Annotated in this window: 59 protein-coding genes and 4 tRNA genes (1 of these 63 cut by a window edge); 44 read left to right on the forward strand and 19 right to left on the reverse strand. The window is 71.3% G+C overall.

The window, feature by feature from the left end:
- Positions 1-120: 120 nt before the first annotated feature.
- A complete protein-coding gene (upp, locus tag ACIPEP_RS04335) occupies positions 121-756 on the reverse strand; it encodes a uracil phosphoribosyltransferase (RefSeq protein WP_070418346.1) in 636 nt (211 codons plus the stop codon).
- 76 nt (positions 757-832) lie between these two features.
- Here upp and ACIPEP_RS04340 point away from each other — a divergent pair, with 76 nt between their 5' ends.
- Positions 833-1264 (forward strand): nucleoside deaminase, encoded by a 432-nt coding sequence (locus ACIPEP_RS04340; protein WP_402716690.1) that lies wholly within the window; start codon positions 833-835, stop codon positions 1262-1264.
- 10 nt (positions 1265-1274) lie between these two features.
- Here ACIPEP_RS04340 and ACIPEP_RS04345 read toward each other — a convergent pair whose 3' ends face one another.
- Both ACIPEP_RS04345 and ACIPEP_RS04350 read right to left on the reverse strand, forming a co-directional pair.
- Entirely contained in the window at positions 1275-1652 is a 378-nt protein-coding gene (locus ACIPEP_RS04345; protein WP_402716597.1) for a hypothetical protein, read from the reverse strand.
- A 48-nt stretch (positions 1653-1700) separates the two neighbouring features.
- Positions 1701-2657 carry a cation diffusion facilitator family transporter gene (locus ACIPEP_RS04350; protein ID WP_402716598.1) on the reverse strand — a complete coding sequence of 319 codons (957 nt, stop codon included), beginning with the start codon at positions 2655-2657 and terminating at the stop codon, positions 1701-1703.
- A gap of 64 nt (positions 2658-2721) precedes the next feature.
- Between ACIPEP_RS04350 and proC the strand changes: the two genes are divergently transcribed.
- Positions 2722-3552 carry a pyrroline-5-carboxylate reductase gene (gene proC / locus ACIPEP_RS04355; protein WP_402716599.1) on the forward strand — a complete coding sequence of 277 codons (831 nt, stop codon included), beginning with the start codon at positions 2722-2724 and terminating at the stop codon, positions 3550-3552.
- On the opposite strand, the gene ACIPEP_RS04360 is transcribed toward proC, so the two are convergent.
- Complete coding sequence (locus ACIPEP_RS04360; protein WP_402716600.1) at positions 3549-5051, reverse strand: MFS transporter; 1503 nt, start codon at positions 5049-5051, stop codon at positions 3549-3551. The two genes, proC and ACIPEP_RS04360, sit on opposite strands and share 4 nt — an antisense overlap.
- 51 nt (positions 5052-5102) lie before the next feature.
- Between ACIPEP_RS04360 and ACIPEP_RS04365 the strand changes: the two genes are divergently transcribed.
- Positions 5103-5690 carry a TetR/AcrR family transcriptional regulator gene (locus ACIPEP_RS04365; RefSeq protein WP_402716601.1) on the forward strand — a complete coding sequence of 196 codons (588 nt, stop codon included), beginning with the start codon at positions 5103-5105 and terminating at the stop codon, positions 5688-5690.
- Between the two features lie 60 nt (positions 5691-5750).
- Here the strand turns inward: ACIPEP_RS04365 and ACIPEP_RS04370 are convergent, their stop codons facing one another.
- Positions 5751-6443: a TrkA family potassium uptake protein gene (locus ACIPEP_RS04370; RefSeq protein ID WP_175473676.1), complete on the reverse strand. Its 693-nt coding sequence runs from the start codon at positions 6441-6443 to the stop codon at positions 5751-5753.
- The gene (locus ACIPEP_RS04375) at positions 6436-7869 is read right to left on the reverse strand and encodes a TrkH family potassium uptake protein (protein ID WP_402716602.1); all 1434 of its coding nucleotides are present in this window, start codon (positions 7867-7869) and stop codon (positions 6436-6438) included. The genes ACIPEP_RS04370 and ACIPEP_RS04375 overlap by 8 nt, the downstream gene beginning before the upstream one ends.
- Positions 7870-7941: 72 nt before the next feature.
- On the opposite strand from ACIPEP_RS04375, the gene ACIPEP_RS04380 reads away from it, so the two are divergent.
- The 5 genes from ACIPEP_RS04380 (at position 7942) to ACIPEP_RS04400 (ending at position 9568) form a co-directional block, all read left to right on the forward strand.
- The gene (locus ACIPEP_RS04380; RefSeq protein ID WP_070418353.1) at positions 7942-8457 is read left to right on the forward strand and encodes a helix-turn-helix transcriptional regulator; all 516 of its coding nucleotides are present in this window, start codon (positions 7942-7944) and stop codon (positions 8455-8457) included.
- Between the two features lie 82 nt (positions 8458-8539).
- Positions 8540-8734 (forward strand): helix-turn-helix domain-containing protein, encoded by a 195-nt coding sequence (locus ACIPEP_RS04385; protein ID WP_022902482.1) that lies wholly within the window; start codon positions 8540-8542, stop codon positions 8732-8734.
- Positions 8735-8852: 118 nt separating this feature from the next.
- On the forward strand, positions 8853-8951 hold the full coding sequence (locus ACIPEP_RS04390; RefSeq protein WP_003792170.1) for a 30S ribosomal protein bS22: 99 nt from the start codon (positions 8853-8855) through the stop codon (positions 8949-8951).
- Positions 8952-9023: 72 nt separating this feature from the next.
- Positions 9024-9278, forward strand: coding sequence for a glutaredoxin family protein (locus tag ACIPEP_RS04395; RefSeq protein ID WP_402716603.1), 255 nt, complete (start codon positions 9024-9026; stop codon positions 9276-9278).
- Entirely contained in the window at positions 9275-9568 is a 294-nt protein-coding gene (locus ACIPEP_RS04400; RefSeq protein WP_071296699.1) for a Dabb family protein, read from the forward strand. Before ACIPEP_RS04395 ends, ACIPEP_RS04400 begins: the two co-directional genes overlap by 4 nt.
- A 115-nt stretch (positions 9569-9683) precedes the next feature.
- Here the strand turns inward: ACIPEP_RS04400 and aspS are convergent, their stop codons facing one another.
- Together aspS and ACIPEP_RS04410 are read right to left on the reverse strand one after the other, a co-directional pair.
- Positions 9684-11024 carry an aspartate--tRNA(Asn) ligase gene (gene aspS, locus ACIPEP_RS04405; protein WP_402716604.1) on the reverse strand — a complete coding sequence of 447 codons (1341 nt, stop codon included), beginning with the start codon at positions 11022-11024 and terminating at the stop codon, positions 9684-9686.
- Positions 11025-11252: 228 nt separating this feature from the next.
- Complete coding sequence (locus ACIPEP_RS04410; protein ID WP_092386645.1) at positions 11253-11627, reverse strand: MerR family transcriptional regulator; 375 nt, start codon at positions 11625-11627, stop codon at positions 11253-11255.
- A 53-nt stretch (positions 11628-11680) separates the two neighbouring features.
- On the opposite strand from ACIPEP_RS04410, the gene ACIPEP_RS04415 reads away from it, so the two are divergent.
- From ACIPEP_RS04415 to ccsB, 6 genes are all read left to right on the forward strand, one after another.
- Positions 11681-13171: a SulP family inorganic anion transporter gene (locus tag ACIPEP_RS04415; protein WP_402716605.1), complete on the forward strand. Its 1491-nt coding sequence runs from the start codon at positions 11681-11683 to the stop codon at positions 13169-13171.
- Positions 13172-13239: 68 nt separating this feature from the next.
- Complete coding sequence (locus tag ACIPEP_RS04420) at positions 13240-13896, forward strand: histidine phosphatase family protein (RefSeq protein WP_071296702.1); 657 nt, start codon at positions 13240-13242, stop codon at positions 13894-13896.
- Complete coding sequence (locus tag ACIPEP_RS04425; protein WP_402716606.1) at positions 13893-14510, forward strand: TlpA family protein disulfide reductase; 618 nt, start codon at positions 13893-13895, stop codon at positions 14508-14510. Before ACIPEP_RS04420 ends, ACIPEP_RS04425 begins: the two co-directional genes overlap by 4 nt.
- A 45-nt stretch (positions 14511-14555) precedes the next feature.
- Positions 14556-15254, forward strand: a complete 699-nt coding sequence (locus ACIPEP_RS04430; RefSeq protein ID WP_071296728.1) for a cytochrome c biogenesis CcdA family protein — start codon at positions 14556-14558, stop codon at positions 15252-15254.
- A complete protein-coding gene (locus ACIPEP_RS04435) occupies positions 15238-16929 on the forward strand; it encodes a cytochrome c biogenesis protein ResB (RefSeq protein WP_261647093.1) in 1692 nt (563 codons plus the stop codon). The genes ACIPEP_RS04430 and ACIPEP_RS04435 overlap by 17 nt, the downstream gene beginning before the upstream one ends.
- A gap of 5 nt (positions 16930-16934) precedes the next feature.
- Positions 16935-17921, forward strand: coding sequence for a c-type cytochrome biogenesis protein CcsB (gene ccsB / locus ACIPEP_RS04440; protein ID WP_071302648.1), 987 nt, complete (start codon positions 16935-16937; stop codon positions 17919-17921).
- 263 nt (positions 17922-18184) lie between these two features.
- Here the strand turns inward: ccsB and ACIPEP_RS04445 are convergent, their stop codons facing one another.
- Positions 18185-19162, reverse strand: coding sequence for an o-succinylbenzoate synthase (locus ACIPEP_RS04445; protein ID WP_402716607.1), 978 nt, complete (start codon positions 19160-19162; stop codon positions 18185-18187).
- Positions 19163-19294: 132 nt separating this feature from the next.
- On the opposite strand from ACIPEP_RS04445, the gene ACIPEP_RS04450 reads away from it, so the two are divergent.
- From ACIPEP_RS04450 to ACIPEP_RS04465, 4 genes are all read left to right on the forward strand, one after another.
- Positions 19295-19816 (forward strand): hypothetical protein, encoded by a 522-nt coding sequence (locus ACIPEP_RS04450; RefSeq protein WP_402716608.1) that lies wholly within the window; start codon positions 19295-19297, stop codon positions 19814-19816.
- 22 nt (positions 19817-19838) lie between these two features.
- Positions 19839-20768: a 1,4-dihydroxy-2-naphthoyl-CoA synthase gene (locus ACIPEP_RS04455; RefSeq protein WP_070418360.1), complete on the forward strand. Its 930-nt coding sequence runs from the start codon at positions 19839-19841 to the stop codon at positions 20766-20768.
- A complete protein-coding gene (locus ACIPEP_RS04460) occupies positions 20768-21904 on the forward strand; it encodes an AMP-binding protein (RefSeq protein ID WP_402716609.1) in 1137 nt (378 codons plus the stop codon). Before ACIPEP_RS04455 ends, ACIPEP_RS04460 begins: the two co-directional genes overlap by 1 nt.
- Before the next feature lie 86 nt (positions 21905-21990).
- Positions 21991-22986 carry a 1,4-dihydroxy-2-naphthoate polyprenyltransferase gene (locus tag ACIPEP_RS04465; protein WP_402716610.1) on the forward strand — a complete coding sequence of 332 codons (996 nt, stop codon included), beginning with the start codon at positions 21991-21993 and terminating at the stop codon, positions 22984-22986.
- Positions 22987-22995: 9 nt separating this feature from the next.
- Here ACIPEP_RS04465 and ACIPEP_RS04470 read toward each other — a convergent pair whose 3' ends face one another.
- Positions 22996-23322 (reverse strand): DUF4229 domain-containing protein, encoded by a 327-nt coding sequence (locus tag ACIPEP_RS04470; protein ID WP_402716611.1) that lies wholly within the window; start codon positions 23320-23322, stop codon positions 22996-22998.
- A 65-nt stretch (positions 23323-23387) separates the two neighbouring features.
- On the opposite strand from ACIPEP_RS04470, the gene ACIPEP_RS04475 reads away from it, so the two are divergent.
- Complete coding sequence (locus tag ACIPEP_RS04475) at positions 23388-23786, forward strand: PLDc N-terminal domain-containing protein (RefSeq protein WP_402716612.1); 399 nt, start codon at positions 23388-23390, stop codon at positions 23784-23786.
- Complete coding sequence (gene menD, locus ACIPEP_RS04480; protein WP_402716691.1) at positions 23779-25527, forward strand: 2-succinyl-5-enolpyruvyl-6-hydroxy-3-cyclohexene-1-carboxylic-acid synthase; 1749 nt, start codon at positions 23779-23781, stop codon at positions 25525-25527. Before ACIPEP_RS04475 ends, menD begins: the two co-directional genes overlap by 8 nt.
- Positions 25528-25583: 56 nt before the next feature.
- Here menD and ACIPEP_RS04485 read toward each other — a convergent pair whose 3' ends face one another.
- Entirely contained in the window at positions 25584-26843 is a 1260-nt protein-coding gene (locus ACIPEP_RS04485; RefSeq protein ID WP_402716613.1) for an isochorismate synthase MenF, read from the reverse strand.
- 59 nt (positions 26844-26902) lie between these two features.
- On the opposite strand from ACIPEP_RS04485, the gene ACIPEP_RS04490 reads away from it, so the two are divergent.
- The 4 genes from ACIPEP_RS04490 (at position 26903) to ACIPEP_RS04505 (ending at position 31410) form a co-directional block, all read left to right on the forward strand.
- A complete protein-coding gene (locus ACIPEP_RS04490) occupies positions 26903-27694 on the forward strand; it encodes a demethylmenaquinone methyltransferase (RefSeq protein ID WP_070419487.1) in 792 nt (263 codons plus the stop codon).
- A 33-nt stretch (positions 27695-27727) separates the two neighbouring features.
- Complete coding sequence (locus tag ACIPEP_RS04495) at positions 27728-28807, forward strand: polyprenyl synthetase family protein (protein ID WP_070418365.1); 1080 nt, start codon at positions 27728-27730, stop codon at positions 28805-28807.
- Positions 28808-28889: 82 nt separating this feature from the next.
- Entirely contained in the window at positions 28890-30272 is a 1383-nt protein-coding gene (locus ACIPEP_RS04500) for an FAD-dependent oxidoreductase (RefSeq protein WP_070418366.1), read from the forward strand.
- Between the two features lie 19 nt (positions 30273-30291).
- Positions 30292-31410, forward strand: a complete 1119-nt coding sequence (locus ACIPEP_RS04505; RefSeq protein ID WP_402716614.1) for a heparan-alpha-glucosaminide N-acetyltransferase domain-containing protein — start codon at positions 30292-30294, stop codon at positions 31408-31410.
- Positions 31411-31500: 90 nt separating this feature from the next.
- On the opposite strand, the gene cls is transcribed toward ACIPEP_RS04505, so the two are convergent.
- Entirely contained in the window at positions 31501-32961 is a 1461-nt protein-coding gene (gene cls, locus ACIPEP_RS04510) for a cardiolipin synthase (RefSeq protein WP_070418368.1), read from the reverse strand.
- 16 nt (positions 32962-32977) lie between these two features.
- Positions 32978-33466: a YajQ family cyclic di-GMP-binding protein gene (locus tag ACIPEP_RS04515; RefSeq protein ID WP_069712130.1), complete on the reverse strand. Its 489-nt coding sequence runs from the start codon at positions 33464-33466 to the stop codon at positions 32978-32980.
- A 139-nt stretch (positions 33467-33605) separates the two neighbouring features.
- Between ACIPEP_RS04515 and ACIPEP_RS04520 the strand changes: the two genes are divergently transcribed.
- The 5 genes from ACIPEP_RS04520 to ACIPEP_RS04540 all read left to right on the forward strand — a co-directional run bounded on the left by ACIPEP_RS04520 (position 33606) and on the right by ACIPEP_RS04540 (position 36205).
- Positions 33606-33690, forward strand: a tRNA-Tyr gene (locus tag ACIPEP_RS04520).
- Between the two features lie 57 nt (positions 33691-33747).
- The gene (locus ACIPEP_RS04525) at positions 33748-34569 is read left to right on the forward strand and encodes an inositol monophosphatase family protein (RefSeq protein WP_402716615.1); all 822 of its coding nucleotides are present in this window, start codon (positions 33748-33750) and stop codon (positions 34567-34569) included.
- A 113-nt stretch (positions 34570-34682) separates the two neighbouring features.
- Complete coding sequence (locus ACIPEP_RS04530) at positions 34683-35936, forward strand: M23 family metallopeptidase (RefSeq protein ID WP_402716616.1); 1254 nt, start codon at positions 34683-34685, stop codon at positions 35934-35936.
- Positions 35937-36027: 91 nt separating this feature from the next.
- Positions 36028-36099, forward strand: a tRNA-Thr gene (locus tag ACIPEP_RS04535).
- A 32-nt stretch (positions 36100-36131) separates the two neighbouring features.
- Positions 36132-36205, forward strand: a tRNA-Met gene (locus ACIPEP_RS04540).
- A gap of 621 nt (positions 36206-36826) precedes the next feature.
- Here the strand turns inward: ACIPEP_RS04540 and ACIPEP_RS04545 are convergent.
- A complete protein-coding gene (locus ACIPEP_RS04545; protein WP_071296713.1) occupies positions 36827-37198 on the reverse strand; it encodes a hypothetical protein in 372 nt (123 codons plus the stop codon).
- A 117-nt stretch (positions 37199-37315) separates the two neighbouring features.
- On the opposite strand from ACIPEP_RS04545, the gene ACIPEP_RS04550 reads away from it, so the two are divergent.
- Genes ACIPEP_RS04550 through ACIPEP_RS04560 form a run of 3 tightly spaced genes read left to right on the forward strand, consistent with a single transcriptional unit; the run spans position 37316 to position 39218 of the window.
- Complete coding sequence (locus tag ACIPEP_RS04550) at positions 37316-37765, forward strand: MaoC family dehydratase N-terminal domain-containing protein (protein WP_083295268.1); 450 nt, start codon at positions 37316-37318, stop codon at positions 37763-37765.
- On the forward strand, positions 37762-38187 hold the full coding sequence (locus ACIPEP_RS04555; RefSeq protein WP_071296734.1) for a MaoC/PaaZ C-terminal domain-containing protein: 426 nt from the start codon (positions 37762-37764) through the stop codon (positions 38185-38187). The genes ACIPEP_RS04550 and ACIPEP_RS04555 overlap by 4 nt, the downstream gene beginning before the upstream one ends.
- A gap of 2 nt (positions 38188-38189) precedes the next feature.
- Positions 38190-39218 carry a UDP-N-acetylmuramate dehydrogenase gene (locus tag ACIPEP_RS04560; RefSeq protein WP_402716617.1) on the forward strand — a complete coding sequence of 343 codons (1029 nt, stop codon included), beginning with the start codon at positions 38190-38192 and terminating at the stop codon, positions 39216-39218.
- A 76-nt stretch (positions 39219-39294) separates the two neighbouring features.
- Here the strand turns inward: ACIPEP_RS04560 and ACIPEP_RS04565 are convergent, their stop codons facing one another.
- The gene (locus ACIPEP_RS04565; protein ID WP_071296736.1) at positions 39295-40476 is read right to left on the reverse strand and encodes a pyridoxal phosphate-dependent aminotransferase; all 1182 of its coding nucleotides are present in this window, start codon (positions 40474-40476) and stop codon (positions 39295-39297) included.
- 181 nt (positions 40477-40657) lie between these two features.
- Here ACIPEP_RS04565 and ACIPEP_RS04570 point away from each other — a divergent pair.
- From ACIPEP_RS04570 to ACIPEP_RS04595, 6 genes are all read left to right on the forward strand, one after another.
- Positions 40658-40730, forward strand: a tRNA-Trp gene (locus ACIPEP_RS04570).
- A 35-nt stretch (positions 40731-40765) separates the two neighbouring features.
- The gene (secE, locus tag ACIPEP_RS04575; protein ID WP_370871658.1) at positions 40766-41029 is read left to right on the forward strand and encodes a preprotein translocase subunit SecE; all 264 of its coding nucleotides are present in this window, start codon (positions 40766-40768) and stop codon (positions 41027-41029) included.
- A gap of 119 nt (positions 41030-41148) precedes the next feature.
- Positions 41149-42198, forward strand: a complete 1050-nt coding sequence (gene nusG / locus ACIPEP_RS04580) for a transcription termination/antitermination protein NusG (protein ID WP_071296714.1) — start codon at positions 41149-41151, stop codon at positions 42196-42198.
- 142 nt (positions 42199-42340) lie between these two features.
- The gene (rplK, locus tag ACIPEP_RS04585) at positions 42341-42772 is read left to right on the forward strand and encodes a 50S ribosomal protein L11 (protein WP_022906459.1); all 432 of its coding nucleotides are present in this window, start codon (positions 42341-42343) and stop codon (positions 42770-42772) included.
- Positions 42773-42860: 88 nt separating this feature from the next.
- Positions 42861-43550: a 50S ribosomal protein L1 gene (gene rplA, locus ACIPEP_RS04590; protein WP_070418374.1), complete on the forward strand. Its 690-nt coding sequence runs from the start codon at positions 42861-42863 to the stop codon at positions 43548-43550.
- A gap of 87 nt (positions 43551-43637) precedes the next feature.
- Complete coding sequence (locus ACIPEP_RS04595; protein ID WP_156794870.1) at positions 43638-44246, forward strand: Pr6Pr family membrane protein; 609 nt, start codon at positions 43638-43640, stop codon at positions 44244-44246.
- Here ACIPEP_RS04595 and ACIPEP_RS04600 read toward each other — a convergent pair.
- A complete protein-coding gene (locus ACIPEP_RS04600) occupies positions 44243-44962 on the reverse strand; it encodes a YqaJ viral recombinase family protein (RefSeq protein WP_336698527.1) in 720 nt (239 codons plus the stop codon). The two genes, ACIPEP_RS04595 and ACIPEP_RS04600, sit on opposite strands and share 4 nt — an antisense overlap.
- A 123-nt stretch (positions 44963-45085) precedes the next feature.
- Positions 45086-46297, reverse strand: coding sequence for an ROK family transcriptional regulator (locus ACIPEP_RS04605; RefSeq protein ID WP_071302604.1), 1212 nt, complete (start codon positions 46295-46297; stop codon positions 45086-45088).
- 145 nt (positions 46298-46442) lie between these two features.
- On the opposite strand from ACIPEP_RS04605, the gene ACIPEP_RS04610 reads away from it, so the two are divergent.
- The 6 genes from ACIPEP_RS04610 (at position 46443) to ACIPEP_RS04635 (ending at position 53039) form a co-directional block, all read left to right on the forward strand.
- The gene (locus ACIPEP_RS04610; protein WP_092386363.1) at positions 46443-47189 is read left to right on the forward strand and encodes a sugar phosphate isomerase/epimerase; all 747 of its coding nucleotides are present in this window, start codon (positions 46443-46445) and stop codon (positions 47187-47189) included.
- The gene (locus tag ACIPEP_RS04615; RefSeq protein WP_402716618.1) at positions 47186-48343 is read left to right on the forward strand and encodes a Gfo/Idh/MocA family protein; all 1158 of its coding nucleotides are present in this window, start codon (positions 47186-47188) and stop codon (positions 48341-48343) included. The genes ACIPEP_RS04610 and ACIPEP_RS04615 overlap by 4 nt, the downstream gene beginning before the upstream one ends.
- A gap of 92 nt (positions 48344-48435) precedes the next feature.
- Positions 48436-49737, forward strand: coding sequence for an ABC transporter substrate-binding protein (locus ACIPEP_RS04620; RefSeq protein ID WP_070418380.1), 1302 nt, complete (start codon positions 48436-48438; stop codon positions 49735-49737).
- Positions 49738-49953: 216 nt separating this feature from the next.
- Positions 49954-50949 carry a carbohydrate ABC transporter permease gene (locus ACIPEP_RS04625; RefSeq protein WP_092386365.1) on the forward strand — a complete coding sequence of 332 codons (996 nt, stop codon included), beginning with the start codon at positions 49954-49956 and terminating at the stop codon, positions 50947-50949.
- Positions 50942-51781, forward strand: a complete 840-nt coding sequence (locus tag ACIPEP_RS04630) for a carbohydrate ABC transporter permease (RefSeq protein WP_070418381.1) — start codon at positions 50942-50944, stop codon at positions 51779-51781. The genes ACIPEP_RS04625 and ACIPEP_RS04630 overlap by 8 nt, the downstream gene beginning before the upstream one ends.
- A 325-nt stretch (positions 51782-52106) precedes the next feature.
- Positions 52107-53039: a TolB family protein gene (locus tag ACIPEP_RS04635; protein ID WP_402716619.1), complete on the forward strand. Its 933-nt coding sequence runs from the start codon at positions 52107-52109 to the stop codon at positions 53037-53039.
- 116 nt (positions 53040-53155) lie between these two features.
- On the opposite strand, the gene ACIPEP_RS04640 is transcribed toward ACIPEP_RS04635, so the two are convergent.
- Together ACIPEP_RS04640 and ACIPEP_RS04645 are read right to left on the reverse strand one after the other, a co-directional pair.
- The gene (locus tag ACIPEP_RS04640) at positions 53156-53887 is read right to left on the reverse strand and encodes an ABC transporter ATP-binding protein (protein ID WP_229087103.1); all 732 of its coding nucleotides are present in this window, start codon (positions 53885-53887) and stop codon (positions 53156-53158) included.
- Positions 53888-53970: 83 nt separating this feature from the next.
- A protein-coding gene (locus ACIPEP_RS04645; RefSeq protein WP_070418383.1) for an ABC transporter permease crosses the window boundary here: on the reverse strand, positions 53971-55053 show its 3' portion. Its footprint extends 456 nt past the window's final position; 1083 of the gene's 1539 nt are visible here — the last part of the coding sequence; its start codon lies beyond the right edge, outside the window — the gene reads right to left on this strand; its stop codon occupies positions 53971-53973.

The following is a 55053-nucleotide window of genomic DNA, read 5'->3' on the forward strand; positions in this document are numbered from 1 at the left end:
GCCCACCCACGCTCCGGACCCCCGCCCCCCCGCCCGCCGCGCACCCCCCCCCCCCCCCCGCGCCGCCCCGGGGGCGCGGCCCCCGCGCCCCCCCCGCCTCCTGTCCGATGGTGGTCGCGTCTACTCGGCGAGACCGTAGAGACGGTCGCCCGCGTCGCCGAGGCCCGGAACGATGTAGCCGTTCTCGTCGAGCTTCTCGTCGAGCGCGCCGAGCACGATCGAGACGTTGCGGTCGCCCACGGCGGCCTCGACCGCGGCGAGCCCCTCGGGCGCGCCGAGGATGCAGACGCAGGTGACCTCTTCCGCACCGCGGTCGAACAGGAAGTCGATCGCGGCCGCGAGGGTGCCGCCCGTCGCGAGCATCGGGTCGAGGACGAAGCACTGCCGGCCGGAGAGGTCGTCGGGCAGGCGCTCGGCGTAGGTCTGCGGCTCGAGGGTCTCCTCGTTGCGCGCCATGCCGAGGAAGCCGACCTCGGCCGTCGGGACGAGCTTGACCATGCCCTCGAGCATGCCGAGCCCGGCACGCAGGATCGGCACGACGAGCGGGCGCGGCTTCGCGATCGAGACGCCCATGGTGTGTGCCACCGGGGTGTCGATCGGCGTCGCGGTGACCCGGACGTTGCGCGTCGCCTCGTACGCGAGGAGCGTGACGAGCTCCTCGGTGAGGGCGCGGAACGTGGGGGACGGCGTCGTACGGTCGCGGAGCACCGAGAGCTTGTGGGTGATGAGCGGGTGGTCGGCGACGTGGACTCGCATAGGGTCGAGCCTACCGTGCTGCCGACCGCCAGGAGGTTCCGTGGAAGCACCCGCCGCCCGCCCGTTCGTCCCCGCGATGGAACGCGCGCTCGACGAGGCCCGCGCGTGCCTCGCGACCGGGGACGTCCCGGTGGGGGCGGTCGTCCTCGACCGGGACGGCGCGGTCATCGCCGTGGGACGGAACGAGCGCGAGGCGCAACAGGACCCCACGGCACACGCCGAGGTCCTCGCGCTCCGGGCGGCCGCGGCGGCGATCGGTGACTGGCACCTCGAGGAGCACACCCTGGTGGTGACGCTCGAGCCGTGCCCGATGTGCGCCGGTGCGGTCATGGCGGCCCGGGTGCCGCGGATCGTGTTCGGCGCGTGGGACCCGAAGGCCGGCGCGAGCGGGAGCGTCTACGACGTCGCGCGGGACCGCCGGCTGCCGCACCGGTCCGAGGTGATCGGCGGGGTGCTCGAGGGGGAGTGCGCCGCGCTGCTCGACGCGTTCTTCGCCGAGCGTCGCTGACCTGTGGGCGTCACTTCCAGAGGACCGCGACGAACACGTTGACGATCGCGAGCGCCCCGGCCGAGTGGAAGAACGGCAGGGCGGCCTTCGCCGTCGCGGTGCCGGCGTCCGCCCGCTTCTGACGCGCCTGCGCGACGAGCGCCAGCACGAGCGCGACCGCCGCGATGACGAGTTTCACGCCGAGCTTGACGTGGTTCGCGCCGCCGTCCTGCGTCGCGTCGATGATCCCCATCATCCCGAGGCCCGTGACGAGCTGCACGACGAGGCCCGCGATCGGCCAGGAGGTCTGGAAGCCGCCCTTGCGGCGGACCTGCACCAGGAAGGCACCGATGACGGCAGCGAGACCGAGGAAGTGGAGGACGAGCAGGATGCTGAAGAGCGCCGACATGTGACCATCGTGGATGACCGGCCACGGCGCTCGCCAACAAGGTTCCCCTTAGTCTGCGGCGCGGATCACGATCGCCTCGGTCGGCGGGCGGGGGCCCGTCCGGAGCACGTCGGGTTCGACGTAGATGACGCGTGCGATCGGCACCGCCTGGCGCACCCGGTGCTCGACCGTGTCGATGCCCGCGGCGACGTCGCCGAGCCGTCGGTCGCCGTCCACCGCGACCTTCACGCCGACCATGAGCTCGTCGGGGCCGAGGTACAGGGTCTTGATGTGGATGATCGAGTCGACCTCGGGACCGTCGAGCACCGCGTGCTTGATGCGCTCGACGTCGGCCGCGGTGGCACCCTCGCCGACGAGGAGGCTCTTCGTCTCGATGCCGAGCACGACCGCCACGGCGATGAGCAGCGCGGCGATGAAGATCGTGCCGATCGCGTCGAACACGCCGTTGCCCGTGATCGCGGTGAGGCCGACGCCGAACAGGGCGAAGACGAGGCCGAGCAGTGCCGCGGTGTCCTCGAGCATCACGACGGGGAGCTCCGGGGCCTTGGCGCGGCGGATGAACTGCACCCAGCTCTGCCGGCCCTTCTGCGGTCGTGCTTCCTTCAGTGCGGTGCGGAGGGAGAAGCCCTCGAGCCCGATCGCGATGACGAGCACCACGAGCGGCAGCCACCAGTTCTCCAGCGGGTGCGGGTGGGTGAGCTTCTCGATGCCCTCGTAGAGGGAGAACACCCCGCCGACCGAGAACAGGATGATCGACACGACGAACGCGTACACGTAGCGCTCACGCCCGTAGCCGAACGGGTGCTCCTCGTCGGCGGCGCGCCGGGCCCGACGGCCGCCGAGGAGCAGGAGGAGCTGGTTGGCGGAGTCGGCGAGCGAGTGGACGCCCTCGGCCAGCATCGACGCGGAACCGCTGATCGCCGCGGCGATGAACTTCACGATCGCGATCCCGACGTTCGCACCGAGTGCGGCGAGGATCGCCCTCGTGCCTCCAGAAGCGCTCACAGCTGTCCCCTTCTCCCGATCTGTTGGACGATCCTAGGCGAGGGCGCTCGGTAGGGTCTGGGGCATGACGATCGAACTGCCCCGCACCGCCCTGCTCGGCGTCGGCTCCATGTCCGGCGCGGTTCTCGACGGCCTGCTCGCCGCCGGTCTCGACCGGGCCACCGTGACCCTGACGACGAAGTCGGAGCAGTCCGCCGCGGCACACCGGGAGCGCGGCCTGGACGCCACCGCCACCGACACCGACCCCGACGCGAACCGGGCAGCGGTGCGCGGCGCGTCGCTCGTCGTGCTCGGGGTGAAGCCCTACGCGATCGGTGACCTGCTCGACGAGGTCTCGGCGGACCTCGAGCCGGGGACCGTCGTCGTGAGCGTCGCCGTGGGGACGACGACCGCGAGCATGGAGGCGAAGGTGCCGACCGGTGTCCGGGTCGTCCGAGCGCTCCCGAACACGCCGATCGGCGTCGGGCACGGGGTGACCGGGATCAGCGCCGGTGCCTCCGCGGACGCCGACGCCGTCGCGCTCGCGTCCTCCGTGTTCGCCGCGTCCGGTGTCGTGATCGAGGTGCCGGAGTCCCAGCTCGATGCGCTCTCCGCCGTCTCGGGCTCCGGGCCCGCCTACGTCTTCCTCCTCGTGGAGCAGTGGCAGCAGGCCGCCGAGTCGCTCGGGTTCTCCCACGACCAGGCCGAGGCGATGGTGCAGGGCACGCTCCGCGGTGCCGTCGAACTGCTCGCCGCCTCCGGCAAGGAGCCCGCCGACCTGCGGAAGGCCGTCACGAGCCCGAAGGGGACCACCGAGCGTGCCGTCGCGGTGCTGCAGGACGCCGACCTGGCGGGGACGTTCGAGCGGGCGTCCCGCGCGGCGATCGCCCGCGCCGAGGAGCTGGCGAAGGGCTAGCGACCAGCGGGCTGGTGTTCCTCGGGCCGCCCCTCGGACGCGACGCCCTCGGCAGCCGGGGACGGCGCGGTCGGTCGGGCACGTCCGGCCCGGACCATCGCCCAGACGACGAGCACCCCGGCGAGCACGGTGAGCACCGACCCGCCGATCGTCACCGCGCGGTCGAACGCCACACCCTGGGCGTGGGTCCACGGCGTCGCGGTGAGCGACCCGGTGAACACGGCACCGAGCACCGTGCCGGCGATCGCCACCCCGACGGCCGAGGCCACCTCGGAGGAGGTGTCGACGAGGGCGGCACCGATCGTCGTGCGGTCCTCCGGCAGCCCGCGCAGGACGTTCGTGCCGGCGACCACCCCCACGACCCGCATGCCGGCGGCGACGAGCACGAGCGCCAGGGCGATCCACCCGTAGCCGAGCGGCCCGAGCAGCGTGTACACCGCGAGCCCGACGACGACGGCGGCCGCACTCGACCAGGCGGCGTGCCCGAGTCCGACGCGCCGGACGAAGGGTCCGACGAACGCGCTCCCGGCCACGAGCACGGCGACCTGTGGGAGCATGCCGATCGCGGCGAGGGCCGGCGGCCACCCCCAGGCGAGCTGCAGGTGCAGCGTCACCAGGTATCCGAGGCCCGCGACCGCGAGGCCCGTGGCCGCCTTGTACGCGAGGCCGCTCGAGACCAGCGGCCGGGCGACGAGCGCGAGGTCGAGCAGCGGGTGCTCGACGCGGCACTGTCGCACGGCGAACCAGACGCCGCCGCCGATCGCGCCGGCCGTGGCCGCCCAGGCCGTCCAGTCGTCGAGCCCGCCGTCGGCGAACCGCGTCGGCGCGACGAGGGCGAGGATGATCGTCACGGTCCCCAGTGCCGCTCCGGTCCAGTCCACGGGAGCCCGGTGCAGCCCCGCTGGGTCGTCCGCGGTGACGCCGACGCGGATCCCCACGAACGCGAGTGCGGCGATCGGGACGTTGACGAGCAGGAGCACCTGCCAGGGCGCGATGGCGAGGACGAGTCCGCCCACCGTCGGCCCCACCGCGAGCCCGACGAGCCCGACGGTGGAGATCACCGTGATCGCCCGGACCCGCCGCTCGTCGTCGTCGAAGAGCCGGAACGCGAGGGCCATCGACCCGGGGGTGGTCATCGCCGCCGCGATCCCGGTGGCGACCCGGACGGCGATCAGCTGGTCGGCGGTGGTGACGAACGCGGTCGCGAGGCTCGCCAGCCCGAGGAGCACGAGCCCCACGAGCATCACCCGGCGTCGGCCGTACCGGTCCGCGACGGCACCCGCAGCGAGCATGAGCCCGCCGAACACCACCGAGTACGCCGTCGTCACCCACTGCAGCCCGGTCGCGCCGACCTGCAGCTCACGACCGATCGTGGGGAGCGCGACGTTCAGGACGGAGTTGTCGAGCATCTCGAACAGGAAGACCGCGGCGAGCCCGGCGAGGGCGACACGCGATCCGCGCAGGGATCGGGAAGAGTGGGGGGACCGGACGGCGTTCATGCGTCTAGGTTAAGTCAGTAAACTGAGTGAGCCAATCAACGAGGAGTCCGCATGCCCAGGAGCGCGCCCCGCGGTGGGCCGGAGACCCGTGCGCGGATCGCCGAGACCGCGTCCGGGATGTTCGCCGAGCACGGCTTCGACGGCGTCACCGTCGCGCAGGTCGCGAGGGCCGCCGGGGTCTCGAGCGTCACGGTCTTCAAGCACTTCCCGCGCAAGGAGGACCTGTTCCTCGACCGCTCCGCCGAGACGGTCGCGCTGTTCGTCGCAGCCGTCGAGGACGTTCCGCGTGACGAGGCGCTCGACGGGCTCGAGGCGCTCGCACTGCGCCTGGTCGACGAGCGCGCGCCGGTCTCCGGGCTGGCGCCCGGCGCACACGCGTTCTTCCGGACGATCGCCGACTCGTCCGCCCTGCAGTCGCGCGCGCTCGAGCTCGTGGCGGGGGCGCAGCGCGCGCTCGGGGACGCCGTCGGCGACCGACTCCTCGCAGCGCTCTTCGTCGCCGGCTACGCCACGGTCTTCGTCGGGACGGCACGTGCCGTCCTCGCGGGGGAGGACGACGACACCGTCGTCACGGCGCACCGCGCCGGACTGGAACGGCTCTTCCGCGCACTCCGGGACGGCGTCGCGTCCGCGACGTGACCGGCTGACGGACTGGAGGGACGGTGCGGGCCCGCCCCGCGCCTCCTGTCCGTCCCGTCCTCACTCCAGGGCGGCGAACCGTTCCAGCGCGCTCTCGGTCCCCGAGACGATGATGACGTCGTTCTGGCCGATCACGCTCTCCGGCGTCGCCGGGACGAAGGCCTCGCCGGGGGTCTTGATGCCGAGCACGGTCAGGCCGAAGCGGGTGCGGATCACCGTGGTCGCCAGGTCCTTGCCGCGGACCGACGCCGGCGGGAACATCTTGACCACGGCGAAGTCGTCGTCGAACTCGATGAAGTCGAGCATCCGGCCGGACACCAGGTGCGCGGTGCGTTCGCCGGCCTCGCGCTCGGGGTAGACGACGTGGTTCGCGCCGATGCGGGACAGGATCGTGCCGTGCGACCGGCTGATCGCCTTCGCCCAGATCTGCGGGATGCCGAGGTCGACGAGGTTCGCGGTGATGAGCACGCTCGACTCGAGGTCGCTGCCGGTCCCGACGACGGCGATCGGGAAGTCCTGCGCACCGATCTGCCGCAGGGCGTCGATGTCGGTCGCGTCCGCCTGCACCGCGTGCGTGACGCGGTCCGACCACTTCTGCACGAGGCCGGCGTCGGTGTCGACGACGAGGACCTCGCGGTCCTGCCGCTCGAGCTGCCCGGCGGTGGCGGCGCCGAACCGTCCGAGGCCGATGACGAGCACCGGAGCGTCGTGGCTGACGGCACCGAGCGGGTGCGGACGGTTGCGGTCAGCCAACGATCGGCCTCTCCTCGGGACGGCGGAACAGTTGCCGGCTCTGGCTGGCGGCCAGTGCAGCGGCGATGGTCACTGTACCGACACGGCCCAGGAACATCGTCGCCGCGAGCACGTACTTGCCGGACTCGGGCAGGTTCGCGGACACTCCGGAGGACAGCCCGCACGTCGCGAACGCCGAGATGACCTCGAACAGCACGCGGTCGAGGGACTCGTGGGTGATCTGCAGGAGCACGACGGTCGCGACGGCCACGATGGTGGCGCCCCAGAGCACGACCGCCACGGCCACGCGCAGGACGTCGCTCGGGATGCGCCGGCCGAACGCCTCCATGCTCTGGCGCCCGCGGGCCTCGGCGACGGCGGCGAGGAACAGGACCGCGAGCGTCGTGACCTTGATGCCGCCGGCGGTCGAGGCCGAGCCGCCGCCGATGAACATGAGCATGTCCGTGACGAGCAGGCTCGACCCGTTCAGCTGGTCGAAGTCGACGAGGGAGAACCCGCCGGACCGGGTCATCGTGGAGAGGAAGAGGGCCTGGAACGCCGTGCGGCCAGCGCCCTCCTCGCCGAAGGTGGTCGGGTTCGATGCCTCGAGCGCGATGTACACGGCCGCGCCGCCGACGAGCAGGACCGCGCTCGTCGCGAGCGTGAGCTTCACGTGGATCGGCCAGCGGCGCGGCGTGCGGAGCTGCTTCGTCACGGCGCGGATCACCGGGAAGCCGATCGAGCCGGCGACCACGCCGACCATGAGCAGCGAGAGGAACCAGTAGTCGTGCGCGAACGGGGTGAGTCCGCTGGCGTTCGGCGCGAAGCCGGTGTTCGTGAACGCCATCGCCGCGTAGTAGAAGGAGTCCCCGACCGCCGTCCAGAAGGGCATCCCGGCGATGAGCACGGACGGCAGCAGGAGGAGCCCGAGGACGATCTCGATCGACAGGGTGCTCACCGCGACCGTCGCGAGCAGGGTGCCGACCTCGCCGAGACGGACGGCCTGGCCCTCGGGCACGGCGCCGTGGTGGGTCCGCAGGGGGTTCGAGTCGCCCGCCGCCATGAGCTTCGCGCGGAGTCCGAGCTTCCGGGTGACGAAGAGGCCGAGGATCGAGGCGAACGTCAGGACGCCCACGGCCCCGATCTGCGTGCCGATCACCACGAGGGTCTTGCCGAACACCGACCAGTGCGTCGCCATGTCCACGGTGGCGAGCCCGGTGACGCAGACCACCGACGCCGCGGTGAAGAGAGCGTCCGCGAAGTGCGTCGAGCGTCCGTCCGCCGCGGCCCACGGCGTCATGAACAGGCTCGTGAAGACGAAGATCAGCGCCACGAAGACGACGATCGCCAAGCGGGACGGCGACGAGCGGAGGGCGGAGCCGAGACGGGACGGCCGTCGACGGGTCGCTCCCGCCGAGCGGGACGGCGGCTCGTGTCGGTCGAGCATCGTATGCCTCCGTGGACATGGGCGGGACGGTTCGTCATGGTACATCCGTGACGCCCCGGCTAGCCTTGCCCCATGGCCGACATCTTCAGCGTCGTGGCGGACCCCACCAGGCGTGAGCTGCTCGGGACGCTCCTGTCCGCGTACGGCTCGGACGTCACCGGCGGCGAGCTCAGCGTCGGCCAGCTCGTGGAACGCCTCGGTGTCAGCCAGCCGACCGTGTCGAAGCACCTGCGCGTGCTCCGCGACATCGGCCTCGTGACGAGCCGCGAAGAGGGGCAGCACCGCTACTACCGCCTCGACCCGGAGCCGCTCGTCGGCATCGAGGAGTGGGTCCTCCCGTTCACCGGCGCGGTGGACGCCGACGGCACCCCGGCCACGACGGCCTGGACGCTCGACGGGCAACCGGTCTCGGTCCGACGCTCCGGCACGGCGGGCAAGGCCACGGTCGAGGTCGGCACCGAGCTCGGCCGCGTGATGGCCGAGGCGTCCTACCGCGCGACCGCGGCGCTGTCCGGCGCGCAGCAGGGCTGGGAACGGGTCGTCGACCGCAGCCGGAAGCGCTTCACGCGTCGTGGCGACGAGGACTGAACGGGACCTGGACACCGGGTCGCACCGGCCCCTACAGTTGCCAGTGACCACACAGGTCACACCGATTTCCCGAAGGCGGACCATGACCGGCAGTTTCGACGACGTGCGCTTCCTCACCGTCGCTGAGGTCGCCGAGATGATGCGCGTCTCCAAGATGACCGTCTACCGCATGGTCCACGCGGGGGAACTCCCCGCCATCCGCTTCGGCCGGTCCTTCCGCGTCCCGGAGTCCGCCGTCGCGGACGTCCTGCGCGGTGGCATCGCCGACGTCGGCTAGGCGGGTCCGAACCGGCCCGTTCGACATCGCGTCAGGCCTCCGCTAGACTCGGCGGGGTTGTTTTTCCGCGGTCTCGTTGGCCCGGTGTCCACACAACATCAGTCCGAGTGAGGTCCGTATGGGTTCTGTCATCAAGAAGCGTCGCAAGCGCATGGCGAAGAAGAAGCACCGCAAGCTGCTTCGCAAGACGCGCCACCAGCGTCGCAACAAGAAGTAGGCCCCGAGCCTGCAGCGTCATGCCCCGGTTCGCCGGGGCTTTCGCGTTTCCGGGGGCGGATATGGTGGTCCCATGCCCGCCGTGACCCTGCTGACCAAGCCCGGCTGCCACCTCTGCGACGACGCCCGACCGGTCGTCGAACGCGTCGTGGCCGAACACCCGGGGACGACCCTGCAGGAGCTGTCCATCCTCGACGACGACGCCCTCCGTCTGGAGTACGCGGAGGACATCCCGGTCGTCCTGGTCGACGGGCGTGTCCACAGCAACTGGCACATCGACGCCGACCGGCTCCAGCGTGCCCTCGAGAAGGCCGAGGCCCGCGCATGATCCACCACGTCGTCTCCTGGACCCTGCGCGAGGACCTCGACCGCGCACAGTCCGTCGAGCGGATCCGCGAGCTCCTCGTCGGGCTGATCGGCACCGTCGACTCGATCCGTTCCCTGCAGGTCGTCGAGAACGTCGCCTACCCGGGGAAGAACCAGGACGTCGCCGTCGTGGCGACCTTCGACGACCTCGCCGGCCTCGACGAGTACCAGGTGCACCCGCAGCACCAGGCCGCGGCAGCGGAGATCCGTGGCCTGGTCACGGGGCGGGCGGCCATCGACTGGGAGAGCTGAGCCGCGCGTCCAGGCCCGCGCCGCGCGCCGCGCTCCCTTCGTGTGCAGAAATGGTCGCCTCCCGACTCGGGAAGCGACCATTTCTGCACACGAAGGCCGGCGGCGGTGCCGCGGACTACGGGGTCAGGCGCGTCGGGCCGCGGAACAGGTACGTGACCTCGCGGATCGACGGCTCGTGCAGCGCGAGCATGAGCACGCGCGCCAGGCCCATGCCGAACCCGCCGTGCGGCGGCACGCCGTAGCGGAAGAAGTCGAGGTACCAGCCGAGCTCCTCGGGGTCGAGGCCCTTCTCGACGGCCTGTGCCGTCAGGGTGTCGACACGGTGCTCGCGCTGTGCACCCGTGGAGATCTCGGCGCCGTTGAACAGCAGGTCGTAGCTGTTCGTGAGCGTCGGGTCGTCGGCGTGACGCATGTGGTAGTACGGGCGGATCGACGCGTCGTAGTCGGTGACGAAGACGAACTCCGAACCGTGCGTCTCCTTCGCCCAGGCGCTCACGCGGCGCTCGCCCTCGGGGTCGAGGTCACCGTCGGCGCGGACGACCTCGTAGCCGCTGTCGGCGACGATCTTCCGGGCCTCGGCCAGGGTCACGCGCGGGAAGGGTGCGGTCGGGACGACGAACTCGAAGCCGAAGACCTCTTCGATCTCGGTGCCGTACTTCTCCTTGACGGCGGTGAAGCCGGCGACGAGGAGCTCCTCGTGCATGGCCATGACGTCCTCGTGCGACTCGACCCACGAGATCTCGGCGTCGATGCTCGTGAACTCGGTCGCGTGGCGGCTCGTGAACGACGGGTCCGCACGGAAGGCGTCGGCGATCTCGAACACCGCGCCGAAGCCGGCCGGCTGCGCCATCTGCTTGAAGTTCTGCGGCGACTGCGCGAGGTACGCCGTCGTCTCGAAGTACTCGAGCTGGAAGAGCTCGGCACGCGACTCCGACGCCGAGGCCATCAGCTTCGGGGTGTGGATCTCGATGTAGTCGCGCTCGACCCAGTACGTGCGGAACGCGTGCTCCATCGTCGTCTGGATGCGGAAGATGAGGTTCTGCTTGCGGTTGCGCAGGTCGAGGAAGCGCCAGTCGAGGCGCTTGTCGAGCGAGGAGTCGTCCGCGATCGGGGTCTCCGGGATGGCGGCGCTGATGACGGTCAGGTCGCCGACCTTGACCTCGAGCCCGCCGAGCTTGACGCGCTCGTCGTGCTTCAGGGTGCCCTGCACGTGCACGAAGGTGCCGTGCGCGAGGCCGGAGATCGCCTCGGTCGTCGCGAGTGCAGCGGCGGAGGCGTCGTCGCCCTCGACCGCTTCGCGCGTGGCGGGGTTGACGAGCTGTGCGGCGCCGGACTCGTCACGGAGGACGACGAACTGCACCTTCTTCTGGTCTCGGACGGTCTCCACCCATCCGGCGACGGAGACGGGGCCGTCGGGGCGTGCGGCGAGGTCGGCGATGCGGGTGCGTTCGATCACGGTGGTCGAGTCTACCGGGTGCGCCTCGGGCGCCGTCGTCGGGTGCGTTCGTCCCTCCACAGGTCGGCTGGCGTCCGGCATCGTCCACAGGGTGGGCCTGGAGGCGCGGGCCGGGTCCGATGTCTCCGGAGCGTTCCTGACGTGGCCGGGTCGCGAGCTGGAGGGAGGCCCCGCACGACGGCAGGGGTCGAGGGGCTCGCGGCCCGGCCGCCCGCGGCGGGGGAGCTGTCACGGGAGTGAAGCGCGCAGGGTGCCGAGCGTCCCGATGAACTCCTCGGCCATGCCCGCACGCTCGACGAGCTTCGCGTGCCGCGCCCGCGCGTCCACGAGGAACTCGTCGAGCCGTGCGGCCAGCGCAGGCGCGTCCCCGGGGTCCTTCGCGGCCAGACCGTCGACGACCCGGAGCAGCTCGGCCATCTCGTCCAGCGTGAACCCGAGCGGCTTCATCCGCCGGATCACGAGCAGCCGTTCGAGGTCCTGTTCCGTGTAGACCCGGAACCCGCCGGTCGTCCGTCCGCTCGGCACGAGCAGCCCGACCTCGTCGTAGTGCCGGATCGTGCGGAGGGACATCCCGGCGCGGTCGGCCAGTTCGCCGATGTGCATCGTGGTGCTCACGGGGACGACCCTACCCTCACGTGAGGGTAGAGTTCAGGGCGATGTCCGTGACCACCCACGCTCCCACCGCTCCGAGCGTCCTCAGCGCCCTGCGTTCGCCCCGCCTCCTCACGCGCGAGGTCCTCGCCGGGATCGTCACCGCGCTCGCCCTCATCCCCGAGGCGATCTCCTTCTCGGTCGTCGCCGGGGTCGACCCGGCGGTCGGGCTCTTCTCGAGCGTCGTCATCGCCGTCGTGATCTCGATCGTGGGTGGCCGTCCGGCGATGATCTCCGCCGCTGCCGGGTCCGTGGCGCTCGTGATCGCCCCGCTCGTGCGCGACCACGGGATCGCGTACCTCGTCCCGACGATCGTCCTCGGCGGCCTCATCCAGATCGTGCTCGGCTTCCTCGGGGTCGCCCGGCTGATGCGGTTCATCCCGCGCAGCGTGAACGTCGCGTTCGTGAACGCCCTCGCCATCCTGATCTTCACCGCGCAGCTGCCGAACCTGTTCGGGCCGGACGTGCCGGCGGTGGTCTGGGCGCTCACGGCGCTCGGCGTCGCCGTCATCATCGGGTTCCCGTTCGTCACGAAGGCGGTCCCGGCACCGCTCGTCGCCGTCGTCGTGATCACCGCGATCACGATCCTGTTCGGCGTCGCTGTGCCCACGGTCGGCGACGAGGGTGCGCTGCCGAGCGCGCTGCCCGGGTTCAGCGGCATCACCACGCCGTTCTCGCTGGACACGCTGCAGACCATCGCGCCGTACGCGTTCGGCGTCGCGATCGTCGGGCTCATCGAGACGCTCCTCACCGCGCAGCTCGTCGACTCGATCACCGAGACCGGTTCGAGCAAGTGGCGTGAGTCGTGGGGCCAGGGCATCGCGAACGTCGCGTCGGCCTTCTTCGGCGGTACCGGCGGCTGCGCGATGATCGGCCAGACCGTCATCAACGTGAAGACGGCCGGGGCCCGGATGCGCATCTCCACGTTCGCCGCCGGAGCGTCGGTGCTCGTGCTGACGATCGTCCTGCACGACCTCGTGGCCGAGATCCCGATGGCCGCGCTCACCGCCGTGATGATCATGGTCTGCGTCGCCACCTTCGACTGGCACAGCATCCGACCCCGCACGCTCCGGCGGATGCCCCTCGGCGAGACCGCGGTGATGGTGATCACCGTCGTGGTCGTCGTCGCCACGGACAACCTCGCGACCGGCGTGCTCGTCGGGGTGGTCGTCGCCGCGCTCGTCTTCGCCCGCCGAGCCGCCCACGTGGTGACCGTCGCGCGTGAGGTCGTCGACGAGCACACGGTCCGCTACCGGGTCCGCGGGGCGCTGTTCTTCGCCTCGTCGAACGACCTCGTCACCCGCTTCTCCTACGCCGAGGACCCCGAGCACGTCGTCATCGACATGTCCGACGCGCACGTGTTCGACGCGAGCACGGTCGCGGCCCTCGACGGGGTCGAGCAGCGCTTCGCCAAGCACGGGTCGACGGTCGAGGTGGTGCACCTCAACACCGGGTCCACGGCGCTCCACGGGCGGCTCTCCGGCGAACTGGGCTGAGTGGTTCCGCATCCGGTGAATCCCCTGTGCGGGCGGTGGGAACCCCTGAGCGACCTACACTGGAACCCATGCCCGCGTCCCGAATCCACCTCGTCCGTCACGGCGAGGTGCACAACCCGGACCGTGTCCTCTACGGGCGGCTCCCCGGCTTCGGGTTGAGCGACCTCGGCAAGCAGATGGCCCTCGCCTCCGCGACCGCGTGGAAGGACGCCGGCGTCGACGTCCGGCGGATCGTGGCCTCGCCGTTGCAGCGCACGCAGGAGTCCGCGGCGCCCTGGTCCGAGGCCTTCGGGCTCGACGTCGCCCTCGACGAGCGGCTCATCGAGCCGACCAACCGGTACGAGGGACAGCCCCCGGGCTTCACCAAGCGTTCGCTCGGACGCCCGGCCGAGTGGCCCTGGATCGCGAACCCGTTCCGGCCGAGCTGGGGCGAGGCGTACGAGTCCATCGCGAACCGGATGCTCGCGGCGATCGCCACGGCGTGGGAGAGCGTCGACGACGGTGACGTCGTCCTCGTCAGCCACCAGCTGCCGATCTGGATGGTGCACCGCCGTCTCGCCGGCGAGCAGCTCTGGCACGACCCGCGCAAGCGACGCTGCGACCTCTCCAGCATCACCACCGTCGAGCGTGTACCCGCCACCTCGTCCGGTCGGTTCACCGAAGTCGGGTACGCGGACCCGGCGCAGGCCCTGCGCGCGACCGCCATCGACGAAGGAGCAGTGTGATCACCAGCAGGAGCAAGCGGTTCGCGGTGGTCGCGGCGACGGCGGTGACCGCCGCCCTCGTCCTGACGGGGTGCTCGTCCGACAACGACTCGCTGTCGAAGCAGTACGGCAGCGGCACGACCCAGAACTACATCTCCGGTGACGGCGCCGTGACCGAGGTCGCCGCCGACAAGCGCACCGACGCGGTCGACTTCGAGGCGAAGGACATCGACGGCGAGACCCTGTCGTCGAAGGAGCTCAAGGGCAAGGTCGTCGTCCTCAACTTCTGGTACGCCGGCTGCCCGCCGTGCCGTGCCGAGGCGAAGTACCTCAACACGGTCCACGACCAGTTCGCCGACGACGACGTCCAGTTCATCGGCGTCAACGTCCGTGACGAGCAGGCCACCGCCGAGGCGTTCGAGCGCACCTTCAAGGTCGACTACCCGACGGTGCTCGACCAGAAGACCGGCGCGATGCAGCTCGCGCTCTCCGGGCAGATCGCCCCGAACGCCGTGCCCGCCACGATCGTGCTCGACAAGCAGGGCCGCGTCGCCGCCCGCGTCCTCGGTGCGGTCGACGGCCCGGGCATCCTGAACACGCTCGTCTCCGACGAGTTGTCGGGCAAGGCTTCCTGACCCGTGTCCAGCAACCCCTTCGCCGACGCGATCCTCAGCGGGCAGATGGCCGTGGCGCTCCCCGTCGCGGCACTCGCCGGGCTCGTGTCGTTCCTGTCCCCGTGCGTGCTGCCCCTCGTGCCGGGCTACCTCGGCTACGTCGGCGGCGTCGCCGAGGGCGGACAGCGCCGCGGTCGCGTGGTGCTCGGGGTGCTGCTGTTCATCCTCGGCTTCACCGCGGTGTTCGTGGCGTACACGACGGTCTTCGGCGCGCTCGGGTTCTGGCTCGTCCGGTGGCGCGACCTCATCACGCAGATCCTCGGCGTCGTCGTCATCGCGATGGGTCTCGTCTTCGTCGGCCGCTTCACCTTCCTGCAGCGCACGATCAAGCCCGGGTGGACGCCCGCGACCGGCCTGGTCGGTGCGCCCCTGCTGGGCATCGTGTTCGGGCTCGGCTGGACGCCCTGCCTCGGCCCGACCCTCGCGGCGATCAACCTGCTCAGCGTCCAGTCCGGCAGCGCCTGGCAGGGCATGTGGCTCGGTGTCGCGTACTGCCTCGGCCTCGGCGTCCCGTTCGTCCTCGTCGCGCTCGGCGCCGGCTGGGCCACGGGCGCGATCCGCGCCGTGAAGCGCCACATGCGCATCGTCAACATCATCGGAGGAGCGATCCTGATCGTCATCGGTCTGCTCATGGTCACCGGCATCTGGTCGGCCGTCATGTCGAGCGTCGGGGCGGTGATCCAGACCTTTGTCCCCGCAGTCTGACCCCGACATCGACTCCACCGACACCTCGGCGGACCCGCAGCGACCGTCGGACCACGTCGACGGATCCGGCCCGGAGACGGCTGCAGGCGGGTCGGGCGACTCCGGCGTCAACCAGCCGAAGCTCGGGGCCGTCGGGTACCTCCGCTTCTTCTGGCGGCAGCTCACGAGCATGCGCACGGCGCTGTTCCTCCTCATGCTCCTGGCACTCGCGGCGATCCCGGGGTCCCTGGTCCCGCAGCGCACGGCCGACCCGAACGGCGTCGTCCAGTACAAGGCGGACCACCCGCAGCTCTTCCCGGTCCTCGACAAGCTGCAGGTCTTCGACACCTACACGTCGGTGTGGTTCTCGGCGATCTACCTACTGCTCTTCGTCTCCCTGATCGGCTGCATCGTCCCGCGCACGAAGCACCACTGGCAGGCGCTGCGCACCCGACCCCCGAAGACCCCGGTCCGCCTGAGCCGTCTGGCCGGCTACCGCTCGGTCGCCGTCGACGGCGAGGGCGTCACGCCGGAGCACGCCGTCACCCGCGCGATGGCGATCCTCAAGCGCTCCGGCTACCGCGTCGAACGCTTCGGCGACTCGGTGAGCGCCGAGCGCGGCTACCTGCGCGAGACCGGCAACCTGGTGTTCCACGCGGCGCTGGTGGGCGTGCTGCTCGCGGTCGGTGTCGGCGGCGGGTTCGGGTACACCGGTCAGCGGCTCCTCGTCGAGGGCCAGACGTTCTCGAACGTGCTCGGCTCGTACGACTCGTTCAACCCCGGTCGCTGGTTCCAGCAGAGCGACCTCAAGGGCTACAACTTCACGCTCGACAAGTTCGTCACCAAGTACGAGGAGCGGAACCTCGACGCCCTCGGCCAGGCGCTCGACTACTCGGCGACGGTCACGACGCAGGAGAAGGGCGGCTCCAAGCAGACGAGCCGACTCGGCGTCAACGACCCGGTGAGCGTCGGCGGCACCAACGTCTACCTCCTCGGCAACGGCTACGCGATGGACGTCACCGTGCGCGACGGCGACGGCAACGTGGCGTTCCAGGACACCGTGCCGTTCCTCCCCGAGGACGCGAACTACACGTCGACCGGCGTCATCAAGGTGCCGGACGCGCTGCCGGACCAGCTCGGCATGGTCGGGTTCTTCTACCCGACGGCGTCGAAGCTCTCGACCGGCGCGTACGCGAGCGCCTACCCGGACGACCAGAATCCGCTGCTGACCCTGCAGGTCTACACGGGTGACCTCGGGCTCGACGACGGCGTCCCGCAGAGCGTCTACACGCTCGACACGAGCGGCCTGCAGCAGATCGCGGGCCGCCAGTCCAAGACCGCCAGCGTCGAGCTGAAGCCCGGGCAGACCAAGACGCTGCCGGACGGCGCGGGGTCGATCACGTTCGACGGAGTGAAGCGCTACGTCTCGCTCGACGTCCACCACGACCCGTCGCAGCTGTGGGTCGGCGGCTTCGCCGTGCTGTCCGTCCTCGGGCTCCTCACGTCGCTCTTCGTCCCGCGCCGTCGCGTGTGGGTGAAGGTCGTGCCGCGCCGCGACGGCAGCGCCGACGCCGAGCCGGGCTACGACCTCGAGTACGCGGGCCTCGCACGCGGCGAGGACCCGAACCTCGAACGAGCAGTGGCGGACATCGCCAAGCGCCACACGTCGGACCTCGGAGTTAGGATGCCCCAGTGAACGACATGACCACGAACCTCGCGACCTACTCGGTCGTGCTGACGTACTCCGCCATGGCGGTCTACGTCATCGCGTTCATCGCGTTCGCCCTCGACATGGCGAAGCGGGCCGGCAACGTGACGGCTGCGTCCGACGCCGCTGCGGCGCCCGCCGTCGGCGCGGAGCGGACCGTCGCGACCGTCCAGGGCGGCACCGTCGTCCTCGAGCAGGTCGCCGTCACCGACGAACGGGCCGGGCGCCGCGGGACGAAGTTCGAGCGGGTCGGCATGGCGATGACGATCCTCGCGCTCGTGCTGCACGTCGCGTCCGTCGTCCTGCGCGGGATCGCGGCCGACCGCGTGCCGTGGGGCAACATGTTCGAGTTCTCGCTGACCGGCACGGCGCTGATCACCCTGATCTTCCTGCTCGTGCAGTTCTGGCAGAACCTGAAGTTCCTCGGCGTCTTCATCACCGGCCTGACGATCATCCTGCTCGGCATCGCGACCGTGAACTACTGGGTGCCCGTCGTGCCGCTGCAGCCCGCGCTGCAGTCGTACTGGCTCGTCATCCACGTCTTCGTCGCCATCGCCGGCACGGGCTTCTTCGCCCTGGGTGCCGGACTCGCCGTGGCGCAGCTCGTGCAGACCTACCGCCAGGGGCGGACCGCCTCGGGCAAGCTCCGCTTCATGGAGACGCTGCCGGACGCCGACCGGCTCGAGGTCCTCACCTACCGCGTCCTGCTCGTCGGGTTCGTCCTCTGGACCTTCACGCTCATCGCCGGTGCGATCTGGGCCGAGCGCGCCTGGGGTCGCTACTGGGGGTGGGACACGAAGGAGGTCTGGACCTTCATCATCTGGGTGGTCTACGCCGGGTACATCCACGCGCGTGCGACCCGCGGGTGGCGTGGCGCGCGGTCGTCGTGGCTGGCCCTCATCGGCTTCGCCGCGGTGATGTTCAACTTCTCGGTCGTGAACGTGTTCTTCAAGGGCCTGCACAGCTACTCCGGGCTCTGATCCGGACGGGTCGCTGATGCGGCCCGGGTCGCGACCACCACCGGACGGGAGGCGCGGTGCCAGCTGGCACCGCGCCTCCCGTCCGTCGTCGGCGCGAGTCCGAGGCGCGAGCCCGAGGCCCGAGCCCCGGTGCGAGCCCAGGCGCGAGCGCGAGGTCGCGCAATCCGTCGCCCGGCGCGCGTCGGAACGACCGAACGTGCGACCTCGGCGAGCGTGAGCGGCAGGTCGTGCGACCGGGCCGACCCGGGCGGCCGGGCGGCCGGTCAGCCGGCGAGGAGCGCGTGCACCCGCTCGAGCCGCGCGAGCCACCACGCGGCACGCTCCGGCGACGCCGCGTTCCGCTCGAGCAGGTCCTGGTCGACCTCGACTCGCCGCACCGGCACCCGCCCGTCCACCGGCAGCAGCGGTGCCGTCGACACATCCGACGTGAACATCGCCGCGGTGCCGAGCCCCGCGGCGTACCCGGGCGACATCGCCTCGGCCGCGAGGAACGCTCCCATCCCCAGCCCGACCGACGTGTCGAGCGCACTCGAGACCACGCAGGGGAGCCCGGCGTCGGCGACGACCGCACGCGCAGCGGTGATGCCGCCGAGGGGCTGCGCCTTCACGACGAGGACGTCGGCGGCACCGGCCCGGGCGACGGCGAGCGGGTCCGAGGCCTTGCGGACGCTCTCGTCCGCGGCGATCGGCACGCCGAGCCCGGCGATCCGCTGCCGGAGCTCGGCGAGTTCCGGCACCGTGCGGCACGGCTGCTCGGCGTACTGCAGGTCGAACGGGGCGAGGCGCTCGAGGGCCTCTGCGGCGGAGTCGACGCCCCAGAGCCCGTTCGCGTCCACGCGGACCGCGGCGGAGGGCCCCATCACACGTCGGACCTCGGCGACGCGGGCCACGTCGTCGTCGATCGTGGTGCCGGGTTCGGCGACCTTCACCTTGGCGGTCGTGCAACCCGGGTACTGCGCGAGGAGGTCCGCGACGCCGTCCGGAACGATCGCCGGCACGGTGGCGTTCACGGGGACGCTGTCCGCGGCGGGCTCGTGCGTCGTCCAGCCGAAGTCGACCGCGGCCCGGAGCCACGCGGCGGCCTCGGCGTCGTCGTACTCGACGAACGGGGAGAACTCGGTCCACCCGGCCGGACCGCGCAGGACGAGGGCCTCGCGCACCGTGATGCCGCGGAACCGCACCCGCATGGGCAGCGCCACCACGTGCGCGTCGGAGAGGAGGTCGTCGAGGTCGGGGAGCACCTGGCCATCATCCCAGGAGCACCCAGGGCACCCCACGGTTCCTCGGAGCGGACCGCCAGGGCAGCGCACTAGTCTGCATCGGTCGGCCACGGTCGGCACCCCAGCACCAGCACCGAGGACGAGGGAGGACCTGTGGCGCCGGAACCGCAGCAGCGCGCGTCGCAGCGATCCGCAGCACCGTCCTCGGCGCGTGCGCAGGCCCCGGGCGCGCGTGCGCAGTCTCCGAGTGCGCGTGCGCAGGCCCCCGGTCGCGACACCGGCGAGTTCGCCCGGCTCATGCAGCGGAACACCGTCGACGTCCGGCAGGGAGCCCAGAAGGGGCGCAAGAAGCGCAACCCGGTGGTCGGCAAGATCGCCCTGGGGCTCGCGGTCGTCTCCGCCGCGGTCGACGCCAGCGCCTTCGCCGTCTTCATGGGCGGCGACACCGACTTCGCCTTCGGCATCTGCTTCGTGGTGGTCTTCCTCACGCTCATCGCCGCGGTGCTCGGGTTCGTGGCAGCGGTGGGGTCGTTCGGCCGCTGGTACGGCGCCGTCGGGGTCGTCGTGGCGTTCTTCGCGAACCCGGTGATCCTCATCGTGCTGCTCGTGATCGTCGCCCCCGAGCTGCTGACCGACATGGGTGGTTCGGCCGCGACGGACGGCGCGGGGCTGTAGCACGCGGCGGTAGCGTTGGAGCATGGCTGCTCCCGTCTCCGACCTGTTCGACCCCGACGTCTGGACCGCGGCTCCGATCGCGGAGCAGTTCACCGACATCACGTACCACAAGCACGTCTCCCACGGGATCGTCCGGGTCGCGTTCGACCGGCCCGAGGTGCGGAACGCGTTCCGTCCGCGCACCGTCGACGAGCTGTACCGCGCGCTCGACGACGCCCGGCAGGACCCGCGTGTCGGCGTCGTGCTCCTCACCGGCAACGGCCCGAGCCCGAAGGACGGCGGCTGGGCGTTCTGCTCCGGCGGCGACCAGCGCATCCGCGGCCGCAGCGGCTACCAGTACGTCGGTGACGAGGGCGCCCCGCCCGAGGGGGTCGACCCGGCGGCGGCGCAGGCGTCGATGGGGCGGCTGCACATCCTCGAGGTCCAGCGGCTGATCCGGATGATGCCCAAGGTCGTCATCGCCGTCGTCCCGGGGTGGGCGGCGGGTGGGGGCCACTCGCTGCACGCGATCTGCGACCTCACCATCGCGAGCGCCGAGCACGGCAGGTTCAAGCAGACCGACGCCGACGTGGGGTCGTTCGACGGCGGCTACGGCAGCGCCTACTACGCCAAGCAGATCGGCCAGAAGTTCGCGCGTGAGGTCTTCTTCCTCGCGCAGGAGTACTCGGCGCAGCGCGCGTACGAGATGGGCGCCGTGAACGCCGTCGTCCCGCACGAGGACCTCGAGCGCGAGGCGATCCGCTGGGGCGAGATCGTGCTCGGCAAGTCCCCGACGGCGATCCGGATGCTCAAGTACGCCTTCAACGCGGTCGACGACGGCATGGTCGGCCAGCAGGTGTTCGCGGGCGAGGCCACGCGGCTCGCCTACGGCACCGACGAGGCGGTCGAGGGTCGTGACTCCTTCCTCGAGAAGCGCGCGCCCGAGTGGACGTCCTTCCCCTGGCACTACTGATGGCCCGTCCGCTGGTCGCGACCGGCACGTCGGACCCGTCGGTCGTGCTGCGGGGCCTGGAGGCGGCACTCGCCGGCGGCCCCGCCCTGCTCCCGGTCGCGGACGGCGCCCCAGCGCTGCCGACACCTGCTCCGGCCACCGTCCCGCAGCGGGTCGCCGTCGTCGTCGAGACGAGCGGGTCCACCGGCACCGGCAAGCGCGTGGCGCTCTCGTCGGAGGCGCTCCTCGCCGGTGCCGCTGCGGCGGACGCGGCACTCGGGGGCCCCGGCGGCTGGGTGCTCGCGTTGCCGACGCACTACATCGCGGGGCTCAACGTCCTGACCCGGTCGATCACCGCGGGGACGGTGCCCGTCGTCGTCGCTCCCGGGCACTTCGACGCGGGTGCGTTCGCCGACGCGGCCGACCGGCTCGTCACCGGTCCCGGGGCACCGCGGCGCTACACCTCGCTCGTCCCGGTGCAGCTCGCCCGCGTGCTCGACGACGAGCGGGCCACCCGTGCCCTCGCCGGGTTCGACGCCGTGCTCGTCGGCGGGCAGGCGACCCCGGCACCGCTCCGTGACCGGGCCCGCGCCGCCGGCGTCCGGATCGTGACGACCTACGGCGCGAGCGAGACGAGCGGCGGGTGCGTCTACGACGGCGTCCCGTTCGGCACCGTCCGCACCGAGCTCGTGGACGGCGAGCTGTTCCTGTCCGGGCCGATGCTCGCCGAGGGCTACCTGGACGACCCCGACCGCACGGCGGCGACCTTCACCGAGCACGACGGACACCGCTGGTACCGCACGGGCGACGCCGCCGAGGTCGTCGACGGTGTCGTGCGGGTGCTCGGCCGGCTCGACGACGTCGTGATCTCGGGCGGCGAGAAGGTCCCGCTCGGCGCCGTCGAACGGATCGTCCGCGGGCTCGACGGGCAGGAGGGCGCGGTGGTCACGCGCCGGGCGTCGGGGGAGTGGGGCGAGGTCCCGGTCGTCGTGACCGACCGTCCGCTCGACCTCGACGTGGTCCGCGCCGCGGTCGGCGACGCCCTCGGGCGGGCCGCACGGCCGGCCGACGTGGTCGTCGTCGAGCGGCTCCCGATGCTCGCGACCGGCAAGCCGGACCGCCGAGCGATCCGCGCGATCGCGAACCCGACCGCCTGACGGACGCGGGTCGACCGCCGATCGCGATCCGTTCCTCCTGGGCCGGCGTCCCGGACGCACGGCGGACGCGGATACGATGGACGGTCGTGGCACGCACGAAGAACACGAGCCGTTCCAGGAACCGCTCCGGCAACCCGGCCAAGGCCGCGGCACCGCAGCGCACGAAGCGCCGCGCGACCGCGGGCGACTGGATCGGCGGGGCGCGCCTGCGCACCCTGACGCTCGGCGTCGTACCCGTCGTGATGGGCACGACGGTCGGGTTCGTGGACAGCGGAGAGGCCGGTGACTTCGGCGACTGGCTCGCGAAGGGCCACCACCTGCCCATCGCGATCCTGGCGCTGCTCGTCGCGCTGTTCCTGCAGATCGGCGTGAACTACAGCAACGACTACTCCGACGGGGTGCGCGGCACGGACGAGTTCCGCGTCGGGCCCGCACGGCTCACCGGAGCCGGACTCGCGAAGCCCCGCACCGTGCTGACCGTCGCGCTGACGTTCTTCGGGCTCGCAGCCGTCGCCGGCATCGTCATCGTGGTGCTCACCCAGCTGTGGTGGCTCCTGCTCGTGGGCGCTGCCGCCATCGTCGCGGCGTGGTTCTACACCGGCGGCAAGAAGCCGTACGGGTACAACGCCCTCGGCGAGGTCTTCGTGTTCGTGTTCTTCGGACTCGTCGCCGTCCTCGGCACGCAGTTCGTCCTCATCGACCGGGTCACCCCGAGCGGGTGGGCCGCCGCGATCGCCGCCGGGTTCTTCGCCTGTGCGGTGCTGATGGTGAACAACATCCGCGACATCGACGAGGACCGACTCGCGGGCAAGCGCACCCTCGCGGTCGTGGTCGGACGGCCGGTCGCCCGGGTGCTCTACGGCCTGTTCCTGATGCTGCCGTACGTGGTGCTGCTCTGGTTCGTGCTGCTCTACTTCCGCACCGGGTTCACGTACTTCTCGCTGCTGCTGGCGCTGCCGGCACTCGCGATCGGCGTCTCCTCACGGAAGCCGCGGGAGCTCATCACGGCGCTCCAGCTGTCGTCGTTCGCGTCGCTCGTGTTCGGCGTCGTGCTCGGCATCACGCTCGCCGTCCAGCCGTAGCCCGGCGGGTCAGTCGTCGCGGTGCTCGCGGCGCGCTGCGTGGCGGTCGGCGTCGGAGACCGGCTGCTCGACCGGGGAGTCCCTGTCGGCCGCGTCGACGAAGTCGTCCTCGAAGTCGGTGTCGACGTCGTGCTCCGGCGCCGGTCGACGGTTCGCCAGGCTCTCGGTGACGCGACCGCGCAGCTTCGGCAGGGCGATGTACGAGATGAGCAGCGCCACGAGCGCGGCGACGATCGTCGCCCAGTAGCCGGGCATCGGCGTCAGGAGCAGGAGCAGTGCCAGCGCCGCGGCGAAGATGCCGAGGCGGGCCAGGGTGTACACGAGCCACGCTTTCACCTGCGCAAGTCTACGGATGCGCAACCGGCAGGGACCCCACAGGCTGCCGACCTAGACTCCCGGCCATGATCCGACTGTGGCTGATCGTCGTCGTGGCCGCCGTGGCGTTCACGGTCTACGCGGCCATCGACTGCGCCACGATGCCCCGCGAGCGTGTCCGTTCCCTCAGCCGTGGTGTGTGGGTCCTCCTCGTGATCGTGCTCCCCGTCCTCGGCGGCGGCCTCTGGTTCGTCCTCGGGCGGGCACCGGCGACCCGTCCCGGCGGTGGCTCCGGGTACCGTGGTCCCGAAGACGACCCGGACTTCCTCGGCGGCCCCAGCGGCCCCGAGCAGCACCGCACGGACAAGGACCAGGACGACGAGACCCTCCGAGACCTCGAACAGCAGTTCCGCGAACGAGAACGACGCGCCGACCGAGACCGCCGCGACCAGCACCGCGACGACGACGGCCGCACCGATCGCTGACGGCCCGGCCGGTTCCGGCAGCCCGGCGACCGACTTCGCCGTCGCGCTCCTGACCGAGCTCGCCCGGGCCGGTGTGACCGACGTCGTGGTGAGCCCCGGCTCCCGGTCGCAGGCGCTCGCCCTCGCTGCCGTCGCCGTCGAGCGGGCGGGCGGCATCAGCGTGCATGTCCGGCTCGACGAGCGCACCGCCGGCTTCTTCGCGCTCGGGCTCGCCGTCGAGTCCGGTCGGCCCGCCGCTGTCGTGACCACCTCGGGCACCGCGGTCGCCAACCTGCACCCCGCCGTGCTCGAAGCGCACCACTCCGGTGTGCCGATGATCGTCGTCAGCGCGGACCGCCCCGACGAGCTCCGCGGCATCGGCAGCAACCAGACCACGGTGCAGCCCGGGCTCTTCGGGCCGGCCGTCGCCGTCGTCCGCGACGTCGAGGCACCCACCGCGCACGGGGTCGACGCCGACACCGCCGCCACCGTCCGGGAACTCGTGCGCGAAGTCGTCGCCGCGGCCGCCGGCCACACGGGGCAGCCCGGGCCGGTCCAGCTCAACGTCGCCTTCCGCGAACCGCTGTCGGCCGGACTGGGCGAGGGGACGGTCCAGCCGGTGCCCGACGACGAGGTCGACCTCGCGTTCGCCACCAGGCGGGTGCACTCCGGTCTGCCGGTCGTCGACCTCGCGCCGGACGACGAGCCCGCGACGGTCGTCATCGCGGGACACGACGCGGGGGCGGACGCCGAGCGGATCGCCTGGGAGCTCGGTGCGCCGTTGCTCGCCGAGGTGTCGAGCGGTGCGCGGTTCGGGCGCAACCTGGTCGTCACCTACCGGGAGCTCCTGCGCGACCCGGACTTCGGCGGCGCGGTCCGCCGCGCCGTCGTGCTCGGCCACCCGACCCTCAGCCGCGAGGTCCCCGCCCTCCTCCAGCGCGCCGACGTCGAGACGATCGTGGTCCGCGGACCGGGGGCCGATCCGTACGACCCGGCCCGCGCCTCCCGGCCCGACGCCGCGACCACCTTCGTGTCGGACGTCCGCGTGACGGGCCGCACCCGGCCGGAGCACCGCGCCTGGGTCGGCCGGTGGGTCGCCACGAGCCGCGCGCTGCTCGGCGGTGGCGACGCCGGCCCCGACCTCGATGCGAAGCGCTCCAGCGACCGCGCCGAGCGCAACAAGTTCCTCCGCGACGAGGTGGCGCTCCGCCGCCGCGCCGTCGACCGCACGATGCTCGCGGACGCCGTCTGGGGTGCGACCTGGCCGCACGACCGCCTCGTGCTCGGCGCCTCGCAGATCATCCGCGTGGCCGACGGGCACGTCGCGGGCAAGGCGATCCGCGTGCACGCGAACCGCGGACTCGCGGGCATCGACGGGACGATCTCGACCGCGCTCGGGATCGCCGCCGCGCTCGAGCGTTCCACGGCCTCGGTCGGCACGACACGCGTCCTGCTCGGCGACCTCACGCTCCTGCACGACCTCGGGGCGCTCGTGACCGGTACCGAGGAGCACCCGCACCGCGTGCAGGTCATCGTCGGGAACGACGGCGGGGGAGCGATCTTCCGGGGGCTCGAGGTCGCGGCGACGACACCGGAGGCCGACATGCGCCGCATGATGACGACGCCGCAGCACGTCGACGTCGAGCCGGTGGTGACCGGGCTCGGCTGGGAGTACCGGCGCGCGGCGACCTGGGGCGACCTCGAGCGGGTCCTGACGGACCCGGCCGAGCGCGTCGTCATCGAGGTGCCGCTGGCCGACTGAGCGGCACCCGGCCGCGGCCGGCGCGCCGGGTCGGCACCGCGCCTCCTGGCAGTCGGCTAGGCGAGCGCGTCGGTGACCGGCCGGAACTTCAGGGCAGTCTCGGCGACCTCGCGCGCCGGGTCGGACCCGGCCACGATGCCCGCGCCGGCCCACGCCCGCACGGTGCCGTCGTCGGTGATCCGGGCGCTCCGCAACGCGAGCATCCACTCGCCGTCCCCGTTCGCCCCGAGCCACCCGACCGGCCCGGCGTAGCGCCCGCGGTCGACGCCCTCGAGCTCGGAGACGAGCCGGACCGCGACGTCGGTCGGGGTCCCCGCGACCGCGGCGGTCGGGTGCAGGGCGTCGGCGACGTCGAGCGAGGTCGTGCCGACGGGGAGCGTCGCCTGGACGTCGGTCGCGAGGTGCCACAGGTTCGGCAGCTGCAACCGGAACGGCTCCGGGTCGGCGCGGAGGTCGGACGCGATCGGGGCGAGCGCGGCCAGCAGGCTCTGGATGGCGAAGCCGTGCTCCTCGACGTCCTTCGCGCTCGCGGCGAGGGCCTCGGCGGCGGCGCGGTCGGACACCGGGTCGGTCCCGCGCGCCGCACTGCCCGCGAGCACGCGTGCCGAGAGCCGGGTGCCGTCGGTCCGGGCGAGGGTCTCCGGCGTCGCGCCGACGATCCCGTCGACGGCGAACGTGACGCACTGCGGGTACGCCTCGGCGAGGTCGAGCAGGATCGCTCGCCGGTCGGCGCCGTCGGGGAGGGTCCCGACGAGGTCCCGCGCCAGCACCACCTTCTCGGCGTCACCGGCGGTGATCCTCCGGACGGCGTCGGCGACCGTCGCGGCGTAGGCGTCCTCGTCGATGGCACCGGGACGGAGCGCGACGGACACGTGCGGACCGACGTGCGGCACCGGCACCGACGTGCGCGTGAAGGTGAGGGGTTCGGGGTCGAGCGTGGTGTCGACGGCGGTGAGCCAGGCCTTCCCGCGGCGGCGGCCGATCACGACGCGCGGGACGATGAGCACGCTCGTCTCGGTCGAGTCGTCGGCGAACGCGAACGAGCCGAACGCGACGAGCCCGGTGCCGCGCAGCTGCACGGGGTCGTCGACCACGGCGTCGCGGACCAGGGACCGCCAGGCCGCCGAGGCCTCGCGCATCCGGTCCGGGCCGGTGAACGTCCACCGCACGGCCTCGCCGATGCCGACGATCCCGTCGCCGTTGCGGACGAACGCGAGCGGGCTGTCCCGGAGGGTGTGGCGGAGGACGGCGCCCGGGTCGTCGAGGATCCGGGTCGAGACCGTCAGCGGTGGGGCCGCCGTGGTGGTTCGGGTCACCCCACAGATCGTACGCGCCGCGCGGGGAACGTCCGGGCACGACCTCTAGGATGTTGCGGGTGAGCAGAGCGGACCTGAACAAGCGGCCGGACGAGGTGGCGGCCATGTTCGACGACGTCGCCGCGAAGTACGACCTCACGAACGACATCCTCTCGGCGGGCAACGCTCCGCTGTGGCGTGTCGCGACGGTCCGCGCGGTCGACCCCCAGCCCGGCGAGAAGGTGTTGGACATCGCCGCGGGGACGGGCACGAGCGCAGCGGCCTTCGCGAAGAAGGGTGCCGAGGTCACGGCGCTCGACCTCTCCGCGGGCATGATCGCCGTCGGCCGTGAACGCCACCCCGAGATCACCTTCGTCGAGGGCGACGCCGAGCAGCTGCCCTTCGACGACGACACCTTCGACGCCGTCTCGATCTCGTTCGGGCTGCGCAACGTGAACGACCCGATGCAGGCCCTCGGCGAGATGCTCCGGGTCCTCAAGCCCGGCGGTCGTGTCGTCATCTGCGAGTTCTCCACGCCGCCGCTCGCCCTGCTCCGCTTCGGGTACGGCACGTACCTCAAGCGCGTGCTCCCGGGCGTGGCACGGTTGTCCAGCAGCAACCCGGCGGCCTACCGCTACCTCGCCGAGTCGATCGAGGCGTGGCCCGACCAGCAGGTCCTCAGCCAGTGGCTGCGCGGCGTCGGGTTCTCGGTCGTCGCCTACCGGAACCTCACGGCGGGTATCGTCGCACTGCACCGCGGTCGCAAGCCCGTCGCGGGCGAGGTCCGCGAGTCCGTCGCCCGGCGTGCCAAGGCCCGTCGCGAGCACCAGCACACCGGTGAGCAGCCGAGCGTCGACCCCACCGACGCCTGACCGGTCCCTCCACCCCCGAACACGGAGCAGCACTTGAATCCGAGCGTCCCGGTCGCACGTCGCGCACCGAGTCTCCGCGCATCGCTGGGCATCGGCGAGCGACTGTTCGCCACGCCCGCGGAACGCCGGTTCATCGCCGCGGTCGACGACGGCCTCGAGCTCGTCGAGCAGGGGCTCGAGGAAGCCATGCGCTCCACCGACACCCTCGCCGACACCACGAGCCGGTACCTGCTGTCCGCCGGGGGCAAGCGGATCCGGCCGACGCTCACGCTCCTCATCGCGCAGCTCGGTGACGGGGTGACCGACGCGGTCGTGAAGGCCGCCGTGAGCATCGAGACGACCCACCTGGCGTCGCTCTACCACGACGACGTGATGGACGAAGCGCCCGTCCGACGCGGCGTCCCCGCGGCCCACGTGACCTACGGCAACAACGTGGCGATCCTCACCGGCGACCTGTTGTTCGCGCGTGCCAGCCTCATCACGGCCGACCTCGGCACCGAGGGCATCCGGATGCAGGCGGAGACCTTCCAGCGGCTGTGCATGGGGCAGCTCCACGAGACGACGGGCCCCCAGCCCGAGGACGACCCGGTCGAGCACTACATCCAGGTGCTCAGCGACAAGACCGGCTCGCTCATCGCGACAGCTGCCCGTGCCGGCGTGATGTTCTCGGGCGCCGACCGCACGTACCTCGACGCCGTCGGCACCTTCGGCGAGAAGGTCGGCGTGGCCTTCCAGCTCGTCGACGACGTGATCGACCTCGCCCCCGCGAAGGCCAAGACCGGCAAGATCGCCGGCAACGACCTGCGCGCCGGCGTCGACACCCTGCCGCTGCTGCAGCTCAAGCGCCTCGCCGCGACGGGTGCCCCGGACGCGGTGGACCTGCTCGGGCGCATCGAGCGCGACGTGAACGCCGCACCGGACGACGTCGTCGACTCGGCGCCGTACCAGTCCGCCGTGGCCGCCCTGCGCGAGCACGAGGCGACCGCCGCGACCCGTGCCGTCGCGGTCCGCTGGGCGACGGACGCCGTCGACGCCCTCGCACCCCTGCCGGACGGCACCGTCAAGCGGGCACTCGTCCGCTTCGCCGAGTCCGTCGTCGAACGCAGCCGCTAGCGCCGGACCGCCGCGGTGACCGACGGTCCCGCCCCTCGAACCCCCTCGGGAGCACCCCACCCGAACGAACTGGAGACGATCAGTGCCCACCCTCCGAGTCGCCATCGTCGGCGCAGGCCCCGCCGGCATCTACGCCGCCGACATCCTGCTGCGCGAGGCCCACGGCCACGACGTGTCGATCGACCTGTTCGAGCAGCTGCCCGCCCCCTACGGCCTGGTCCGCTACGGCGTCGCCCCGGACCACCCGCGCATCAAGGGCATCGTCAACGCGCTGCGCGACGTGCTCGACCGCGGTGTCGTGCGGCTGTTCGGCAACGTCCGCTTCGGCGAGGACATCACCCTCGACGACCTCCGGCAGCACTACCACGCGGTCGTGTTCTCGACGGGTGCGATCAAGGACGCCGACCTCGACGTCCCCGGTGTCGAGCTCGAGGGGTCGTACGGCGCCGCCGAGTTCGTCAGCTGGTTCGACGGTCACCCCGACGTCCCGCGCACGTGGCCGCTCGAGGCCGAGAGCGTCGCGGTGATCGGGAACGGCAACGTCGCCCTCGACGTCTCGCGCATCCTCGCGAAGCACGCCGACGACCTGCTGCCGACCGAGATCCCCGCGAACGTGTACGAGGGACTCAAGGCGTCCCCGGTCACCGACGTGCACGTGTTCGGCCGCCGCGGCCCGGCGCAGGTGAAGTTCACCCCCCTCGAGCTCCGCGAGCTCGGCGAGCTCCGCGACGTCGACATGATCGTCTACGACGAGGACTTCGACCACGACGAGGCCTCGAAGACCGCAATCGCCACGAACAAGCAGGTCATGGTGATGAACCGCGTCCTCGAGCAGTGGCGCACCCGTGAGACCGGCCAGGCGAGCCGCCGACTGCACCTGCACTTCTACGCGAAGCCCCTCGAGTTCGTCGGCGAGGACGGCAAGCTCACCGCCATCCGGTACGAGCGCACGCGGCCGAACGGTCAGGGCGGCGTCGAGGGCACGGGCGAGATCCGCGAGATCCCGATCCAGGCCGCCTACCGCGCGGTCGGGTACTTCGGCTCGCCGTTGCCGGGCGTCCCGTTCGACGAGCGCCACGGTGTCATCCCGAACCACGAGGGCCAGGTCCTCGACGACGACAACCAGCAGATCCCGGGCGTCTACGCGACCGGCTGGATCAAGCGCGGCCCCGTCGGGCTCATCGGCCACACCAAGTCCGACGCGATGGAGACCGTCCAGCACATCGTGAACGACCAGGCGAGCTGGTGGACCCCGGCCGACCCGTCCGAGGGCGCGATCCCGGCCCTGCTCGCCGAGCGCGGTGTCGAGTACACCGATCTCGACGGCTGGCACAACCTCGACACCCACGAGCTCGCCCTCGGCGAGGCCGAGGGCCGAGAGCGCATCAAGGTCGTCCCGCGCGAGGACATGGTCGACGTGTCCCTCGGCCGCGTCGACGCCCGCACGGGCTCGGCGACGAGCTGACCGGCAGCCCGCGAACGCCATGACGACCGCACGCCCCGCACCGCCCACCGCGCTGCGGGGCGTGTCCGTCTCCGGGGTCCGGCTCGAGGGCGTCGACGTCGCCCGTGCGCTGGCGCTGCTCGGCATGATGGCGACCCACGTCGGGGGCATCGCCGACCAGGTCGACTGGTCCGACCCCGGCACCTGGGCCGCCGTCGCCCACGGTCGCTCGTCGTCGCTCTTCGCGGTGCTCGCCGGGGTCTCGATCGGTCTGACGAGCGGTCGGACGTCGCCGCCCGGCCCCCCGCGGATCGGTCGGGTCCGTGGCCGGCTCGCGATCCGCGCGCTCGTCGTCGTCGCGGTCGGCCTGCTGCTCATGGCGCTGCAGACCCCCGTCTACGTCATCCTCCCGACGTACGGCGTGCTGTTCCTGCTGGCGATCCCGGTGCTCCGGGTCCGTGCGCGCTGGCTGCTGGTCCTCGCCGCGGCGTGCGCCGTGCTGTCGCCCGTCGTCGCCCTCGGCATCGTCCCGCTCTACGCGGACGCCGGCATGTGGGAGGTCCAGCTCGGCCTCGTCTACCCCGTGGTCACCTTCCTGGCGTACGTGCTGGTCGGTCTCGCGGTCGCCCGTGTCGGACTGGAGGCGCGGAGCACCCAGGTGGTCCTCCTCGCGTCCGGCGCGGTGGTCGCCGCCCTCGCCTACATCGTCGGCAACGCGGTCGCGCCGGTGCCCGCCGACGCCGGGTTCGCGTTCCCCGGTGTGCCGTACGCGGGCGAGGGGAGCACCGCCGCCGAGGCCACGGCGCAGCTGTTCCTGTCGCCGCGGGACCACTCCTCGTCGATCGTCGACGTCGTGGGGACCGCGGGGGTGGCCGTCGCCGTCATCGCGCTCTGCACGCTGGTGTTCGACGGGAGGGGCGAGGTCGTCCGACGCATCGGGTACCCGTTGGCTGCCGTGGGGTCGATGCCGCTCACGGTCTACGCGGGGCACCTCGTCGTGCTCGCGGCGCTGCCGACGTACCCGGACTCGGCGGCGGCGTGGGGCTGGTTCGCGCTGGGGTCGATCGTGTTCGCGATGCTCTGGAGGCGGTTCCTCGGGCGCGGGCCGCTCGAGCGCGTGACCGCCCGGCTCACCCGCCTGGTGCCGGACCCGCGCTGACCGCCCCCGCCGCCGCGCGCCCGCGCCCGGGCGACCACCCGCGGCCCGCACCTGCCCGCCGGTCGCGACCCGCGCCTCCTGGGCCGGCCGCTACTGCAGCGCCGCCGTGAGCCGCGCGACGTTGTCGAGCACCTGCGACCGACGCGGCCGCTCCACCCACGCGTCGAGCGTCAACTCGAAGCTGTGCTCCTTGTAGGCGTCCTGGACCTCGCGCAGCGCATCGACGAAGCGGCTGCCGCGGACCATCACGGACACCTCGAGGTTGAGGCTGAACGACCGCATGTCCATGTTGCTCGACCCGATCACCGCCACGTCGTCGTCGATCGTGAAGTGCTTCGCGTGCAGGATCGTCGGCGCCCGGTACAGCCAGATCTTCACACCGGCCCGGAGCAGCCCCTCGTAGTAGGAGCGCTGCGCGTGCCAGGTCATCGCGTGGTCGCCCATCTCGCCGACGAACAGCTCGACCTCGACCCCGCGCTGCGCCGTGGTGGTGATGGCGTAGAGCATGGAGTCGTCGGGGACGAAGTACGGCGAGGTGATCGACACCTTCTGCTGGGCCGAGTAGAGCAGGGCGTTGAAGAGGCGCAGGTTGTTCTCGCCGTCGAACCCGGGGCCGGACGGGACGACCTGGCAGTCCAGTGCGTCACCACGGTCGGCCCGCTGGACGGGGTCGCTCTCGCGGAGCAGCAGCTCGTCGGTCTCGCTGTACCAGTCGGTCACGAACAGGGCGTTGAGGCCGGCGACGACGGGACCCTCGAACCGCGCGAAGAGGTCCTTGTACTGCATGCCCTTGTCGATGTGGGACTTCAGGTCGTAGGACTTGTCGATGAGGTTCTGCGACCCGGTGAACGCGATCGACCCGTCGATGACCACGATCTTCCGGTGGTTGCGGAGGTCCGGGCGCTGGAACTTCCCCTGCAGTGGCAGCAGCGGGAGCATGAGGTGCCACTCGATGCCCGCTCGGTCCATGAACGCGAGGGTGTCCTTGTAGCCCGGGTAGCCGCGGCTCGCCCAGTGGTCGAGCAGGACCCGGACGGTGACGCCGCGGGCCTGGGCGCGGGCGAGCGCCTCGAAGAACGGGCGCGTGGTGTCGTCGAGGGTCGCGATGTAGAACTCGACGTGCACGAACCGCCGCGAGCCGTCGATCGCGCGGGTCATCTCGGCGATCGACTCGTCGTAGTCGGGGTAGAGCTCCGCGGAGTTGCCGCCCACCAGGGGCATGGCGCCGAGTTCGCGGTTCAGGCGGGTGATGCTGTCCAGCCACGCCGGCCACGGGTGGTCGCGCCGGACGCGCTCGATCCCCTCGGTCTGCTCGAGGATGTACGCGTTGATCTCGGTCTGCTTCTCACGCCGGGCGTGCGGGAGCTTCGTCGACCCGATGACGAGGAAGACGATGAACCCGATGTAGGGGATGAGGAAGATCGCCAGCAGCCAGGCCGTCGCGGTCTGCGGCTTCCGGTTGATCGGGACGTAGATGATCGAGAAGACGCGGATCGCCAGGTCCAGCAGGACCAGGAAGACCGTGATGGCGACGGTGAGCCAGTGCTCCACAGCGGCGGGCGGCGCGTCAGCGGAAGTTGATGAACTGCAGCGGCACGTCGAACTCTTCACCCTTGAGGAGCTGGATCGTGTTCTGCAGGTCGTCGCGGCTCTTCGAGGAGACGCGCAGTTCGTCGCCCTGGATCTGGTTCTTCACGGTCTTCGGGGCGTTGGCCCGGAGGAACGCGCCGATCTTCTTCGCCACGTCCTGCTCGATGCCGTTCTTGAACTTCACCTCGATGCGGTACTCCTTGCCCGACGGGTACGGGTCGCCCGCGTCGAGGCTCTTCAGGCTGATGTTCCGCTTGATCGCCTTGCTCTGCAGGACGTCGAGGACGGCCTTCGCGCGCTCTTCCGAGTTCGCCTTGATGAGGACGTCCTCACCGCTGAACGCGATCGATGCGTCGGCGCCCTTGAAGTCGTACCGCTGCTCGATCTCCTTGGCGGCCTGGTTGAGGGCGTTCTCCGCCTCCATCTTGTCGACCTTGCTGACCACGTCGAAGGAACTGTCTGCCATGCGGGACAGCCTAACGGCGGACGGGAGGCGCGGTTCGGCACCCGTGGATCGGCCCACGGTGGTCACGAGCACCGTCTCGGATCGGCTATGCTTTCATGCGCGCCTTCGGTTGGTGACTACACGGGCCGGGTGCGCACATGGCAAGTTACCCAAGCGGCCAAAGGGATCTGACTGTAAATCAGCCGGCGTAGCCTTCGGGGGTTCGAATCCCTCACTTGCCACCATCGGAACGGCCCCGTCCTCATCGGACGGGGCCGTTCCGTTTCCGCGAGGATGGACGCATGCCCTCCGACCTCACCCCCGTCCAGTTCGCCGACCTCGCCGAGTCCATCGCCCGTGAGGCAGCAGCGCTCGCCGCACGCCGACGGGGCGAGGGGGTCGAGGTCGCCGACCGGAAGTCGAGCATCGTCGACGTGGTCACGGCTGCCGACCGTGAGGTCGAGGCACTCGTCCGGGCCCGGATCGCCGAGGCCCGGCCGGACGACGCGTTCTTCGGTGAGGAGTCCGGCACCGGCGCCGGGACCTCGGGCATCACGTGGGTGGTCGACCCGATCGACGGCACGGTCAACTACCTCTACGGCAACGCCGAGTACGGCGTGAGCATCGGCGTGGTGCGCGGGCCGGCCGACCCGACCTCGTGGGAGCCGATCGCCGGCGTGGTCGTCCAGCCCGCGACCGGCGTCGTGTTCCGCGCGGCCGCCGGCGAGGGTGCCACGCGCGACGGGGTCCCGCTGCACGTCGGGACGCCGGCCTCGCTCGCCGAGACGCTCGTCGCCACCGGCTTCGGGTACACCGCCGAGCGCCGACGGCAGCAGGTCGCGGTGCTCGCCGGACTCATCGGCGAGGTCCGCGACATCCGCCGTGGGGGAGCGGCCTCGCTGGACTGCTGCGCGGTGGGCGTCGGCACCGTGGACGCCTACTACGAGCGCGGGATCAACCCGTGGGACATGGCCGCCGGGTCGATCGTCGCCCGTGAGGCCGGCGCCGAGACCCGGATCTGGGAGGCCGGCGGCACGCGGTCGTTCCTCTTCGCCGCACCCGCCGTCGCGGACGAGCTCGCGGACCTGCTGCGGCGCCTCGAGGAGTCCGTGCTCGCCGGGTGAGGACATCCCGAGGACTGGCGTCTCCCGGACGCTCCTGCTAGCGTGCTCGGGTCCCGTTATCTGCTCGTTACCAACGAGCGCGTCTCGCCCCGATCAGGATCCACGCCGAACACATGCCCCACGCTCCCCTCACGCCCGTGCACACCGACGGCTCCGCGGACGCTCCCGCACCGGTCGTCCACCTGACCCGACGGGCCCGCATCGAGGCGGAACGCGCGGCGGCGACGGCGTCCTCCGGGGGAGCACCGGAGCACGTCGAGCACGCGACGGCCGTGGCGGAGCCGAGCCGCGCCTCCCGGGCCGCCCTCGGAGACGCGAGCTTCGACGACCTGGTGAGCCCGGGGACACCCGCGACCCCGGCCGCGCCGGCGTCGCCCATCGACCTCGCGCCGGCCTCGCCCGCGATGCCCGCGGCGACCGCATCGCCCGTGACGCCGCCGGCGCCCTCGTCGCCGGTCGTGGCTGCTACCCCTGCGGTCGCGGCACCCACACCGTCCGCGCCGGCCGCGCGCCGTGTCCTCGGACAGGTGCCGGCGTCCCGTCGGACCGGGCGTGCCACCACCGCCCCCGTGCAGGCCGACCGGGCCACGCGCCACATCGCTCGCACGGCTCCCGCGGCAGCGACTCCGGTCGCCGGGGTCGCGCCGCGTGCCGCGCGGGGATCGCAGGGTGCGTCGTTCCGTCGGGCGGCCTCGCGGGTGACGGCCGTCGGCGCGCTGCTGTTCGTCGCGGGGCTCGTCGTGTCGACCTCGCTGCCCGCACAGGCGCTCTACACCCCCGAGCCCGGCTCGACGTCGGCGCGGGCGACGGCCTCGGGTGACACGCAGTCCCTCAGCGTCGGTGCCGGTGCGACCGACGCCGAGACGAACCGCGACCAGTACTCGGTGTCCTCGGCGACGCAGTACAAGAACGTGGACTCCTCGAGCTTCACGAACGACCCGAACGGCACGATCCAGTGGCCGTTCCTGACCGGTGTGCCGATCACCTCCGGGTTCGGCGGACGCCAGGTCGAGGGGTGCTCCTTCTGCTCGACGAACCACATGGGCGTCGACTTCGCTCCGGGTGAGGGCACGCCGATCCGGGTCATCGCCGCCGGCACCGTCCTCAAGGTGCAGGCGAACGACGGCGGCTTCGGCAACGACGTCTGGGTCGAGCACGACGTCGACGGCAAGCAGTTCGTCAGCGTCTACGGCCACATGGAGGACAACTCCTTCAAGGTCGTCAAGGGCCAGCAGGTCGAGGTCGGCGACGAGCTCGGTCTGGTCGGCAGCACCGGCAACTCGACCGGTCCGCACCTGCACCTCGAGGTGCACGTCGACGGTGTCCCGGTGGACCCGCTGGCGTGGCTCGAGGCCAACGCGAACTAGCGGTTCCACGCGGCACGCCCGGGCGTCACGGCCGGTTCCTGACCACCGTCGCGGGTCTGCTATCCTCGTGTGGTGCCGCCGAGCGGCACATGCCCCGATAGCTCAGTGGTAGAGCACTTCCATGGTAAGGAAGGGGTCGTCAGTTCAATCCTGACTCGGGGCTCCGACCCGGTGCGGTAGTCGTGCCGGATCCTTGGCGGGGTAGCTCAGTTGGTTAGAGCACACGACTCATAATCGTGGGGTCGCGGGTTCAAGTCCCGCCCTCGCTACCGCAAGCCCGGCGATCCGTTCGCCGGGCTTTCGTCGTTCTCGGGCGGTGCCGCGCGCGTGCGCGTCTCGGTGCGTCGGTGCGTCGGTGCGTCGGCGTCGGCGTCGGTGCGCGTCGCGGCGGCGCAGCGTCGAAGCACGTTCCCGACATCGAACCGGGCCCACCACCTGGTTCCGTGTCGTTCCCGTGGTTCGTCCCGGCGCCCGCGCCCGCGCCTGCGCCGCCCCGCCCGCGCGTGGCGGGGTGCGCCGCGGCGCTGCCCCGCCCGCCGCGGCGTCGGGTGCCTGCGCACAACGCAAGTTGCCCCGAACCGGGGGAGTGCGCGGTTCGCCGTGCCTTGCGTTGTGCGGCACGCGTGCCGGCGGGGGCGACCGCTCGCCGTCGCGGTCCGCGGGCGGCGTCGAACCACGTTCCCGACGTCGAACCGGCCCCACGGCCTGGTTCCGTGTCGTTTCCGTGGTTCGTCTCCGGCCCCGGCCGCGGCCGCGGCCGGGGCCGGGCGCGGGCCGCGCCGGGCGCCTGCGCACAACGCAAGTCACGCCGAACCGTGCGAAGACGCGGTTCGCAGTGACTTGCGTTGTGCGGCGCCCGGCGACGCGCCCGCGCGGCTCGCGGCCCCGCGCTAGCGCGCGCTGAGCACGCCCGCCTGCCGGAGTGCCCGCTCGATCACCGCGGCCGTGCTGCGCCAGGCATCGTGCCGCCGCTTCGCACCGATCTCCCCGCCCGACACCGCGGTGCCGTGCCCGGAGTGCCGCAGCGTGATCGTGGTCGACGTCCCCGTGACGGTCGTCGAGAGCTCGTACCGCCGGAACTCCCGCGACGGGTGCACGAGCGCTCCGAGCAGGATCGTGAGCACCCGGTTGCCCGTCGTCGCAGTGAGCGTCCCGCCCGTCGACTCGACGTGGTGCCCCGCCTGCTGCAGGGCGGCACCGGCGGCCTCCATCGCGGTGCAACGGTCGCCCGTGTGCACGGCGAACTCGGTCGTGTGGTCCATCGTTCCTCCCCATCCCCGGAGATCGGTGTCGGTTCCCCCGAACCGCGTCGGGTCAGCATAGCCGATGCATACTCATGAACACAGGCCCCCCGAGCGGGCGTCGCTAGACTGCCGGACGTGTCTGTGAACCCCGAGCTCGTCGGCAGGACGTTCCCGCCGGCCCAGCCCTACCTGGTCGGTCGCGAGAAGGTGCGCGAGTTCTCCCGCGCCGTGTTCGCGACGAACCCGATCCACCACGAGCCCGAGGCCGCCCGCGCCGCCGGCTACGACGACGTCGTCGCCCCGCCGACCTTCGCGGTCGTCGTGCAAGAGGCCACGCTCGCCCAGCTCCTCGCCGAGCCCGACGCCGGCATCGACTTCTCCCGCGTGGTCCACGGCGAGCAGGCCTTCGCCTACGAGCGACCGATCGTCGCCGGGGACGAGCTCACCGCGACCCTGACGGTGACGAGCGTGAAGACCCTCGGCGGCAACGCCATGGTCACCGCCGAGAGCACGATGAACGACGCCGCAGGGGAGCACGTCGTCACGGCGACCTCCACCCTCGTGGTCCGAGGAGACGACGCATGACCACCGCACCCGTGACCGCGCTCGAGGTCGGCACCGTCGTCGCCGAGCGCGAGGTCCACATCACCCGCGACTCGCTCGTCCGCTACGCCGGCGCGTCCGGCGACTTCAACCCGATCCACTACCGCGACGACGTCGCCGCCTCCGTCGGCCTGCCCGGTGTCCTGGCGCACGGCATGCTCACGATGGGACTGGCTGTGCAGCCGGTCTCCGAGTGGCTCGGCGACCGCGGCTGGGTGGTCCGCTACGGCGTCCGGTTCACCCGCCCCGTGGTCGTCGACCCGGAGCAGGGCGCCACCGTCGGCGTCGTCGCCAAGGTCGGCACCGTCGACGACGACGGCCGTCCGCAGCGCATCGACCTCACCGTGACCGCCGCCGGGCAGACCGTGCTCGGCAAGGCGCAGGTCACGGTGGCGTTCCGCTGACCGTGACGGAGTCGGTGCTCGCCGACCTCACGACGCTGCGCGTCGGTGGTCCCGCGGCGCGGCTGCTCACGGCGTCGACCACCGACGAGCTCGTCGCGCACGTCACCGCGGCGTGGGACGACGACGAGTGGCTGGTCCTCGGTGGCGGCAGCAACCTGCTCGTCGCCGACGACGGCTTCGACGGCACCGTCGTGCTCGTGCGCACGACGGGCATCGAGCACGACGCGGACGACGACGGCGTCACCGTCCGCGTCGCGGCCGGCGAGCCGTGGGACGCGTTCGTCGCCACGACGGTCGAGAACGGTTGGACGGGCCTGGAGGCGCTGAGCGGCATCCCGGGCACCGTCGGCGCCGCCCCCGTGCAGAACATCGGCGCCTACGGGGTCGAGCTGTCCGACGTGCTCACCCGGATCGAGTTCCTCGACGCGTCGACGGGGGAGCGCGCTTGGGTACCAGCGGCCGAGCTGGCGCTCGGCTACCGCACCTCGACCCTCAAGCACGGACGGCGCGGTGCCGTGCTGACGGTCGAGTTCCGGCTCGGCACCGTCCGGGGCGCCGGGGTCCAGGTCCGCTACGCCCAGCTCGCCGGGTCGCTCGGCGTCGAGCTCGGGGCGTTCGTCGAGCCGGCGACGGTGCGGTCCGAGGTCCTGCGGCTCCGGGGGTCCAAGGGCATGGTCCTCGACGCGGACGACCACGACACGTGGAGCGCGGGGTCGTTCTTCACGAACCCGATCGTGTCCGCCGCCTTCGCCGAGACCCTGCCTGCCGAGGCGCCGCGCTGGCCGGCGGGCGACGACGTGAAGCTCAGCGCCGCGTGGCTCATCGAGCACGCCGGCGTCCACCGCGGGTACGCCGTCCCCGGGTCCCGCGCCGCGATCTCGTCGAAGCACACGCTCGCGCTGACGAACCGCGGGGGAGCGACCGCCGCCCAGGTGGCCGAACTCGCCCGCTACGTCCAGGTGACCGTCCTGAACCGCTTCGGTGTCTCGCTCGTGCCGGAACCCGTCGTGGTGGGCGACCTGCTCGCCTGAGCCGAGCCGCGCCTCCTGGCCCGCAACGCGGAACGGCCCACCTCGACGAGGTGGGCCGTTCTGCATCGACGGGTGACTACGCGAAGAACTTCGCGAGCCGCGCGACGCCCTCGGCGATGTCGTCGTCACCGAGCGCGTACGACAGGCGGAGGTAGCCGGAGGGGCCGAACGCCTCACCGGGTACGACCGCGACCTCGGCGTGCTCGAGGATGAGGTCGGCGAGTTCGAGCGTCGTGGTCGGAGTCGAGCCGGCCCACTCGCGGCCGAGGAGCGCCGTGACGTCGGGGTAGACGTAGAAGGCGCCGTGCGGGGTCGGCGTGACGAAGCCCGGGATCGCGTTCAGACCCGCGACGATCGCCTGACGACGGCGGTCGAAGGCCTCGCGCATGGCCGTGACGGGTTCCTGCGGGCCGGTCAGCGCGGCGATCGCGGCGCGCTGCGACACGTTCGACACGTTGCTCGACAGGTGCGACTGCAGGTTCGACGCCGCCTTGACCGCGTCGGACGGGCCGATGAACCACCCGACACGCCACCCGGTCATCGCGTACGTCTTCGCGACGCCGTTGACGAGGATCGTCGTGTCGGCGAGGGCCGGGACCGCCTCGAGGATGCCGGTGAACCGCACGCCGTCGTACACGAGGTCCTGGTAGATCTCGTCGCTGATGACCCAGATGCCGTGCTCGAGCGCCCACTCGCCGATGGCCTTCGTCTGCTCGGCGGTGTACACCGAGCCGGTCGGGTTCGACGGCGAGCAGAACAGCAGCGCCTTGGTCTTCGGGGTGCGGGCTGCCTCGAGCTGGTCGACCGTGACGAGGTAGTCCTGGTCGCTGCCGGCGAAGACCTCGACGGGGACGCCCCCGGCGAGCCGGATGGCCTCGGGGTAGGTGGTCCAGTACGGCGCCGGCAGGAGGACCTCGTCGCCGTCGTCCACGATCGTCTGGAACGCCTGGTAGACGGCCTGCTTGCCGCCGTTCGTGACGATCACCCGGGCGGGGTCGACGGTGATGCCGGACTCGCGGGCGGTCTTCTCGGCGATCGCCTGCTTGAGCTCGGGCAGGCCGGTCGCGGGCGTGTACCGGTGGTTCTTCGGGTCCTGCGCTGCCTGCACGGCGGCGTCGACGACGTGCTGCGGCGTGGCGAAGTCCGGCTCGCCGGCGGCGAACGAGATGACCGGGCGGCCAGCGGCCTTGAGCGCCTTGGCCTTCGCATCGACCTTGAGCGTCGCGGACTCGGCGATCGCGGCGATGCGGGACGCGATGCGCGGCCGATCGGTGGTCGCGGCAGCGGGGTGGGCGGTGGACTCGGGGCCTGGGGCTTCGGTGCTCACGGGGCCCAGCCTACCGGCGCGGCACGCCGGAGCATCCGTCAAGTGGACACCGTGTGACGGACTCCCGTACACTCGACCACCGGAACACGGATCGGTGACGAACCGTGTCCGAAGGGCGGTGGCTCAATTGGTAGAGCAGCGGTCTCCAAAACCGCAGGTTGCAGGTTCGAGTCCTGTCCGCCCTGCACATCTGGAAGGGTAGAAGTTGGCGAGCAAAGACATGGAGACGACGGCGGATGACGTCGTCGCCAAGGCGAAGCAGGACCGGGCCGAGCGCCGTGGTCCGTTCGCTGCCATCGTGCTCTTCATCCGTCAGGTCCTCGGCGAGCTCCGCAAGGTGGTCACGCCGACCCGCAAGGAGCTCTTCAGCTACACGGGCGTCGTCCTGGTCTTCGTCGTCGTGATGATGATCCTGGTGTCGGTCCTCGACTTCGTGTTCGGACTCGGCGTCGGGTACGTGTTCGGCAACGGGCCGACGGCCTGAGCCGGACACCGGCTGTCCTGACCGCTCGCGGACAGGAGTACGGTCGCCCGAGACGGCGCCGGTCGTGAACCGATCCGCCCGCCAACCCGATCCGCATCACCGAACGGAAAGATTCGACAGTGTCTGACAACTCCCGCGACGACATCGACCTCGCCACGGCTGCCGAGCAGTCCTCCGAAGTCGAGGAGAACCAGGAAGGCGACGTCGAGACCGGCGAGGAGCGTTCGGCCGAGTCCGCCGAAGAGCGAGCCATCGAGATCGAGGACGAGAACGACGAGTCCCTCGGCCTGAGCGACGAGCCCGACGACGGCACCGTCGACGCCGGCATCGACGAGGCGCTCACCGCGCTGGCCGAGTCGCGCGACCCCGAGGCCGACGCCGTCGTGGACGACGCGCTCGAGATCGACACCGCCGACGAGGCCGAGGCCGCCGTCGAGGCAGTCGAGGACGAAGAAGAGGTCGAGCTGGAAGCAGAGACCGCGGCCGAGGCCAACGCGACCCTCGCCGCCGACGAGGCCCTCGACGCTGAAGAAGCCGAAGAAGAGGCCGAGGTCGACCCGTACGAGGCCTTCAAGGCCGAGCTGCGGATGAAGCCGGGCAAGTGGTACGTCATCCACTCCTACGCGGGCTTCGAGCGCCGCGTGAAGTCGAACATCGAGAACCGCATGGTCTCGATGTCGATGGAGGACTACATCTACCAGGTCGAGGTCCCGATGGAGGACGTCGTCGAGATCAAGAACGGGCAGCGCAAGCTGGTCACCCGCGTCCGGATCCCCTCGTACGTGCTCGTCCGCATGGACCTCAACGAGGACTCGTGGTCCGTCGTCCGGCACACCCCGGGTGTCACCGGCTTCGTCGGCAACGCCCACAACCCGACGCCGCTCCGCTTCGACGAGGCGTTCGGCATGCTGAAGTCCCTGGTCCAGGTGGCCGAGGCCGCTCCGACCAAGGGCGGCGCGAAGGGCTCCGGCGGCGCACAGTCCCAGCCGGCGGCCGAGGTCGACTTCGAGATCGGCGAGACGATCACCATCAAGGAAGGCTCGTTCGCGGGTCTCCCGGGGTCGATCTCCGAGATCAAGCCGGAGAGTGGCAAGCTCACGGTCCTCGTCTCGCTGTTCGAGCGCGAGACCCCGGTCGAGCTCAGCTTCGACCAGGTCACCAAGCTGTAGTCCAACCCGATCATCGGGTAGACTCAACGAGTTTGGCCCCGCACGCTTCGTGCGTGCGGGGCTTCACCGCGGTCCGGAACGGCCGGGCCAGCGGGAGAGTGCACGGATCCCCGTGCGTTCGATTCCAGGAGGAAGACAAGTCATGGCACCGAAGAAGAAGGTCACGGGCCTGATCAAGCTGCAGATCAACGCGGGCGCCGCCAACCCGGCCCCGCCGATCGGTCCGGCGCTCGGTCAGCACGGCGTCAACATCATGGAGTTCTGCAAGGCGTACAACGCGGCGACCGAGTCGCAGCGTGGCAACGTCGTGCCGGTCGAGATCACCGTCTACGAGGACCGTTCGTTCACGTTCGTCCTCAAGACCCCGCCGGCGGCAGAGCTGATCAAGAAGGCCGCGGGTGTGCAGAAGGGTTCCGCGACCCCGCACACGGTCAAGGTCGCGAAGATCTCGATGGACCAGGTCCGTCAGATCGCCGAGACCAAGCAGGCCGACCTGAACGCCAACGACATCGAGCAGGCCGCGAAGATCATCGCCGGCACCGCTCGCTCGATGGGCATCACGGTCGAGGCGTAAGCCCCACCTGCTCAGGCACACAACCGAACACCCTTCCGTGGGAGAGCCGCGCCGGCTCGTCAACCACGTAGCTCCCAAGGAGAACACCATGGCGAAGAAGTCCAAGGCCTACCAGGCCGCGGCCGCGAAGATCGAGGCCGACAAGTTCTACACCCCCACCGAGGCAGTCGCCCTCGCGAAGGAGACCGGTTCCACCAAGACCGACTCCACCGTCGAGGTCGCCCTCAAGCTCGGTGTCGACCCGCGCAAGGCGGACCAGATGGTCCGTGGCACGGTCATCCTGCCGCACGGCACGGGCAAGACCGCCCGCGTCATCGTCTTCGCGGTCGGCGCAGCGGCTGAGGCCGCCATCGCCGCCGGCGCCGACGAGGTCGGTGGCGACGAGCTCATCGCGAAGGTCGCCGAGGGCTACACCGCCTTCGACTCCGCCGTCGCGACGCCGGAGCTCATGGGCAAGGTCGGTCGTCTCGGTAAGGTGCTCGGCCCGCGTGGCCTCATGCCGAACCCGAAGACCGGCACCGTGACCCCGAACGTGGCGCAGGCCGTCAACGACATCAAGGGCGGCAAGATCGAGTTCCGCGTCGACAAGCACGCCAACGTGCACTTCGTCGTCGGCAAGGCCTCGTTCACGCCGGAGCAGCTCGACGAGAACATCTCGACCGCGCTCGAGGAGATCAACCGCCTCAAGCCGAGCGCCTCGAAGGGCCGCTACATCATGAAGGGCGCCGTCTCGACGACCTTCGGCCCGGGCATCCCGCTCGACGTCAACAGCATCTGATCCACTGATCAGTCTCGGAAGGACCCGCACCGCTCCCGGTGCGGGTCCTTTCGCGTACCCGGGGCAGTGTGCCGGTAGCGTGGCCTGGTGCGCACCCTCGTGAACTCGCTCCGGCTGCTCGCGGTCATCGCCGTCGTGGCCGCCATCGTCGGGCAGTGGCTGGTCAGCTCGAAGCTCCCGAGCTACAACCCGTGGAACTTCTTCGGCTACTTCACGATCCAGTCGAACATCATCATCGCGTTGGCCTTCGCCGTGACCCTCGTCGCGGCGGCCCGCCGGAAGCGCGGGGACCTGCGCGTGAGTCTCTTCCGCGGCGCGGCGACGGTGTACATCGCGACGACGGGGATCGTCTACAACACCCTGCTCACCGGGGTCGACGTGTCGGCGAACGTGCAGTGGTCGAACGACATCCTGCACAAGGTCCTCCCCGCGTACGCGGTGCTGGACTGGCTGCTGTTCTCCGACCGGTCGAAGCTCCTGCTCCGCCACGTGTGGTGGTTCCTGATCTACCCGGCCGTCTGGACGATCGTGGTGCTGGTCCGCGGCGCGACGGACGGATGGGTGCCGTACCCGTTCCTGAACCCCGACCTGGGCTACGGCGTCGTGGCGCTGTACTGCCTCGGGGTGGCGGTGTCGATCGTCCTGCTCGGCGTGCTCGTCATCGGGATGAGTCGCCTGCGGATCGTGAAGGTCTAGCTCCGGAAGTCGCGCAGCCGGTCGAGCACGAGGTCGGCGAGCTGGATCAGCCCGCGGATCTGGTCGTCGTCGCGGTCGACCCACCGGCACTCGGGCTCGTCGGCGACCGGCACGAAGCCGTCGTGGCGTTCCCAGACGAACAGGGTGCGGTCGGCACCGAGCACGTACTGCTGCCACCAGATCTGGCGGAGGTAGTGCCGGGGGATGCTCCGCCAGCCCTTGCCGGTGGTCTTGATCTCGGCGAGGACGACCCGTGACGAACCGTCGACGCCGACGCCGTCCGGGGTCGCGAGGTGGGCGCGGTTGGTGGCGGCGTGGAACAGGTGCGCGGACGGCTGGATGCCGTGCGTCGCGGCGACCCAGGCGGCGATGACCGGTTCGCGTTCCTTGCCGTGCTCCGTGTACGAGTTGCCGGAGAACCGCGAGCCGTACCGCTTGTCGGTGACGACCGCGTCGACGGCGCGCAGGGAGGCGAGCCGGGCGACGTCGGTGGCGGTGATGCCCATGGCGCGGGCGCGGAGCCACGCGACGCGGTCGGACGAGTGCGCGACGATGCGCTCGGTGTGCCCCCGGAGCGCGGTGAACGCGTCGTGGACGACGGGGCCCGATGCCGTGGAGCCGGCCACGGATGCGACCGACGCCGGCGTGCCGGGGGCGGGTTGCGCCTCCAGGCCGGGGTCCAGGTCGCCCCACAGGGTGGGCTGCACGATCGTCACCCGTCGATTCTCTCCCCACGCACCGACGAGACGAAACCGACGCACCGGCGGACGCACGGACGCGACGCACCGGCGGACGCACGGACGCGACGCACCGGCGGACCCACGGACGCGACGCACCGGTCAGGAGACCAGCTGGCGCCCCTCGGCGAACGTCACCAGCTCGTCGACCCCCGCGGGGGAGAGCGCGTACCCGATGGCGAGCGCCGCCGCCCCCTGGAGCGCCGCGAGCGACCCGGCCCGCGACTGCGCGATCACCAGGTGCTCCGTGGCGAGGGGCATGGAGCGGGAGTAGACGACCTCGCGGACCCCGGCGAGGAGGTGCTCCCCGGCCTGCGTGATCGATCCGCCGAGCGCGATGACCGACGGGTTCATGAGCGAGACGCACGTGGCGAGGACCTCGCCGATGTCACGTCCGGCCTGGCGCACCGCCTGGATGGCGTCGAGGTCCGAGCGGTTGACGAGTTCGAGGACGTCCGCGCTGGAGTGCACGTCGTGCCCCTTCGCGCGGAGTCGTCGGGCGATGGCCGGACCGGAGGCGACGGCCTCGAGGCACCCGGTGTTCCCGCAGTGGCACGGCACGTCGCCGGCGCTCGAGACCCGGACGTGACCGATGTCACCCGCGGTGCCCTGCGCGCCGCGCTGGAGCTCGCCGTCCGAGACGATCCCGGAGCCGATGCCGGTGGCGACCTTGACGAAGAGCAGGTGGTCGACGCCCGGCCAGCCGTGCTCGCGCTCCCCGAGGGCCGCGATGTTCACGTCGTTGTCGAGCAGGACGTGGGCGGCGATGTGCGCGCGCAGCCATCCCGGCACGTCGAAGCCGTCCCAGCCCGGCATGATCGGCGGGTTCGCGGGGCGTCCGGTGGAGAACTCGACCGGCCCCGGGACGCCGATGCCGATCGCGATGACGTCGTCCCGGGCGCGGCCGACCTCGTCGAGGAGCGCGTCGATCGTCTCGACGAGCCACGTCAGGGTGGGGACCGGGCCGGCAGCGATGTCGATGCGTGCCTCGCGGGTGGCGAGCGGCTCGGCGACGAGGTCGGTGACGGCGACGCGGCCGTGCGAGGCCCCGAGGTCGGCGGCGATGACCAGGCGTGCGCGGGGCATGAGCGCCACCTGCGCAGGCGGGCGTCCGCCCGTGGACGCCGCGGTGTCCACGGGTCCGACGAGCCCGACCTCGATGAGGGCATCGAGGCGCACGCCGATCGTGGAGCGCGCGAGTCCCGTCAGGCTGGCGAGCTCGGCCCGGGTCCGCGGCACGCCGTCGCGGAGGATCTGGAAGAGCTCGCTCGTCCCGACCGGAGGCGACGCTGCCGTCCGGTTCAAGTCGACCATGTGGGGGAGTGAAGCACACATCGAACGCGCCACGCAACGAAGTTCGTCGAAGAACCACGAACTTCTGCTTGACCGCCGACAAAAGTGGTCATAGTGTGACGCTCGGTCGACGTCGACCACACCATCTCGACGAGGAGAACCCCTGGTGACCCAACCGCTCTCGGTCCAGCTCTACACAGTCCGCGACGCCCTCGCTGCCGATCTGCCCGGCACGCTGCAGCGCATCGCCGACATCGGCTACACGAACGTCGAGGCCTTCGGATTCGTCGACCGCGCCGAGGCGCTGCGCGACGCCCTCGCCGCGGCCGGACTGCAGAGCCCGAGCGGCCACGCCCGGCTCCTCGACGCCGGCGAGCAGGACCTCGAGCAGATCTTCCACGCGAGCGTCACCGTCGGCCTCACGACCCTGATCGACCCGCACATCGACGAGGCCCGCTGGACCACCCGCGAGGACGTCGAGGCCATCGCCCGCGAGCTGAGCGCCCTCGCTCCCCGTGCCGCGGACCACGGTCTCACTCTCGGCTACCACAACCACGCGTTCGAGTTCTCGAACCGCATCGACGGCGTCTCCGCCTACGAGGTCTTCGCCGACGCGCTCTCCGACGACGTCGTGCTCGAACTCGACACCTACTGGGTGAAGGTCGGCGGCGACGACCCGGTGGCGATCATCGGCAAGTACGGCGACAAGGTCCAGTTCCTGCACGTCAAAGACGGCGACGGTTCGCACGACGACAAGAAGCAGGTCGCTGTGGGCAACGGTGTCATGCCGATCCGCGAGATCATCGCCGCGGCGCCGGACGCGCTGCACGTCGTCGAGCTCGACGACCACGAGGGCGACGTCTTCCAGGCCGTCACCGACTCCTACACGTTCCTCGAGGGGGCCCGCGCATGACCGACACCACCACCGCGACCGACACGCAGGTCGACGCCACCGAGACCACCCGCACCGGCCCGGTCGGCGTCGGCGTCATCGGCGCCGGGGTCATCTCCGACCAGTACCTCTCGAACCTCACGGTCTTCCCCGACGTGACGGTGCACTTCATCGCCGACATCGACCTGCCCCGCGCAGCGGCCCAGGCGGAGAAGTGGGGCGTCGCCAGTTCCGGCACGGTCGAGGAGCTCCTCGCGAACGACGACATCGAGATCGTCGTCAACCTGACGATCCCGGCCGCCCACGTCGAGGTCGCCCTGCAGGCCCTCGCCGCCGGCAAGCACGTCTGGGGCGAGAAGCCCTACGCCCTCGACCGTGCGAGCGCCGCCGAACTGCGCGACGCCGCCCGTGCCGCCGGCAAGACCGTCAGCGTCGCCCCGGACACGTTCCTCGGCGCCGGGCTCCAGACCGCGCTGCGCACCATCCGCGATGGTCGCATCGGCACCCCGCTCAACGGCCTGACGCTCTTCCAGAGCCCCGGCCCGGAGTCGTGGCACCCGAGCCCCGAGTTCCTCTTCGCGTACGGCGCCGGCCCGCTGTTCGACATCGGCCCGTACTACATCACGACCCTCGTGCAGGCGTTCGGCCCCGTGAAGAAGGTCACCGCGACCGCGTCGAAGTCCCGCGCGACCCGCACCATCGGCTCCGGCCCGAAGGCGGGCACCGAGTTCCCGGTCGAGGTCCCGACGAACCACTCGGCCCTCATCGAGTTCGAGAACGGCGGCAGCGCGCAGAGCGTCTTCTCGTTCGAGTCCGACCGCGGCCGCACCGGCTTCGTCGAGATCGCGGGCGAGACCGGCACGGTCGTGTTCCCCGACCCGAACAACTTCGACGGCGACACCGAGCTGTACGCACTCGGTTCCGAGGAACCCGAGACGATCCCCGCCGTGGGGTCCACCTACTCGCGCGGCACCGGCGTGGTCGACCTGGCCCGCTCGCTCCGTGCAGGAGAGGAGAACCGGGTCCCCGGTGCCCTCGCCTTCCACGTCCTCGACGTGATGGTCTCCATCGCCGAGGCAGCCGAACGTGGTGAGGCGGTGCTCGTGGAGAGCACCGTCGCACCCTCCCCGACCCTCCCCGAGGGCTGGGACCCCGCGGCGTCGACCCTGGCCTGACCGGCCGGAGCGGCACCGCACACACAGCAGCACCCGACAGCACGACCAGTACCACCCCCTGCACCATCTCAACGACGAGAAAGTAGAGAGTCATGCGCACTGCCATCCGCGCACTGGCCATCACCGCGGCCGCGGCACTCACCGTGACCGGCCTCGCAGCCTGCTCCTCCGGAGGCTCCGGTTCGTCCGGCGACTCCAAGACGCTCACCTACTGGGCGTCCAACCAGGGCACGTCGCTCCAGAACGACAAGGAGGTGCTGACCCCCGTCCTCAAGAAGTTCACCAAGGAGACCGGGATCAAGGTCGACCTCCAGGTCATCGGCTGGAACGACCTGCAGAACAAGATCCAGACCGCCGTCACCTCGGGCCAGGGCCCGGACGTCGTCAACATCGGCAACACCTGGGCGACCTCGCTCCAGGCCACCGGCGCCTTCCAGGAGTTCGGTGACTCGGAGATGAAGGCGATCGGCGGGTCCGACAAGTTCGGCAAGGTCGCGCTCTCGACCGGTGGCGCGCCCGGCAAGACCGTCACGAGCGTCCCGCTCTACGGCCTCGCCTACGGCCTGTACTACAACAAGAAGATGTTCTCGGACGCCGGCATCGAAGCGCCGACCACGTGGGAGGACCTCACCGCCGACGCGAAGAAGCTCACCTCGGGTGACAAGTACGGCTTCACCATCGCCGGTGGCTCGTACACCGAGAACTCGCACTTCGCGTTCATCACCTCCGCCCAGAACGGCGGCGAGTGGTTCGACAAGGACGGCAAGCCGACCTTCACCCAGAAGGCGAACGTCGACGGCATCAAGCGCTACCTCGACCTGATGCAGTCCGACAAGGTCGTCAACCCGTCGAACGCGCAGTACGACAACGGCACCCAGGCCGTCTCGGACTTCGCGAACGGCAAGGCCGCGATGATGCTCACGCAGAACAACGCGAACGCGACCATCACGTCGCAGGGCATGAAGACGGACGAGTTCGGCGTCGTGCCGTTCCCGACCACCGCTGACGGTCAGGACATCGCGTCCTTCCCGGCCGGCATCAACCTGTCGATCTTCAAGAACACGAAGAACAAGGACGGCGCGCTCAAGTTCGTCAAGTACATGACGAGCGCGGACACGCAGACGACGCTCGACAAGCCGTACTCGGCGCTGCCGGTGCTCGCCGCGGCTGCTGACTCGGTCACCGACGAGCAGACGAAGACGTTCCTCGACATCTACAACAACAAGGCGAAGCCGCTCCCGCTGGTGCCCGCCGAGGACCAGTTCGAGTCCACGGTCGGCAAGGCGATGAACGACATGTTCGCCAAGATCGCGACCGGTTCCACCGTCTCGGACAGCGACATCAAGTCGGCGCTCCAGACCGCCCAGGACCAGGTGTCCCAGGCTGCTGGTTGATCCGCCCAGGAGGCCCGGGTCGCGTCCGACAGGACGCGCCCCGGGCCTCCACCCCTCAGGTCCACGGCCCCGCCCACGTCGAGCCCGCGACCTGCGGTTCCGCACCCGGCCACACGCCGGGGGTGAGCCGATCGGCTCACGCATGCCGCGCCTCCCGACCGCTGCCACGGTCCGCGCGAAGCACCCGATCCCCCTCCTGCCGAAAGGCCCCCGCTCATGTCCACCTCGGTCCTGCCCGACTCCGAGCGCATCGACCTGACCCACACGAAGGGCCCGACCACGTCGGGCCGTCCGCCCGGTCGGAAGCGCAAGGGACACTGGCTGCCCTACGCGCTCGTCGCGCCCGCCATCCTCTTCGAGCTGCTGATCCACATCGTGCCGATGCTCACCGGCATCTGGATCTCGTTCATCCAGCTCACCAAGTACTTCATCGCCAACTGGGGTGCTGCACCGTTCGCGGGGCTGCGCAACTACTCGGTCGTCATCGACTTCGACCAGGCGATCGGCAAGGGCGTCCTGAACTCGTTCCTCATCACGTGCGGCTTCACGGTCCTCGTGGTCGGGCTCTCGTGGACCTTCGGCATGGCTGCCGCGGTCGCGCTGCAGAAGCCGTTCAAGGGTCGCGGCTTGTTCCGCACGCTCTTCCTCGTGCCGTACGCGCTGCCGATGTACGCCGGCATCATCACCTGGAAGTTCATGTTCCAGCGTGACTCGGGTGCGATCAACCACATCCTCGTGGACCAGCTGCACCTGTTCAACGGCACCGGCCCGTTCTGGCTGATCGGCTCGAACGCCTTCGTCTCGGTCGTCGTCGTGGCGATCTGGAAGACCTGGCCGTTCGCGTTCCTCATGCTCATGGCCGGCCTGCAGTCCGTGCCGAACGACGTGTACGAGGCCGCCTCGGTCGACGGCGCGAAGCCCTTCCGGCAGTGGCGCTCGATCACGCTGCCGATGGTGCGCCCGGTCAACGTGACGCTCGTGCTCGTGATGTTCCTCTGGACGTTCAACGACTTCAACACGCCGTTCGTGCTGTTCGGTTCGACCGCCCAGCCCCCGGCGGCGGACCTGCTGAGCTTCCACATCTACAACGCGTCCTTCATCACCTGGAACTTCGGCTCCGGTGCCGCGATGAGCGTCCTGCTCCTCATCTTCCTGCTCATCGTCACCGGCATCTACCTCGCCGTGACCAACCGGAGGTCCGTCCGTGCGTGAGACATTCGGCGCCAAGTCCTTCAAGGTCGTGACCCTGGTCGTCCTGACCCTGTTCACGGTCGTCCCGCTCTACGTGATGATCACCACGGCCATCAAGCCGCTCGGTGACGTGCAGAACGACTTCACGTGGATCCCGACGAACATCACCATCCAGCCGTTCATCGACATGTGGTCGACGGTCCCGCTCGGCAAGTACTTCATCAACTCGCTCGTGGTCTGCACGGTCGCGACGGTGTTCTCGCTGATCATCGCGACCTTCGCCGCCTACGGTGTCTCGCGCTGGAACTTCAAGGGCAAGAGCACCTTCACCACCGCGGTGCTCTCCACCCAGATGTTCCCCGGCGTGCTGTTCCTGCTCCCGCTGTTCCTCATCTTCACGAACCTCGGGAACGCGCTCGGCATCCAGCTCGTCGGCAGCTGGACCGGCCTGATCATCACCTACCTGACGTTCACGCTCCCGTTCTCGATCTGGATGCTCGCGGGCTACTTCGAGACCATCCCGCGTGAACTCGACGAGGCCGCGATGGTCGACGGCTCCGGCCCGATGGGTGCCCTGTTCCGGGTCATCCTGCCCTCGGCGCGTCCGGGTCTGGTCGCGGTCGGCATCTACTCGTTCATGACGGCATGGGGCGAGGTGCTCTTCGCCTCGGTCATGACGAACGGCGACGGGCAGACGCTGGCCGTCGGTCTGCAGCAGTACTCCACGCAGACGAACGTGTACTGGAACCAGATCATGGCGGCGTCCCTCGTCGTCTCGATCCCGGTCGTGATCGCGTTCCTCATCGTGCAGCGGCAGTTCGTCGCCGGCCTGACGGCCGGTGCGGTGAAGTAGGCGGGACCGCCTGACGGGAGGCGGGGGGGGGGGGGGGCCCCCCCCCCCCCCCCCCCCCCCGGGGGCGCGGGGGGGCGGGGGGGGGGGGCCCGCCCCCGGGCCCCGCGGGGGGGGGGGGGGGGGGGGGGGGGGGGCGCGGCCCCGCGGGGGGGGGGGGGGGGGGGGCCCCCCCCCCCCCCCCCGCCTCCCGTCCGTGCGAGCGCTGGTGCGCGCGTGCGTGCGCCGGCAGCGAGACTCGGCCGGGCGGACGCTTTCGCGTCCGCGAGGCCACGAAGGTGTCCGCCGGGGCGAGACTCGGCGGACGAAATCCGGACAGGATGGGATCATGAGCGAGCCACGCGGGCGGCAACTGCTGCCGGGACAGACCAGCCGGGTGCACGTGTACGACGTCGAGAGCCGGACGAGCCGGCTCGTGTTCGAGTCGAGCTCGGTGCTCGTCGAGGCGCCGAACGTGCTGGCCGACGGCACCCTCGTGCTGAACGGGAACGGCGACCTCTGGCTGCTGCGGCCCCCTGCCGACGGCGACGCCGTGCTCGACGAGACCGCCCTCGTGCGCGTCCCGATGCCCGGCGTCCCCGAGATCAACAACGACCATGTGCTCGACCCCTCGGGCAACTCCGTCGTGGTGAGCGCCCGCGACGGGGACCTGTACCGGGTGCCCGTGCCGGCCGGGGGAGCGGCGGCGACCCTCACCGACGTCACCACCGCGCTGCCGGTCGTCCGGAAGTTCTACCTGCACGGCATCGCGCCCGACGGCGAGACCCTCGCGGCGATCGTCGGGGAGCGCACCGAGGAGGGCGTCTGGACCACCGACGTCGCCCTCGTCGACCCGGCCACCGGGGACCCGACGTTCCCGACCCGCGACGAGCACCCCGACGACGGCGTCTCGTTCGCGGGCGACATGCTCGTGTGGAACTCGGAGCGGTTCACGCCGGGCACCGCGCAGCTCGTCGCGCTCTGGCCCGGGGCGACCGACCCGGTCCGGATCACGAACGACGACCGGGTGAACTGGTTCCCGCACGTCTCGCCGGACGGTGCCCATCTGCTCTACCTGTCGTACGAGCCCGGCGTGCAGGGCCACCCCGCTGACCACCGCGTGGAGCTCCGGCTCCTGCCCGGCTCGCTCGTGCGCGGTGCCCGGATCGCCGTCCAGCCGGAGACCCTCGTCACGCTCGAGGGCGGGCAGGGGACCGTGAACGTGCCGCCGTGGTCGCCGGACTCGCGCTGGTTCGCGTACTGCGACTACCCGGCGGCGTAGGGGCGCCGCGAGTTCACGCGCTGAGCGACAGTTCACGCGCTCGGTGGCCCGTGAACTGTCGCTCAGCGCGAAACACCGGCGGAGCCAGCGGCCCCGGCGGCCGGCGACGACCCCGCCTACACCTCGCGCACCTGACCCTGCTTGATGTGCAGGCGGCGCTCGGCCCGCTTCGCCACCCACGAGTCGTGCGTGACGATGACCACGGTGAGCCCGCGCTCCTTCCACTGCTTCTCGATGAGGCCCATGATCTCGTCACGGGTCGCCTCGTCGAGCGCACCGGTCGGCTCGTCCGCCAGCAGCACGCTCGGGTTCTTGACCAGCGCCCGCGCGATGGCCACGCGCTGCTGCTGCCCGCCGGACAGCTCCGCGGGCAGGTGGTCGAGCCGTTCGCCGAGGCCGACCTCCCGGAGCGCCGCGGTCGCACGGTCGCGGATCTCCGACCGCGACCGGTTCGCGAGGGACCCGGCGAACGCGGTCTCGACGTTCTCCAGCGCCGTCAACGTCGGGATGAGGTTGAAGCTCTGGAAGACGAACCCGATCTCGGTCGCCCGCAGGTTCGTCAGCGCCCCGTCCCCGAGCTTCGCCACGTCCTGGTCACCGAGGAGCACGCTGCCGGCACTCGGACGGTCGAGCGCGCCGAGCATCTGCAGCAGGGTCGACTTGCCGCCGCCGGTCGGCCCCTGGATCGCGACGAGCTGCCCCTGCGGGATGGTCAGGTCGACGTTCGTCAGCGCGGTGACGGTCCGGTTCTTCTGCTTGTACGTCTTGCTCACGTTCTTCAGGGCGTAGATCGGCCTGGAGGCGCGGCTCGCCTCCGCAGCGGAGGGCGCGGTGTCGATGCTGGTCACGGGGGCTCCTGTCGGTTCCGGTGTCGATGCGGTGCTGTCGGGGCCGGCGACGACGGGGGTCGTGCCGGTGGTCGGCCCGGGCATCAGGCCACGCTCCGGAGTGCCTCGGCCGGACGGAGCCGGCTCGCCCGCCAGCCGCCGAGTGCGCCGGCGATGAGGCCGCCGAGCACGGCGAGGCCGATCGCGAGCAGGATCACCTCGACGGTGACGGGGGCGTGCAGGACGACGTCGGTCGTCGAGGCCGTGCTCGCACCGCCGCCGCCGAACCCACCGGCGGGGGCACCACCGGTCGTGCCGCTGCCGGCCGCCGCCGTCGCCGCGCCGCCGGGCATCCCGCCGCCGCCCATGCCGCCGCGGTTCGTCGTGGACGAGGCGCTCGCCGAGATCGTCGGGGAGATGACGTTCACGACGAGGATGCCGATGAGTCCAGCGGCCGCACCGATCACGCCGCCGATGATGCCCTGGACGAGGGACTCGCCGGCGACCTGGCGCGTGATGCGGCCGTTCGACCAGCCGATCGCCTTGAGGGTGCCGAACTCCCGCGTGCGTCGGGTGACGCCGGAGATCGTGAAGAGGATGGCGATGAGGAACGCCGCCGCGAGGACGACGATCGACAGCCAGGTGCCGAGGTTCGAGACGAGGCTCGAGGCGGTGCTCAGCGAGCCCGAGACGCTCGATGCGAGGTCGGCCTCGGTCGAGACGGTGGCGCTGGTGAGCTGCTTCTGCAGCGCGGACTTGATCGTGCCGACGTCCGACGAGGACGACGCCGAGACGTAGATCGAGGTGACCTTGCCGTCCAGGTCCGCCAGTGCCTGCGCGGTGTCCAGCGGGATGTACGTGTTCGAACCGGTGGTCGACGACGAACCGGTGGACGACACGATGCCGATGACCGAGAAGTCCTTCCCGCCGATGGACACGGTGTCGCCGACGGCCTTCGACTCGCTCTTCGCGTAGGCGGCGTCGAGCACGACGACGTCCTTGCCCGCGTCCGCCGACGTGAACGCGCGACCCTTCGTGAGCTCGGTGCTCGTCAGTGGCCCGACGGTGTCACCGGACACCGGGATGCCCGTGACGGTGAACGAGTCGACGCTGAACGACCCGCCGCCGAAGCCGCCGCCGCCCTCGCCGCCGCTCGGCGGACCCTGCTGGGTCCCGGTGCCGCTGCT

This window comes from Curtobacterium sp. NPDC087082 (genome assembly GCF_044745045.1).
In the GTDB taxonomy this organism is placed as follows: domain Bacteria; phylum Actinomycetota; class Actinomycetes; order Actinomycetales; family Microbacteriaceae; genus Curtobacterium.

What these genes read in the sequence shown, in the direction of transcription:
- secE (WP_370871658.1), top strand. Translation starts at nt 40,766, where the DNA reads ATGGAGACGACGGCGGATGACGTCGTCGCCAAGGCGAAGCAGGACCGG.
- ACIPEP_RS04625 (WP_092386365.1), top strand. Translation starts at nt 49,954, where the DNA reads ATGTCCACCTCGGTCCTGCCCGACTCCGAGCGCATCGACCTGACCCAC.
- ACIPEP_RS04455 (WP_070418360.1), top strand. Translation starts at nt 19,839, where the DNA reads ATGGCTGCTCCCGTCTCCGACCTGTTCGACCCCGACGTCTGGACCGCG.
- ccsB (WP_071302648.1), top strand. Translation starts at nt 16,935, where the DNA reads ATGACCACGAACCTCGCGACCTACTCGGTCGTGCTGACGTACTCCGCC.
- ACIPEP_RS04530 (WP_402716616.1), top strand. Translation starts at nt 34,683, where the DNA reads ATGCCCCACGCTCCCCTCACGCCCGTGCACACCGACGGCTCCGCGGAC.
- ACIPEP_RS04415 (WP_402716605.1), top strand. Translation starts at nt 11,681, where the DNA reads ATGTCCGTGACCACCCACGCTCCCACCGCTCCGAGCGTCCTCAGCGCC.
- proC (WP_402716599.1), top strand. Translation starts at nt 2,722, where the DNA reads ATGACGATCGAACTGCCCCGCACCGCCCTGCTCGGCGTCGGCTCCATG.
- ACIPEP_RS04460 (WP_402716609.1), top strand. Translation starts at nt 20,768, where the DNA reads ATGGCCCGTCCGCTGGTCGCGACCGGCACGTCGGACCCGTCGGTCGTG.
- ACIPEP_RS04555 (WP_071296734.1), top strand. Translation starts at nt 37,762, where the DNA reads ATGACCACCGCACCCGTGACCGCGCTCGAGGTCGGCACCGTCGTCGCC.
- ACIPEP_RS04545 (WP_071296713.1), bottom strand. Translation starts at nt 37,198, where the DNA reads ATGGACCACACGACCGAGTTCGCCGTGCACACGGGCGACCGTTGCACC.
- ACIPEP_RS04430 (WP_071296728.1), top strand. Translation starts at nt 14,556, where the DNA reads ATGGCCGTGGCGCTCCCCGTCGCGGCACTCGCCGGGCTCGTGTCGTTC.
- upp (WP_070418346.1), bottom strand. Translation starts at nt 756, where the DNA reads ATGCGAGTCCACGTCGCCGACCACCCGCTCATCACCCACAAGCTCTCG.
- ACIPEP_RS04605 (WP_071302604.1), bottom strand. Translation starts at nt 46,297, where the DNA reads ATGGTCGACTTGAACCGGACGGCAGCGTCGCCTCCGGTCGGGACGAGC.
- ACIPEP_RS04360 (WP_402716600.1), bottom strand. Translation starts at nt 5,051, where the DNA reads ATGAACGCCGTCCGGTCCCCCCACTCTTCCCGATCCCTGCGCGGATCG.
- ACIPEP_RS04390 (WP_003792170.1), top strand. Translation starts at nt 8,853, where the DNA reads ATGGGTTCTGTCATCAAGAAGCGTCGCAAGCGCATGGCGAAGAAGAAG.
- ACIPEP_RS04380 (WP_070418353.1), top strand. Translation starts at nt 7,942, where the DNA reads ATGGCCGACATCTTCAGCGTCGTGGCGGACCCCACCAGGCGTGAGCTG.
- ACIPEP_RS04375 (WP_402716602.1), bottom strand. Translation starts at nt 7,869, where the DNA reads ATGCTCGACCGACACGAGCCGCCGTCCCGCTCGGCGGGAGCGACCCGT.
- ACIPEP_RS04395 (WP_402716603.1), top strand. Translation starts at nt 9,024, where the DNA reads ATGCCCGCCGTGACCCTGCTGACCAAGCCCGGCTGCCACCTCTGCGAC.
- ACIPEP_RS04345 (WP_402716597.1), bottom strand. Translation starts at nt 1,652, where the DNA reads ATGTCGGCGCTCTTCAGCATCCTGCTCGTCCTCCACTTCCTCGGTCTC.
- ACIPEP_RS04385 (WP_022902482.1), top strand. Translation starts at nt 8,540, where the DNA reads ATGACCGGCAGTTTCGACGACGTGCGCTTCCTCACCGTCGCTGAGGTC.
- ACIPEP_RS04615 (WP_402716618.1), top strand. Translation starts at nt 47,186, where the DNA reads ATGACCGACACCACCACCGCGACCGACACGCAGGTCGACGCCACCGAG.
- ACIPEP_RS04515 (WP_069712130.1), bottom strand. Translation starts at nt 33,466, where the DNA reads ATGGCAGACAGTTCCTTCGACGTGGTCAGCAAGGTCGACAAGATGGAG.
- ACIPEP_RS04505 (WP_402716614.1), top strand. Translation starts at nt 30,292, where the DNA reads ATGACGACCGCACGCCCCGCACCGCCCACCGCGCTGCGGGGCGTGTCC.
- ACIPEP_RS04525 (WP_402716615.1), top strand. Translation starts at nt 33,748, where the DNA reads ATGCCCTCCGACCTCACCCCCGTCCAGTTCGCCGACCTCGCCGAGTCC.
- ACIPEP_RS04635 (WP_402716619.1), top strand. Translation starts at nt 52,107, where the DNA reads ATGAGCGAGCCACGCGGGCGGCAACTGCTGCCGGGACAGACCAGCCGG.
- ACIPEP_RS04365 (WP_402716601.1), top strand. Translation starts at nt 5,103, where the DNA reads ATGCCCAGGAGCGCGCCCCGCGGTGGGCCGGAGACCCGTGCGCGGATC.
- ACIPEP_RS04340 (WP_402716690.1), top strand. Translation starts at nt 833, where the DNA reads ATGGAACGCGCGCTCGACGAGGCCCGCGCGTGCCTCGCGACCGGGGAC.
- ACIPEP_RS04410 (WP_092386645.1), bottom strand. Translation starts at nt 11,627, where the DNA reads ATGCACATCGGCGAACTGGCCGACCGCGCCGGGATGTCCCTCCGCACG.
- rplA (WP_070418374.1), top strand. Translation starts at nt 42,861, where the DNA reads ATGGCGAAGAAGTCCAAGGCCTACCAGGCCGCGGCCGCGAAGATCGAG.
- rplK (WP_022906459.1), top strand. Translation starts at nt 42,341, where the DNA reads ATGGCACCGAAGAAGAAGGTCACGGGCCTGATCAAGCTGCAGATCAAC.
- ACIPEP_RS04620 (WP_070418380.1), top strand. Translation starts at nt 48,436, where the DNA reads ATGCGCACTGCCATCCGCGCACTGGCCATCACCGCGGCCGCGGCACTC.
- ACIPEP_RS04420 (WP_071296702.1), top strand. Translation starts at nt 13,240, where the DNA reads ATGCCCGCGTCCCGAATCCACCTCGTCCGTCACGGCGAGGTGCACAAC.
- ACIPEP_RS04475 (WP_402716612.1), top strand. Translation starts at nt 23,388, where the DNA reads ATGATCCGACTGTGGCTGATCGTCGTCGTGGCCGCCGTGGCGTTCACG.
- ACIPEP_RS04400 (WP_071296699.1), top strand. Translation starts at nt 9,275, where the DNA reads ATGATCCACCACGTCGTCTCCTGGACCCTGCGCGAGGACCTCGACCGC.